Source organism: Trueperella pyogenes (genome assembly GCF_001070855.1).
In the GTDB taxonomy this organism is placed as follows: domain Bacteria; phylum Actinomycetota; class Actinomycetes; order Actinomycetales; family Actinomycetaceae; genus Pauljensenia; species Pauljensenia pyogenes_A.
The window spans coordinates 57672-115342 of record NZ_JVLH01000012.1 but is presented as its reverse complement, the minus strand read 5'-3'; the positions used below and the strand labels follow the sequence as shown (position 1 = coordinate 115342).

At 57.0% G+C, this 57671-nt stretch carries 48 protein-coding genes and 1 tRNA gene (2 of these 49 cut by a window edge); 11 read left to right on the top strand and 38 right to left on the bottom strand.

Annotated elements, in window-relative coordinates:
- From ADG72_RS08455 to ADG72_RS05865, 8 genes are all read right to left on the bottom strand, one after another.
- Positions 1-10, bottom strand: the start of a protein-coding gene (locus tag ADG72_RS08455; RefSeq protein ID WP_065427159.1) for a DUF3117 domain-containing protein. 155 nt of this gene lie to the left of the window's left edge; only the first 10 of its 165 coding nucleotides appear in the window; the start codon lies at positions 8-10; its stop codon lies off the left edge, out of view.
- Between the two features lie 89 nt (positions 11-99).
- On the bottom strand, positions 100-834 hold the full coding sequence (locus tag ADG72_RS05895) for a TIGR00730 family Rossman fold protein (RefSeq protein ID WP_048713299.1): 735 nt from the start codon (positions 832-834) through the stop codon (positions 100-102).
- Between the two features lie 8 nt (positions 835-842).
- On the bottom strand, positions 843-1904 hold the full coding sequence (locus ADG72_RS05890) for a BMP family lipoprotein (RefSeq protein WP_048713459.1): 1062 nt from the start codon (positions 1902-1904) through the stop codon (positions 843-845).
- A gap of 10 nt (positions 1905-1914) precedes the next feature.
- Entirely contained in the window at positions 1915-2979 is a 1065-nt protein-coding gene (locus ADG72_RS05885) for a mannose-1-phosphate guanylyltransferase (RefSeq protein WP_048713296.1), read from the bottom strand.
- Between the two features lie 63 nt (positions 2980-3042).
- Entirely contained in the window at positions 3043-3636 is a 594-nt protein-coding gene (locus ADG72_RS05880) for a 50S ribosomal protein L25/general stress protein Ctc (protein WP_048713292.1), read from the bottom strand.
- 137 nt (positions 3637-3773) lie between these two features.
- Positions 3774-4754, bottom strand: a complete 981-nt coding sequence (locus tag ADG72_RS05875; RefSeq protein ID WP_048713290.1) for a ribose-phosphate diphosphokinase — start codon at positions 4752-4754, stop codon at positions 3774-3776.
- A 53-nt stretch (positions 4755-4807) separates the two neighbouring features.
- Positions 4808-5839, bottom strand: a complete 1032-nt coding sequence (locus tag ADG72_RS05870; protein WP_048713288.1) for a bifunctional UDP-N-acetylglucosamine diphosphorylase/glucosamine-1-phosphate N-acetyltransferase GlmU — start codon at positions 5837-5839, stop codon at positions 4808-4810.
- A gap of 29 nt (positions 5840-5868) precedes the next feature.
- Positions 5869-5939: transfer RNA gene (locus tag ADG72_RS05865), tRNA-Gln, on the bottom strand.
- Between the two features lie 101 nt (positions 5940-6040).
- On the opposite strand from ADG72_RS05865, the gene ADG72_RS05860 reads away from it, so the two are divergent.
- Positions 6041-6652 carry a TetR/AcrR family transcriptional regulator gene (locus ADG72_RS05860; protein ID WP_239667680.1) on the top strand — a complete coding sequence of 204 codons (612 nt, stop codon included), beginning with the start codon at positions 6041-6043 and terminating at the stop codon, positions 6650-6652.
- A gap of 11 nt (positions 6653-6663) precedes the next feature.
- On the opposite strand, the gene ADG72_RS05855 is transcribed toward ADG72_RS05860, so the two are convergent.
- The 12 genes from ADG72_RS05855 to ADG72_RS05800 all read right to left on the bottom strand — a co-directional run bounded on the left by ADG72_RS05855 (position 6664) and on the right by ADG72_RS05800 (position 23602).
- Positions 6664-8148, bottom strand: a complete 1485-nt coding sequence (locus tag ADG72_RS05855) for an alpha-amylase (RefSeq protein ID WP_048713280.1) — start codon at positions 8146-8148, stop codon at positions 6664-6666.
- 213 nt (positions 8149-8361) lie between these two features.
- The gene (locus tag ADG72_RS05850) at positions 8362-10038 is read right to left on the bottom strand and encodes a phospho-sugar mutase (RefSeq protein WP_048713277.1); all 1677 of its coding nucleotides are present in this window, start codon (positions 10036-10038) and stop codon (positions 8362-8364) included.
- Positions 10039-10040: 2 nt separating this feature from the next.
- Positions 10041-10694 (bottom strand): deoxyribose-phosphate aldolase, encoded by a 654-nt coding sequence (gene deoC, locus ADG72_RS05845; RefSeq protein WP_009408268.1) that lies wholly within the window; start codon positions 10692-10694, stop codon positions 10041-10043.
- Between the two features lie 20 nt (positions 10695-10714).
- Positions 10715-11422, bottom strand: a complete 708-nt coding sequence (deoD, locus tag ADG72_RS05840; protein WP_019127261.1) for a purine-nucleoside phosphorylase — start codon at positions 11420-11422, stop codon at positions 10715-10717.
- A 56-nt stretch (positions 11423-11478) separates the two neighbouring features.
- Positions 11479-12762, bottom strand: a complete 1284-nt coding sequence (locus ADG72_RS05835) for a thymidine phosphorylase (RefSeq protein WP_048713273.1) — start codon at positions 12760-12762, stop codon at positions 11479-11481.
- Positions 12763-12845: 83 nt separating this feature from the next.
- Positions 12846-13262 carry a cytidine deaminase gene (locus ADG72_RS05830; protein WP_239667679.1) on the bottom strand — a complete coding sequence of 139 codons (417 nt, stop codon included), beginning with the start codon at positions 13260-13262 and terminating at the stop codon, positions 12846-12848.
- 30 nt (positions 13263-13292) lie between these two features.
- Positions 13293-14567, bottom strand: coding sequence for an ABC transporter permease (locus ADG72_RS05825; protein ID WP_048713268.1), 1275 nt, complete (start codon positions 14565-14567; stop codon positions 13293-13295).
- Positions 14564-15826, bottom strand: coding sequence for an ABC transporter permease (locus ADG72_RS05820; RefSeq protein ID WP_048713265.1), 1263 nt, complete (start codon positions 15824-15826; stop codon positions 14564-14566). The genes ADG72_RS05825 and ADG72_RS05820 overlap by 4 nt, the downstream gene beginning before the upstream one ends.
- On the bottom strand, positions 15826-17388 hold the full coding sequence (locus ADG72_RS05815) for an ABC transporter ATP-binding protein (protein WP_048713262.1): 1563 nt from the start codon (positions 17386-17388) through the stop codon (positions 15826-15828). Before ADG72_RS05815 ends, ADG72_RS05820 begins: the two co-directional genes overlap by 1 nt.
- A gap of 104 nt (positions 17389-17492) precedes the next feature.
- Positions 17493-18590 carry a BMP family lipoprotein gene (locus ADG72_RS05810; protein WP_019127267.1) on the bottom strand — a complete coding sequence of 366 codons (1098 nt, stop codon included), beginning with the start codon at positions 18588-18590 and terminating at the stop codon, positions 17493-17495.
- A 422-nt stretch (positions 18591-19012) separates the two neighbouring features.
- Positions 19013-21313, bottom strand: coding sequence for a bifunctional metallophosphatase/5'-nucleotidase (locus ADG72_RS05805; protein WP_048713259.1), 2301 nt, complete (start codon positions 21311-21313; stop codon positions 19013-19015).
- A 33-nt stretch (positions 21314-21346) separates the two neighbouring features.
- Entirely contained in the window at positions 21347-23602 is a 2256-nt protein-coding gene (locus ADG72_RS05800) for an ExeM/NucH family extracellular endonuclease (RefSeq protein ID WP_048713257.1), read from the bottom strand.
- A gap of 298 nt (positions 23603-23900) precedes the next feature.
- Between ADG72_RS05800 and ADG72_RS05795 the strand changes: the two genes are divergently transcribed.
- Positions 23901-24674 (top strand): ABC transporter ATP-binding protein, encoded by a 774-nt coding sequence (locus tag ADG72_RS05795; protein WP_107070851.1) that lies wholly within the window; start codon positions 23901-23903, stop codon positions 24672-24674.
- Positions 24659-26362, top strand: coding sequence for a hypothetical protein (locus ADG72_RS05790; protein ID WP_048713251.1), 1704 nt, complete (start codon positions 24659-24661; stop codon positions 26360-26362). Before ADG72_RS05795 ends, ADG72_RS05790 begins: the two co-directional genes overlap by 16 nt.
- Positions 26363-26508: 146 nt before the next feature.
- Here ADG72_RS05790 and ADG72_RS05785 read toward each other — a convergent pair whose 3' ends face one another.
- The 6 genes from ADG72_RS05785 to ADG72_RS05760 form a co-directional block, all read right to left on the bottom strand.
- Positions 26509-26787 (bottom strand): DUF1540 domain-containing protein, encoded by a 279-nt coding sequence (locus ADG72_RS05785; RefSeq protein ID WP_034251349.1) that lies wholly within the window; start codon positions 26785-26787, stop codon positions 26509-26511.
- A gap of 255 nt (positions 26788-27042) precedes the next feature.
- Positions 27043-28965, bottom strand: a complete 1923-nt coding sequence (locus ADG72_RS05780) for an ABC-F family ATP-binding cassette domain-containing protein (RefSeq protein WP_048713247.1) — start codon at positions 28963-28965, stop codon at positions 27043-27045.
- Between the two features lie 2 nt (positions 28966-28967).
- A complete protein-coding gene (locus ADG72_RS05775; protein WP_048713244.1) occupies positions 28968-29939 on the bottom strand; it encodes a 4-(cytidine 5'-diphospho)-2-C-methyl-D-erythritol kinase in 972 nt (323 codons plus the stop codon).
- On the bottom strand, positions 29932-30978 hold the full coding sequence (rsmA, locus tag ADG72_RS05770) for a 16S rRNA (adenine(1518)-N(6)/adenine(1519)-N(6))-dimethyltransferase RsmA (RefSeq protein WP_048713241.1): 1047 nt from the start codon (positions 30976-30978) through the stop codon (positions 29932-29934). The genes ADG72_RS05775 and rsmA overlap by 8 nt, the downstream gene beginning before the upstream one ends.
- A gap of 17 nt (positions 30979-30995) precedes the next feature.
- Positions 30996-32357: a ubiquitin-like domain-containing protein gene (locus ADG72_RS05765; RefSeq protein WP_048713238.1), complete on the bottom strand. Its 1362-nt coding sequence runs from the start codon at positions 32355-32357 to the stop codon at positions 30996-30998.
- Complete coding sequence (locus ADG72_RS05760; RefSeq protein WP_048713235.1) at positions 32354-33478, bottom strand: resuscitation-promoting factor; 1125 nt, start codon at positions 33476-33478, stop codon at positions 32354-32356. Before ADG72_RS05760 ends, ADG72_RS05765 begins: the two co-directional genes overlap by 4 nt.
- Positions 33479-33825: 347 nt before the next feature.
- Here ADG72_RS05760 and ADG72_RS05755 point away from each other — a divergent pair, with 347 nt between their 5' ends.
- Positions 33826-34560, top strand: coding sequence for a hypothetical protein (locus ADG72_RS05755; protein WP_048713233.1), 735 nt, complete (start codon positions 33826-33828; stop codon positions 34558-34560).
- On the top strand, positions 34557-36701 hold the full coding sequence (locus ADG72_RS05750) for a transglutaminase domain-containing protein (RefSeq protein WP_048713230.1): 2145 nt from the start codon (positions 34557-34559) through the stop codon (positions 36699-36701). Before ADG72_RS05755 ends, ADG72_RS05750 begins: the two co-directional genes overlap by 4 nt.
- 135 nt (positions 36702-36836) lie before the next feature.
- Here the strand turns inward: ADG72_RS05750 and ADG72_RS05745 are convergent, their stop codons facing one another.
- The 4 genes from ADG72_RS05745 to ADG72_RS05730 all read right to left on the bottom strand — a co-directional run bounded on the left by ADG72_RS05745 (position 36837) and on the right by ADG72_RS05730 (position 43804).
- Complete coding sequence (locus ADG72_RS05745) at positions 36837-37748, bottom strand: TatD family hydrolase (RefSeq protein WP_048713227.1); 912 nt, start codon at positions 37746-37748, stop codon at positions 36837-36839.
- Between the two features lie 6 nt (positions 37749-37754).
- Positions 37755-38339 (bottom strand): DJ-1 family glyoxalase III, encoded by a 585-nt coding sequence (locus tag ADG72_RS05740; RefSeq protein WP_048713224.1) that lies wholly within the window; start codon positions 38337-38339, stop codon positions 37755-37757.
- Between the two features lie 89 nt (positions 38340-38428).
- Positions 38429-41833 carry an ABC transporter ATP-binding protein/permease gene (locus tag ADG72_RS05735; RefSeq protein WP_048713221.1) on the bottom strand — a complete coding sequence of 1135 codons (3405 nt, stop codon included), beginning with the start codon at positions 41831-41833 and terminating at the stop codon, positions 38429-38431.
- Between the two features lie 102 nt (positions 41834-41935).
- Positions 41936-43804, bottom strand: a complete 1869-nt coding sequence (locus ADG72_RS05730) for a cation:proton antiporter (protein ID WP_048713218.1) — start codon at positions 43802-43804, stop codon at positions 41936-41938.
- A gap of 257 nt (positions 43805-44061) precedes the next feature.
- Between ADG72_RS05730 and ADG72_RS05725 the strand changes: the two genes are divergently transcribed.
- Positions 44062-44655 (top strand): protoglobin domain-containing protein, encoded by a 594-nt coding sequence (locus tag ADG72_RS05725; RefSeq protein WP_048713215.1) that lies wholly within the window; start codon positions 44062-44064, stop codon positions 44653-44655.
- Entirely contained in the window at positions 44624-45229 is a 606-nt protein-coding gene (locus tag ADG72_RS05720) for a methylated-DNA--[protein]-cysteine S-methyltransferase (protein ID WP_048713212.1), read from the top strand. The genes ADG72_RS05725 and ADG72_RS05720 overlap by 32 nt, the downstream gene beginning before the upstream one ends.
- A 1-nt stretch (position 45230) precedes the next feature.
- Here ADG72_RS05720 and ADG72_RS05715 read toward each other — a convergent pair whose 3' ends face one another.
- From ADG72_RS05715 to ADG72_RS05685, 7 genes are all read right to left on the bottom strand, one after another.
- Positions 45231-46553 (bottom strand): membrane protein, encoded by a 1323-nt coding sequence (locus ADG72_RS05715; RefSeq protein ID WP_048713209.1) that lies wholly within the window; start codon positions 46551-46553, stop codon positions 45231-45233.
- Positions 46554-46555: 2 nt separating this feature from the next.
- Entirely contained in the window at positions 46556-47296 is a 741-nt protein-coding gene (locus tag ADG72_RS05710; RefSeq protein WP_048713206.1) for a nitroreductase family protein, read from the bottom strand.
- Between the two features lie 414 nt (positions 47297-47710).
- Positions 47711-48757 carry a threonine aldolase family protein gene (locus tag ADG72_RS05705; protein ID WP_048713203.1) on the bottom strand — a complete coding sequence of 349 codons (1047 nt, stop codon included), beginning with the start codon at positions 48755-48757 and terminating at the stop codon, positions 47711-47713.
- 143 nt (positions 48758-48900) lie between these two features.
- Positions 48901-49500, bottom strand: a complete 600-nt coding sequence (locus tag ADG72_RS05700; RefSeq protein WP_048713200.1) for a uracil-DNA glycosylase family protein — start codon at positions 49498-49500, stop codon at positions 48901-48903.
- Positions 49501-49555: 55 nt separating this feature from the next.
- Positions 49556-50233: a DNA-3-methyladenine glycosylase I gene (locus ADG72_RS05695; protein WP_204372722.1), complete on the bottom strand. Its 678-nt coding sequence runs from the start codon at positions 50231-50233 to the stop codon at positions 49556-49558.
- 25 nt (positions 50234-50258) lie between these two features.
- Complete coding sequence (gene hemQ / locus ADG72_RS05690; RefSeq protein ID WP_048713194.1) at positions 50259-52475, bottom strand: hydrogen peroxide-dependent heme synthase; 2217 nt, start codon at positions 52473-52475, stop codon at positions 50259-50261.
- Positions 52476-52718: 243 nt separating this feature from the next.
- On the bottom strand, positions 52719-53036 hold the full coding sequence (locus ADG72_RS05685) for a YbjQ family protein (protein WP_048713190.1): 318 nt from the start codon (positions 53034-53036) through the stop codon (positions 52719-52721).
- Positions 53037-53167: 131 nt separating this feature from the next.
- Here ADG72_RS05685 and ADG72_RS05680 point away from each other — a divergent pair, with 131 nt between their 5' ends.
- The 4 genes from ADG72_RS05680 (at position 53168) to ADG72_RS05665 (ending at position 56751) form a co-directional block, all read left to right on the top strand.
- Positions 53168-54214, top strand: coding sequence for an alpha/beta hydrolase (locus tag ADG72_RS05680; RefSeq protein WP_048713186.1), 1047 nt, complete (start codon positions 53168-53170; stop codon positions 54212-54214).
- Positions 54215-54318: 104 nt separating this feature from the next.
- The gene (locus ADG72_RS05675) at positions 54319-55242 is read left to right on the top strand and encodes an ABC transporter ATP-binding protein (RefSeq protein ID WP_080978663.1); all 924 of its coding nucleotides are present in this window, start codon (positions 54319-54321) and stop codon (positions 55240-55242) included.
- Entirely contained in the window at positions 55229-55990 is a 762-nt protein-coding gene (locus tag ADG72_RS05670; protein WP_048713184.1) for an ABC transporter permease, read from the top strand. The genes ADG72_RS05675 and ADG72_RS05670 overlap by 14 nt, the downstream gene beginning before the upstream one ends.
- 20 nt (positions 55991-56010) lie before the next feature.
- Complete coding sequence (locus ADG72_RS05665) at positions 56011-56751, top strand: TetR/AcrR family transcriptional regulator (protein WP_048713182.1); 741 nt, start codon at positions 56011-56013, stop codon at positions 56749-56751.
- Between the two features lie 339 nt (positions 56752-57090).
- Here the strand turns inward: ADG72_RS05665 and ADG72_RS05660 are convergent, their stop codons facing one another.
- Positions 57091-57671: the 3' portion of a glycosyltransferase gene (locus ADG72_RS05660; protein ID WP_048713455.1), read on the bottom strand. 562 nt of this gene lie beyond the right edge of the window; 581 of the gene's 1143 nt are visible here — the last part of the coding sequence; the start codon falls outside the window, past its right edge — the gene reads right to left on this strand; its stop codon occupies positions 57091-57093.

The window sequence follows — 57671 nt, the reverse complement described above, 5'->3', positions numbered from 1 at the left end:
TAGCTGCCATGTTCGTTTCCCTTCTGAACGCCGGGTATTAAATACCGCTAAAAACACATTTATTCTACCGAGAATGCCGTGTTTAAGTAAGGTATTGAATTATTTGTGTCCAATTACTATTTCCACAGCTTCTTCGGGACTATCAACAATATGCAGAAGTTGAGGGTCATTACTTGACAGCATTCCCGACTCCTTCATTGTCGAATTAATCCATTGAACTAGTCCACCCCAATACTCGCGGCCAACCAAAATGATCGGGAAAGAATGCACCTTACCGGTTTGTACCAAGGTTGCAGCCTCAAACAGCTCATCCATGGTGCCAAAACCACCCGGCATCGCGATGAAACCAGAGGAATACTTCATAAACATGGTCTTGCGAGCAAAGAAATAGCGGAAATTAATTCCGACATTTACCCATTCATTCATTCCTTGCTCGTGGGGAAGCTCGATTCCCAAGCCGACGGAGGTCCCTCCTGCTTCCCACGCGCCCTTATTGGCTGCTTCCATAATTCCCGGTCCACCACCGGTGATCACGGCAAAGCCCGCTTGCACCAATAGGGAGCCGATGGAGCGCGCACGCTCCCAATCTTCACTTCCGGCAGGGGTGCGAGCCGAGCCGAAAACCGACACTGCCGGCCCCAACTCGGCCAGCGCTCCAAATCCTTCAACAAACTCCGATTGGATACGAAGCACCCTCCAAGGGTCCTCGTGCAGCCAATCCGCAGAGGACTGGGGACGCAAAAGTCCGGTATCGGATGTTTCGCGAGGGATCTTTCCTCCACGAAGGATCACCGGTCCTCGGCGATAGGAGGAATTCTGGTGTGCGTGTTCCATGGGAGCCCTCACTTACGGGGAGAAATCAACAGGGGATCAAATTGAGTCGTGATCACAAGGCTGCCAGTGAGAAGCTGCTGGCGCATCGAAGCCAAAGAATCCTTGAGCTCGGGGGTCATGAGCGCCTCATGAGCAGCGAAAGGAGCCAGCGTCACACCGTTATTATCAAGGGAATCGATAACCGCATTCGTTGAAAAATCATTTCCTCGTGCGGAAGAAATTGCCTCGGTCGCGTGATCCTTCGTGGTCGTAGTGACCGCCGTGATGACCTGAGGAAGGTCACTGGGAAGGTCATCACCCATCCAGACCAAGCGCTGGGCCGAGTTATTTCCAGCTGCCTCAAGTGCTTGGAGCGCACCTTGGTTTCCACCATCCGCGAAGGGGACCAAAATATCCGCACCCGCAGCAAGTGCCTTTGAAGCTGCATCCTTGATACTTGCCGGGTCATCGTTTCCAGTGAAGGTTCCGCGCATGCGGGTGGTATCCCATCCTTCAAAGCGGATCGATGTCCCATATGCGAGGTTGTAGGCGTCAACTCCCTGCGCAAAGGCATCCATCAGCGCTTGACGTTCGCTGGTTTCAACCCCACCAAATCCGGCAATAGTTCCGGTCGTCGTCAAACCGGCGGAAGCATAGCCGGCCATATAGGCGCCCTGGGTTGCGCGTGAGACAACAGCCTTGCCATTACTGGGCTCGATAGTCTTATTTGCTGATTCGAAGCCAGAATTAACGGTAATAAAGCGAACTGATGAGTTTTTCTTCGCCGCCTGGGTGATGGCCTGGGTCATTCCCTGGCCTTCGGAGATAACAATGGTGCATCCGCCCTTGAGAAGTGCATCCAGTTCGCCTTCGCCGGTGGCAAATTTTGCTTCCCCTCCAATTTCCGAGGCCGCCTGCGAAATTGCCCGTTTCGCCGGAGTCTGCGAGGTCGCGCTCTCCCACCCAGATGCGTCAGAAATTCCGCACAGTTGAGTTTGAGCATTTGAGGCAGGGGCTGAGGAGCAGCCGGCAAGGAGAAGCAGCAAAGCGCTTGTTGCTGCGCATAGGTGTGCACGCGCGAATCGAGTCATGGTTTTCATCCTAAAGGAGTTCTTCCTCTCCGCTCTGCGTCAACTGGTCAACCACGTGTTTCACGTCCTGCGCTCGATTACGGTCAACAACCAATATTGCGTCCTCTGTAGCGATGACAGCCATGTTCGGCGCCCCAATCAAAACAATCTTTTGGCCGGTCAAAGATCGGACGAATGAACCGGAGGAATCAATCCGAAGAGCCTGACCTTCTGAGCTAATCTGAGCAAGCGCATCAAAATCACCCACATCAGTCCAGCCCATGTCCGTCGCTGGAACAACGGCCACTCCTCCCTCCGAGGCAAGTGGCTCAGCGACGGCATGATCGATGGCAATCTTCGTGAGCGCTGGCCATTCTTCGCTGAGAGTCTTGGCGAAACCCTCGCTTTCCCATTGGCTTCCGATCACGCTTAGATGCGTATCCATATCGGGATGAAAACGCGTCAGTGCGCGAGCAAGAGTCCCCGCGGTCATGATGAACATTCCAGCGTTCCACAGGTAGCCCTGTTCACAGTAATGCTTCGCTGTCTCTTCATCCGGTTTCTCAACGAAAGAGCGCACGATAGATCCTTTTTCGGGAGACTCCTTTTCAAAGGGTTCTCCCGGCGCAATGTAGCCATAGGCTGTCGAAGGGGTCAGCGGCTTGAGGCCAATGGTGACAACGTAGCTCTTCTGAGCGACTTCCAGCGCACGTTCCACGCAGTCAAGAAGAACCTGAGGATGAGTAATCGTATGGTCAGCCGCGAAGGAAGCAATCGGGGCCTCGTCACCAAAGCGCTGGCGAATGACATAAGCAGCCAAACCGATAGCGGGCATCGAATCGCGCCCTTGAGGCTCAACAAGCACAGTAACATCAAGTCCCTGGGGGATCTGAGCACGTACGGCTTGTTCATGTGCACGCCCCGTAACAATCGTGAAAGAAGCTGCGATTGGAGCCAGACGATCAATGGTCTCTTGAAGCAAGCTCTTTCCACTCATGCGTAGGTCAAGCAGAAATTTCGGCCGATCTTTACGCGAGAGAGGCCACAGCCTAGAGCCCACTCCCCCGGCGGGAATAATGACGTGAAGTCGATTCATACTTCTCAGTGTAATAAAAAGGGAGGCTTGCCAAACGGCAAGCCTCCCTTAAGTGAAGTGAGCTCACTCAGCAGATTCTTCGGTAGCCTCGGCGGGTGCTTCCTCTTCCTCGACCTCGACGACCTCTTCGGAGACCGTGACAACGACGGTCTCGGGATCGAGTTCGGAGACAACGCCCTCGGGGAAGGTCACATCGGCGACGCGAACGGCGGTGCCGGCCTCGATACCGGTGATGTCAACCTCGATGGACTCGGGGATAGCGGTGGCGGGGGCCTTAACCAGCAGTGCGAACTCTTCCTGAGTGTGCTGGGTGCCGGCTGCGGACTCACCGATGATCGAAACGGGAACCTCGACGTCGACCACTTCGCCGGCCTTGACGGCCAGGAAGTCGGCGTGGAGAAGATCGCGAGAAACGGGGTGACGCTGAACTTCCTTCACCAGAGCAAGCTGCTTCTTGCCCTCGATGACCAGCTCGAGCAGAGCATTCTTCTGGCCACGGACAGCCAGGAAGAGCTCGTGAGCGGGGAGATCAACGTGAACGGGCTCGCCACCGTGACCGTAAAGGACACCGGGGACCAGGCCGGCGCGACGTGCGCGACGTGCTGCACCCTTACCAAATTCAGAACGGGTCTGTGCGACCAGCGTGGGGTTGCTCATGAGAGCCTCCTTCATATAGTTCATTCCACGCACCGGCGCTAGGAATCTGAAGGATAACCCTACAGAAAGCCCTGTCGATAACGGCGCTTTCGCGCCCTCGCCGGAGCAACCTAGCCAGAATAGCGCGTTTTGAGGCCTCAGGCGACCCCATCAAAGAGAGATGTGACCGATCCATCGTCGAAAACCTCACGGATTGCACGTGCAAGCAGAGGAGCAATCGGCAGGATTGTCAGCTTATCGAAACGCTTCTCAAGTGCAATGGGCAGGGTGTCGGTAACGATCACTTCCTGCGCACCACATTCGGAAAGACGCTGAGCTGCAGGATCGGACAAAATACCGTGGGTTGCAGCAACGATAACGGAGGAGGCACCCGCATTCATCACAACCTTGACAGCCTCAGAAATGGTGCCGGCGGTGTCGATCATGTCATCGACCATCACACACTGCTTACCCGCAACATCGCCAACAACGCGGTTAGCAACAGCTACGTTGGGACGGGTGGTATCGCGAGTCTTGTGGACGAAAGCCAAGGGGCATCCACCCAGCTTTGCTGACCACTTCTCCGCGACACGAATACGACCGGCGTCGGGCGAGACCATGCAGACATTGGACAGATCAACGTGCGAGCGCACGTAGTCAACCAGGACGGGCATCGCCCAGAGGTGGTCAACCGGACCATCAAAGAAACCCTGTTCCTGCGAAGCGTGCAGGTCAACACTCATGATGCGATCCGCACCTGCCGTCTTGTACAGATCAGCAATAAGGCGGGCAGAAATAGGTTCGCGCCCCAGGTGTTTCTTATCCTGGCGCGCGTAGGGGTAATAGGGGGCGACTGCGGTAATGCGCTTGGCCGATGCTCGCTTCGCTGCATCGATCATCAAGAGCTGCTCCATCAGCCACTTATTCACTTCACCGGTATGCGATTGCAGGACGAAGACATCCGCACCACGTACTGATTCGTTAAAACGAACGTAGGTTTCCCCACTGGCAAAGTCATAGGCGGTCGTCGGAGAAACCCCGCAACCCAACTCTTCGCCAACCTGCTGGGCGAGTTCAATGTGTGCTCGACCCGATACAAGAACCAGACGCTTTTCACCGCTGGTTACCAGCCCCGTCATGCGGTATGTCCCTCCCGTTTATGCGGACTTTTTTCGTCGAGCAGTATCCTTATTCACCGTTCGATCGAAGTAAAAGGCGTTACTATCGTATCGCCTTCTAGGCGTGTGTTACTGACCCAGGCGGCAGGTACTCGGCACCCTGGCCCGACCTGCGCATTCGTCAGTGTTGTTCCCGGGCCAATTTCACAGCCCGTGGCGATCTCGGTACGACCGCGCAGAACAGTATTGGGATAGATCGTCGTATCTGCATCAATGCGGACATCGCATTCGATCCATGTGCTTGAGGGATCCACAATGGAAACGCCCGCACGCATATGTCCCACGCAGATCCTACGGTTCATTTCTGCGGCCAATTCGGCAAGCTGGACACGGTCGTTGCAGCCCTGCGCCAACCATTGGTCGTCAAGAACAACACCGTTTGTTACGCGGTCCGCCTGGTATGCCTGGGCAAGGACATCCGTGAGGTAAACCTCACCCTGATTGTTATTGGTCCCAACGTGCATCAAAGCATCGCGAAGGAACTCGCCATCAAATGCGTAGATCCCAGCATTGATTTCGCTGATCTGACGCTCTGCTTCAGATGCATCTTTTTGTTCGACGATTCGACAGACATCACCGCTTGTCTCATCACGAATAATCCGCCCGTAGCCTGTGGGATCATCGACAATGGTCGTCAGCACTGACACCGTTGCACCGCGCTCATTATGAGAGCGAAGAAGAGCATTCAGGGTGTCTGCATCAAGCATGGGGACATCACCGTAGGTCACCAGGATCGTGCCCGAAAGACTATGACCACGGCGTAGAAGCTCATCAAGAGCACATTGCACCGCTCGACCGGTTCCGGGAATATCATCCTGGTCTGCAATGATCACATCGGGGTTATTGCGCAGGATTTCCGCAGCGACGAGTTCGCGCTGGTGACGGACAACCGCAACAAGATGATCGGGGTGAGTCCCCGCAGCTGCGTGCAGTGCGTGGCCAATCATTGAACGCCCGACGACTGGATGAACAACCTTGGGAAGGGAGGACTTCATTCGGGTTCCAGCGCCGGCGGCCAGAACAATCACTGCTGTGGGAGTAGTCATGTCGCCCTTTCACGCGCGCTCATCCTGAGCTCCGCCCCTAGGATTCGAACCTAGACTAAAGGCACCAAAAACCTCTGTGCTGCCGTTACACCAAGGCGGAAGGACACATAGATTGTGCCATAAACACACCGTGTTATGCCATCTAGAACCTCCAACACCGTCTGCGTGTACGGTTAAGACATGGCCGAGAAGCGGATGAGAATGAGCGCTTTTGCGCGTCGCGAGCAATTGGTTGCCGTGGGACGTGCGACTTTTGCCGCAAAGGGATTCGACGGCACCAGCGTCGAGGAAATTGCCACTCACGCAAAGATTTCAAAACCCGTCATCTATGAACATTTCGGGGGAAAAGAAGGCCTCTACGCCGTGATCGTCGACCGGGAAGTCCAGGCACTCATGAGTGCATTGGAAGCCGCTCTGGATTCCCATAAGCGCCCGCGAATGATCCTTGAGGATTCAGCACTTGCCTTGCTGAGCTACATCGAATCTCATACGGATGGTTTCCGAATCCTGGTGCGTGATGCCCCGCAGAATTCAACGTCCGGCTCTTACTCTTCACTGCTTGGAGATGTCGCTATTAAGGTTGAGCATCTCTTGGCCGAGCAGTTTTCTCACGCACATATGGATCCCAAGTGGGCTCCCCTGTATGCGCAAATGCTTGTCGGCCTCATTGCACAGGTGGGACAGTGGTGGCTTGACGAGCGTCGAATGAGCAAGGAAGAGGTCGCCTCGCACGTCGTCAACCTTGTGTGGAACGGTATGCGCAATCTGCGCCCCTCCCCCGTCCTCATGACTTCCGCAGACGAGGCCAAGTAGCAGTTCTCCCCTTACAGGCGCGCGGCCTCGGGAAAGTAAACGGAAAGGCCACCGTCGGAAACCGGGAAAGTTGCCCACCCGTCTTCTTCGATAACGACGGCCGGGTGCTCGCCAATAGCGCACACCCAGGTCTCACCCGCGCGCCAGTTTCCTAGGAATAGACGCTTCTCGCCGGCAAGGCGGTCTGAAAGGATGACGGCGCAGCCAGTCGATGGGTCGCCTTCGATTCCCTGGCGAGAAAAACCGACGACATCGGGATCATCAAATGCGTCGAATTGCGGGCCTTGGGCGGCCTCCTTCCGCACGCGCATAAGAAAAGGCAATTCACTCACAGCAGGAAGAGAATCACCACTGCCCAGAAGGTCTCCCCAAAAGACGCAGGGCACTCCACTATCACGCAGCAAAATCAAGGCGTAAGCAGAAAGCTTGAACCAAGGAGCAACGGTGGACTCTAGTGATTGTCCCGGTTGTGTGTCGTGGTTTTCCACGAAAGTGACGGCCAATTCTGGACGAGTCCCAACCAAGGTATTGGCAAAAAGCTGCGAAAGATCAAAATTTCCATCCGAGACAGAAGCCTCGTGGAAGTGAAAATGCAGTGGGACATCAAAGAGCGCAACATCGGGGACCCGGTCAAGGTAGGAGCACAGCTGCCCCACATCGTAGCTCCAGTACTCCCCTACAGCGGGAAGAAGTTTACCGGTTGCTTCACGTAAATTTGGCAGCCAGCGCACAAAGAAATCTGAACCGATGTGTTTAACGGCATCCAAGCGCAGGGCATCGACGCCCGTAGTTTCGATGTACCAGCGGCCCCAGCGGTCTAATTCCTCATTAACCTGCGGTGAAGAGACATCGACATCGCAGCCCATGAGGTAGTCGTAGTTGCCTAACTCCTCACCGGCAGTCGGGTCCCATTCTTTACCGTCGAAAAGCCAAACAGCATTGCTCTTCGTGTTTTCATCCCAATCAATACCGTTGAAGCATTGCCAATCCCATTGGAAATCGGAATAAGCTCCAGCCCGACCTGGGAAAGTAAAACGGGTCCATGCTCGGATCGTTTCTTCATCGGAGATCACCTGCATTCGGTTCCCCGGATCAACCCTGCGAGCTCGAACGTCTTCGGTCTCATCCCCACCCAGGCGATGGTTAAAGACAATATCGGCGATTACGTGAATACCAGCGGCATGAAGGGCATCAATGGCAGCCAGATACTCTTCCTTTGTCCCGTACTTTGTCCCGACGCTTCCCTTTTGGTCGAACTCACCCAAGTCATACATGTCGTAGACGCCGTAGCCGACATCTTCGCGTCCCATATAGCCCTTATAGGCGGGCGGAAGCCAGACACCTTCAATTCCCAGATCCGCAAGGTCCTGGGCCGAAGCGGCAATGCTCCTCCACAGGCTTTGATCGGCGGGGAGATCCCACGCGAAGGCTTGCAAAAGCAGATGATCGTGAAAATCTTGCGGCTGCGTATCTGATGCGGTGTGTTCTTCGCTCACACCTTTATCCTGCCAGCCTCAATTGTTTGCCGCGAGTCAACCGCGCACAAGTGGAAATAGAGCGATCAATAATGGAACAGCGATTCCCAGACAGTTGCATCGCAAGGAAGCGAATAAGACTGGTGGGTGCCGCCCACATGCGACACCCACCAAAGGTTTTTCGCGCCGCGGCTACTGTGCGCACGGCTCAGCAACTGCGGCCTCGGAACCTATTTAGATCCCGATCGCAGCGCCAAACTCAGCCTTGATGCTCTCTAGGCGAGCGCGAGCGGCTTCCCAAGGGACCTCGGCTCCTTCCTCAACGGGAAGAATCACTTCCAGATAGCACTTGAGCTTAGGTTCGGTGCCCGAAGGACGAGCGATCACGCGGTCTCCAGCGGTGGTGGTGACCATCAGCGCATCTGTTCCTGGAAGGCCGTCCCACCCCTTCGATAGGTCCACGACGCCTTCAACCTCAGCACCGGCAAGGGTTGTCGGCGGCTGAGCACGCAGGCGCTGCATTCCTTCAGCAATAAGCTCCAGTCGATCGACACGGAAGGTCAAGGGAGCGGTCACGTGCAGGCCATACAGGCGTGCCATGCGTTCCAATTCATCCTTCGCACTGCGGCCCTGAGCCTTGAGCTGCGCGAAAAGGGAGGCTGCGACGACGGATGTTGCAATACCGTCCTTATCGCGTACACGCGAAGGATCGGGGCAGAAACCGATTGCTTCCTCGTAGCCGAAGTAGAGGCCAGGAACGCGGGCAATCCACTTAAAGCCGGTCAGCGTGTGCTGGTACTTCAAGCCGCGCCCCTCAGCGATCTTGCCCAAAAGTCGCGAGGAGACAATCGAGTTCGCAAAAACCGCGTCAGAAGGTGCGCTCTGAGCACGGAATTCACCCAGCAATGATCCGATCTCATCACCGGAGAGCTGACGCCAGCCGGTCGCAGATTCACTGTCGGGAACAGCGAGCGCACAGCGGTCAGCATCGGGATCAACAGCAATGATCAGATCCGATCCGTGCTCGGCGGCGTTCGCGATTGCCAGGTCCAACGCCCCAGGTTCTTCCGGGTTCGGGAAGGAGACGGTCGGAAAATCAGGATCCGGATCGGCCTGCTCGGCAACCAGAGTGACATTGGTGAAGCCGGCTTCTTCTAGGACCTTCTTGGTGAGTGCAGCGCCCACACCGTGCATTCCCGTCAGAGTAATCCCCAGGTCCGCCTTGCTTTCAGAGCTTCCCGAGGCCAACGAGGCTGCGCGGGCAATGTAGTCTTCGCGGGGATCCACGTTGACGATGAGCTCATCATTTTGTGCAATTTGATCAGCAAAGGGGGCCGATGCAATCGCCGAGGCGATCTCTGCATCAAAGGGAGGAACAATCTGGACGCCCTGACCGGCATCCGTCACGACCGTTCCGCCCAGATAGACCTTGTAGCCGTTGTCGCGAGGAGGATTGTGCGAGGCGGTCACCATGATTCCCGCGTCTGCGTCCAGCTCGCGCACCGAGAAAGCGGTGAGCGGAGTTGGGTTCATCAGGGGAAGCAAGAGCACCTCGCATCCCGCTGCCGAGGCCACACGCGCGGCTGCGTGAGCGAAGTCAACCGAACCGTAGCGGGCATCGCATCCGATGACGACACGCGGAGTGCGCGGAGCATGCTTGAGGAGCACTGCACACAAGCCAGCCGTCGCACGGATAACAACCGCAAGGTTCATCCGCGACTCGCCGGCACCGATCTCACCACGCAGGCCAGCAGTACCGAATTGCAAGGGACCATTCATGGCACGTGCAAGTTCGAGTTCTGCGTCCTGATCGCCTTCGCGAGCGGCTTGGACCAATGATCCGAGCTCTTCGGCGGTTACGGGATCCGGATCGTGATCAACCCACTGTTGGGCACGTTCAATAAGGTTCATATTCAGTCCTCAAGGCCTTCAAGAATTGCTGCGGTCGCCGACACACCCAAACGGTTTGCTCCGGCATTGATCATGGCGACAGCGGTCTCTGCATTGCGGATACCGCCCGAGGCCTTCACTCCCACACCCTCACCAACGGTCTCACGCATGAGCTTCACTGCGTGTACGGATGCTCCACCTGCAGGGTGGAAACCGGTTGAGGTCTTGACGAAATCTGCACCGGCAGCGACCGCCGCGCGGCAGACTGCGACGATTTCTTCATCGGTCAGGGCAGCCGATTCGATGATGACCTTCAGGACCTTACCCGCGGGGATCTCTGCTCGAACCGCGCGGATTTCGTCTTCGACCTGATCAAACTTGCCTTCTTTTGCCAGGGCAATATTGATGACCATATCGATCTCGTCAGCACCATCGGCAATAGCCTGCTTGGCTTCGTAAGCCTTGACATTCGGCTTCACTGCCCCCGAAGGAAAGCCCACGACGCAGGCAACCTTGAGTCCTTCAGGAACCTCGAGCGGGAGCATCGAAGGGGACACGCACACGGAATAGGTACCAAAACGTGCACCTTCCTCAACAATCCGCGCGACATCGGCACTAGTCGCCTCGGGCTTGAGGATCGTGTGGTCGATCAGATGTGCAACTTCAGACTTCTTCATACTTTTCCTTTTTCAGGTCCTCAGATCTGCGCCAGAGGAAGTGCAATTTCCATCATCTGGGTGAAGGCGGTCTGACGCTCGTGTGCGGTGGTTTCTTCACCGGTCACCAGCGAGTCAGAGACGGTAAAGATTCCCAGAGCTTCAACCCCGGCTTCGGCGGCAGTCGCGTACAGGCCCGAAGTCTCCATTTCAATGGCCATGATGCCCATCTTCTGCCAGCGCTCATTAAAGGTCGGATCGGCATTGTAGAAAGTGTCCGAGGAGAGGACGTTACCCACGTGGGTGGTCACTCCCTTTTCCTTTGCATTCTCGCGCACAGCCTCGATCAGACGGTAGGAGCCAATGGGGGCATAGGTTCCCGGGATGTTGTATTGATCGATGAAGTTCGAGTTCGTGCATGCTCCTTGAGCGATGACGACATCGTAAAGGTTGATTCCCGGCTGGAGTGCACCACACGTACCCACGCGGATCAGCTTCGTGCAGCCAAAAACATGGATGAGTTCCCACGCGTACAGCGAGATCGAAGGAATACCCATACCCGATCCCATAACGGACACCGGGGTGCCCTGGTAGGTACCGGTGAAGCCCAGCATGTTACGCACCGCGTTGAATTGCTGCGCATCCTCAAGGTAGGTCTCGGCAATGAACTTGGCGCGAAGCGGATCTCCGGGCAGCAAGATGGTCGGCGCGATTGGGGCAGTCGGGTTGATGTGCGGTGTCGATTTCATGCTTGTTTACTCCAATACGTGTGTGGTGGTGTCGCTTGTTCGGTCGGGTATGAGTCTTAGCCCACGCGGTCCAAAATGATGTGACGAGGAGCGGGTGCGGTTTCGCTGATGACCACTCCCCCATCCAGTGCTTCAAGAGCGCGGGGAATGCGCCATTCGTCGTCGGTGTGCAAGGTAAAGAGCGGTTGGCCTGCCTTGACCTGGTCGCCGGGCTTGGCATGGATTTCAATACCCGCACCAGCCTGCACCGGATCGTCCTTGACTGCTCGTCCGGCACCCAGCCTCCACGAGGCCACGCCCACGCTGAGCGCATCCATTTCGGAAAGGTAGCCATCGGCCTCGGCAGTGACAGTGTGGGTCAGCGTTGAGGTCGGCAGCGCGGCATCGGGGTCTCCCCCCTGCTCACGGATCATTGCGCGCCAGGTATCCATCGCACGACCGTCCTTGAGTGCGGCCTCGACGTCGACATCGCTCTTACCGGCCATGGAAAGCATGGTCCGGGCAAGCTCAACGGTTAATTCCACGACATCTGCGGGACCGCCGCCGGCCAGAACCTCAACGGATTCTTCAACCTCAAGCGCATTACCGACCTTGAGTCCCAGCGGGGTCGACATATCGGTGAGCAGCGCTTGGGTCTTCACACCGGCGTCTCGTCCAAGGTCCACCATGGTGCGGGCAAGCTCGCGGGCGTTGTCAATGTCCTTCATGAATGCGCCGCTGCCAACCTTAACGTCCAAGACCAGTGAATCGGTGCCTTCGGCAATCTTCTTCGACATGATCGAAGAAGCAATCAGCGGAATGCAATCGACGGTTGATGTGATATCGCGCAGCGCGTAGAGCTTCTTATCTGCAGGGGCAAGTCCCGCACCCGCTGCGCAAATGACAGCGCCGCAGCCTTCGCCCAGCTGATGGTAGATCTCTTCGTTAGACAGAGCGGCACGCCAGCCGGGGATGGCCTCGAGTTTGTCCAAGGTTCCGCCTGTGTGGCCGAGGCCTCGGCCGGAAAGCTGCGGAACGGCAACGCCAAAGCACGCAACCAGGGGTGCAAGAGGAAGGGTGATCTTATCGCCGACACCGCCAGTGGAGTGCTTATCGGCGGTCACTCGGCCAATTCGAGCGAAATCCATACGTTCGCCGGAATCAATCATGGCCTGGGTCCAGGTGACGATTTCTTCCCGATCCATTCCACGCAGGAAGACGGCCATGGCAAGCGCTGCCATTTGTTCGTCTTTCATGACCCCGCGCGTGTAGGCATCAATGGTCCACTGGATTTCTTCGGTGGACAGTTTCCCGCCATCGCGCTTCACGCGGATGACGTCGACGGCATCAAACTGTTTCATGATGTCCTTCCTGGGTGTTGTTGTCGGCTATGTGTGTGGCGGACGTACATGTCACCTGATGACACATACGCCCGCCACAATGATTAGTCTTCAGTGAATCGCGCCGAGGCGACTTCGGTTAGATCGTGCGGACCAAAAGCTCCCGGGAGCACCTGCTTCATGGTCATGACGCCTTCGGGCATCAGAACCAAGCAGTCATTCCCACCGTGCTCAAAAATAAGCTGGCGGCAGCGTCCGCAAGGAGCCACGGGTTCGCAGTTTCCATTCACTGCAACGACCGCTGCTAAGCGGCCTCCGCCCGAGCGCACCATCTGCGAGACCATCCCGCATTCGGCACACAGGGTCACGCCATAACCGGCATTTTCCACATTGCAGCCCGAATAGGTATGTCCATCGGTTGTCAGTCCTGCCGCACCAACGGGGAATCCGCTATAGGGGCAGTAAGCCTGCTCCATTGCCGAGATCGCAAGATCCTTGAGTTCTTCCCAATTGATATCCATGTTTGGGTCCTTCATCTATCTAGCCGTCGATCACTTCGTGTAGGGAATGTTTTCGGCTGCCGGCGGACGCGACTTTCCGACGAATCCAGCGACCGCAATGATGGTCACGATGTAAGGAATCATCGAAATCAGGTCCGAAGGAATGGACTGCTCAAGGTTGGGCAGCAAGCGGGCAAGCGCCTGAGCGAAACCGAACATGAGCGCTGCGCCCATAGCACCGATCGGGTGCCACTTACCCAAAATCATTGCCGCAAGAGCGATGTAGCCGTTACCTGCGGAGATATTGTCGGTGAAGAAGAGGCCCGAACCGATGGTGAAGAATGCGCCGCCCAATCCAGCAAAACTGGAAGCGAGGATCGCATTGAGGGTTCGCGTGCGATTGACGTTGATGCCCACGGTATCGGCGGCTCGCGGGTGCTCACCACAGGCGCGAAGGCGCAGGCCCCAGCGCGAGCGGTAAAGGTAAACCGCCAAGAAAATCACCGTGGCATACATCAGGTACACCAAGATGTTGTGGTTGAAGAGCACGGGACCAAGAATTGGGATCTCACCTAGGAGCGGGATCTTGATGTCTGGGAGCGAGAACCTGTTGGTGTTGAACAGCTCGGACTTCGTCGTCATCCACGTTCCGTAGAAGAAGGTCGTCAGGCCCACTGCTAGGACGTTCAAAACCACACCGACGATGATCTGATCCACGCCGTACTTGACCGAGAAGAGTGCCAAGAGGCAGCCAAGGAATGCGCCCGCGATCGGAGCGGCAATCAAACCTGCCCACGAGGTCTGGAAGAAGGAGGCTGCCATGACGCCTGCGAAAGCACCCAAGAGCAGGTCGCCTTCAATGGCGATGTTGACAACGCCAACGCGTTCGGAGACAACGCCCGAAAGGGAGCCGAAGATCAGAGGCGTCGAGATTGCCACTGTGGAGTAGAGGGTGGAGGTCAGTGTTACGACACCGGCCGAACCCGAACCCGCGTAGATCAAGAAGCCAAAGACCGTCGCAATTCCCGCGACAATCATCATGGTGACGTCAAGCCACCGCGGATTTTGACGACGTGCCCACACCGAGTAGATCGACCAGGCTGTCACCAGAAGGGTGAATACCGTCAGTACCAGAAGGATGGGACGACCGGGGGTGACAATATCGTCGATATTGATGCTCTGGGACTTGTCGTTGAGCCTGATTGTGACATCGCCACTGACCTTGACGACGAAAAGAATCTGCAGAAGGGCTGCCAGAACGTAGACGACCGGCATCTTCCACGAGCGCTTCAGCTGAACGTCATTCATTGCGCGCGTCTGGCTCATCGTGCCTCTCCTTCCGCATCGGTGGAGGCACCATCGATGGCGGCATCGCCGCCCTTGGATGCTGCGTCTTCCTTCACTGCCGAGGCCACGGCCGGGGTCTTCCCGTCTTCTTCAGAGTGCTCACCGCTGAGTTCAGCGAGCTCAGCACGCAAGCTCTTCTTGGTTTCCTTTGGCAGATGGAAGAGCCAGCGGACCAGCATGGGAGCTGCGATCAGCAAGACGATCACTGACTGGAGGATCAAGATCATATCGATCGGAACACCCTTGGCCTGCATGGTGTAGCCACCGGCTTTGAAGGCACCGAAGAGGATACCTGCACCCAGAGTACCCAGAGGCTTGTTGCGGCCCAGGAGAGCAACCGTGATGGCATCGAAACCGATTGAACCAGCGATGTCTCGGGAGACGTAACCAACGGTACCCAAGGCCTCGTTCGCACCTGCAAGTCCCAGGAAAGCGCCCGAGATTGCCATGGTAATTGCGGTGATCTTTCCGACTGAGATACCAGCGGTACGGGCGGCGTCGGGGTTCGCACCAACTGCGCGAATTTCAAAGCCGAGGGTCGATCGCTCAATAAGCCACCAGAAAACGATGACCGCAAGGAGCGCAACAAAAAGGCCAACGTGGATCTTGAAGGGCGCATCCAAGATACGGGTGAAGGCAGCTGAATCCGCGACCTTCGGGGTTTGAGGCTGATTAGAACCGGGAACCTGCCAGGACTTCTTCGAGAGGATGTATCCCAGCGCCAAGGTCGCAATCGAGTTCAGCATGATGGTGACAATGACTTCGTTTGCCCCGGTCTTTGCCTTCAGAACACCGGCAATTCCCGCATAGAGCGAAGCAGCAACCATTGCGGCAAGAAGAGCAACAAGAGTGTGAACGACGGGCGGCAGGTTCATTGCGAAACCAACCCAGACAGCGGCAAGAGCACCAAAGATGATCTGGCCATTACCACCGATGTTGAACAGGCCTGCGCGGAAGCCCAAGGCAAGGCCCAAGCCACCCAATACCAAGGGGATGGAGAAGAACAGGGACTCTGTCAGGGGTTTGATCTGACGCTGGAAACTACGAGCTGTTGGATCAAAGATCGCTCCGCGGAACATCGCGTAGTAGGCATCGAGTACCGATGCACCGGTCATCGCGATCAGAATGGCACCGATAGCGAAGGCGATGAGAACCGCAAGGATGGAAACGAACCATCGCGATCCCAGGATATGACGGCACACAATCAGTGCCTTCGAAGGACGCTTTACCGCGGTCATCAGTTCTCCTCCACGTGTGAATCCGAAACCTCAGCGTGTTCGTGCACGCCTTCTACGGCCTCGTCATAGGGAACACCAGCCATCATCAAACCAAGAACGTCACGCGGGGTGTCCGCGGGAACAACCCCCATCACGCGGCCTCGGTACATGACGACGATACGATCGGCCAGCGAGATCACTTCATCCAATTCCGATGAGATCAGAAGGACGGGAATGTTCTGGTCGCGCACCTCAACAATGCGCTTGTGAATGAATTCAATAGAACCAACATCCACACCGCGGGTCGGTTGGTTCGCAACAAGCAGGTTGAGATCCTTCGACATCTCGCGCGCGACAACAACCTTCTGCTGATTTCCACCCGAAAGCGAGGAAATCGGGTCATTGATTGAAGTCAAACGAATATCGAATTCCTGCTCTTTATCGCGCGCGTTCTGAGCAATGGCCCCCAGCTTGAGCATTGGGCCCGATGCAAAGGAGGAATCCTTGTACTGGTCCAAAATGAGGTTCTCGGCGATGGAGAAAGTAGAAATAATGCCATCGGTCGATCGGTCTTCGGGAATGAAGCCAACACCGGCGTCCAAAGACTTTCGAGGACCCGCGTAAGAAATATCTTCGCCTTCTAGAAGAATTTCACCAGAATCTGGGGTACACAGACCCAAAACGGTTTGCGCCAATTCGGTCTGGCCGTTGCCCTGCACACCCGCGACTGCAACGATTTCGCCACGCTCTACCGCGAAGGAGACGTGATCAAGAAGCGGAACGCCCTGGGGCGAAAGCATGGAGATCGCTTTGAATTCCAGTCCCCCACCAGTGGGCGCTGCGGGAGCTTTTTGAACACGCATCATGACGGAGCGGCCGACCATCTTATTCGCCAGCTCTGATTCAGAATCTTGCGGGGAGGCCTCGCCCACAACGGTACCGCGTCGAATCACGGTAATTTCATCTGCAACGGCTCGAACTTCGCGAAGCTTGTGTGTGATGAAGACAATCGAGGTCCCCGCGTCGGCAAGCTGACGCATGATCGCCATGAGTTCGTCAGTTTCTTGGGGCGTGAGCACTGCCGTTGGCTCATCAAGAATAAGGACCTTCGCCTGGCGCGACAGTGCTTTAACGATTTCGACTCGCTGCTGAGCGCCGACCGAGAGATCTTCAATGAGCGCATCGGGATCAAGATCGAAACCAAATCGCGCTGAAACCTCTTTAACGGTCTTGCGTGCTTGAGCAAGATCAATCAAGCCGCTTGCCTTGGTTGGTTCAAATCCCAGTGCGATTGATTCCGCGACGGTAAACACTGGAATCAGCATGAAGTGCTGGTGAACCATGCCGATGCCGGCTGCGACCGCGTCGCCGGGGCCATCGAAGTGGACGGGCTTTCCATCGATGAGGATTTCACCTTCATCGGGCTGGTGAAGGCCGTAGAGCACGTTCATCAACGTTGATTTACCCGCTCCATTTTCACCCAGAAGTGCGTGAATGTGGCCTTCTTCAATTGTCAGGTTGATGTCGTTATTTGCGACCAGAGGACCGAAACGTTTGGTGATCCCCTTCAGTTCCAATTTCACTCTACTGCGCCCCTTCTGCGTGGTCGAGCTCCCGTTTCAGGATAGCCGAAAAAAGTGGGGCGCGATGGTCGAAAACCACCGCGCCCCAACCTAAGATTTCCGCGTCACTTCGGGGAGTTTGCGGACTCAACCTTCAGCTCGCCCTTCTTGATCTGATCGGTGAGCTTGGTCAGCTCATCCTTCAGATCCGAGGGAACCTTGGAGTCGAAATCGTGGAAGGGAGCGATGGAAACGCCACCGTTTTCCAGGGTGCCCACGTAGGGGGTTGCAGTGAACTTGCCGTTCACGGAGTCCGTGATGGCCTGCTCAACCGAAGCACCAATTTCCTTCATGACCGAGGTCAGAACGATCGACTTGTAGTCGGGGGCAGATTCGTACCAGTCGGAGTCAACACCGATGATGTAGGTCTTGCCATCAGCCTGTGCAGCTGCTGCTGCACCCAGGCCCACGGGGCCGGCGACGGGCATGATGATGTCAGCGCCCTGGTCGATGAACTGCTGTGCCTGCTGCTTGCCCAGTGCCTGGTCATCGAAGGACTGGGTGAAGGAGCCGTTCTGAGTTGCCTTATCCCAACCGAGGACCTGGACATTGGTGCCCTTGGCCTTGTTGTAGGCGGCAACACCATCGGCAAAGCCGTCCATGAAGACGGTAACCGAAGGAATCTGGATACCACCGAAGGTGGCAACCTTGCCGGTCTTGGACATGCCTGCTGCGGCGTAACCCGCAAGGTAGGCGGCTTCAGCGGTGTTGAAGAGCAGTGGGCGTGCGTTCTCGACGGTGACGGTCTTGTTGGAATCATCAGAGAAGGAGGAGTCAACCAGTGCGTAGTGAACATCCTTATTCTCATTTGCAGAGGCGTGGAGCGCCTTCTCGAGGTTGAAGCCAACGCCGATGATCAGGTTGCAGCCGTCGGAAACCATGGATTCGGTGTTGGGCACGAAGTCTGCCGAGGAGGAGGACTCTGCCGTGTTGATCTGAATACCGAGCTTGGACTGTGCGGCCTTCAGACCGTTGTATGCGGACTCGTTGAAGGACTTGTCGTCCCAACCGCCTGCGTCCGACACTGCACAAGCCTTGAAGCTTGCGCCCTTCGATGCTGCGTCAGAGCTAGATTCTGACGAGGCCTTCTGGCCGGATGAGCACGCGGTCAGCGCGAGAGTTGCGACGCCGGCGACCGCAACAAATTTGGTGAGGGTCTTCATGCTGTATTTCCTCCACATAGGTTGTGTACATCCAGAGATGGATAGATGCGAGGATGCGATGAGACCCAGAATGGGCACATGCATCACCGCTTGCGAGAACGCATAAGTGTGCTGCGTTGACGCCCACTAATGAGTTTCACCCGTCACAATTAGGCGTGTCAAGGCGGATTGGATACAGCTCGATAACGAATCTATAAATCTCATCTTTTCCGCATAAATGCAGTAATTATTCATTTCTGAATCACAGTTGTCCTCTCAACATATGGGCACACTTGCATAAAACTGCCAAACCCTAGAAGAGACACACTCTGAGATTGACACAGTTAACAAAAACAGTGGGTGGCACAGCCATACGACCGTGCCACCCACGTGCGAATTCAGTGCTCAATCAGATTGAGATCTTCATGAGTACAGCATCCGTTTCAGTTCTTCTTGCGACGCAGAGCAAACCCTGCACCACCCAAGGCAAGAGCAGCCAAAACTGCAATTCCAGCTACAGAACCGGTCTTCGCAAGCTTCTTGCCCTTCGGGGCCTTCGGGTTCACCGCGGTGTTCGGCGTTGCAGGCTGCTGAACGGCGGGGCAAGCCACCGACACGGTCAAACCTGCGGCCTCGGGAACGACGGTCCCAAAGTCGGTCTCAACGGTGACGGGCAGGGAGAGCACTCCCCCTTCGGGCTTGGCAGCGCACACCGACATCGGCAGCGAGGCCTTCAAAGTTGCCTGGCCTGCGCCATCGGTCGTGATGACCGAGGCTTCGTCTGAGGCATGCAATTCACGCAGCGAGTTATCGACACTTGCGCTGGCGACAACCGACCCGAAGGAGACCTTGACATTCTGAGTCTTTCCGGGGCCCTCGGAGAAGGACAGGCCGCGCAAAGGCACAGTGAATTCCTGATCGGGAGTAAGCGTATCGCTGGGGAGCGTCACGCCGATTGCTTGCTTGAGGGTGGCGGCCTTAATGCCGTTGTGTGCACCCAGGTACTCGTTGAACTTATCGCGGTCGAGGTTGCCCAAAACCGTCTTCGTGCCACGGGTCAGCGCCGGGAAGGTGTCACCACCTGCGAGCAAGAAGGTAACGGATCCAACCGTGTACTCCTTGTTCATATCAATGGGTGCACCATTGACCAGCAGCGAGGTAATGCGCTCGCCGTAAGGCTTCGAGGCATCGTAGGTGTATTGAACATTCTTCGACAGGCCAAGCTTGAGCAGCGGGCGCGAGTTCTGAGAGTTCAGGTTCGTCTTCCACTGTTCTTCCAGAGCATCCTTCACATCGGAGCCCTTAATGGTTACGTATCCCAGCTCGTTCGAGAAGGGCATGACATCGTAGCTCTGCTTGTAAGTGATGGTGCCATCGCTACCGGGTTCAAGATCCGCGCGCAAACCACCGGCATTGATCATGCCGATATCAACGGGCTTTCCATCGGGTGTGCGAATGGTTTCACGCATCGCGTCGGCCGCAAGGTTACCCAGCGTCGATTCGATGCCGCGGTTACCGCCCTTTTCGATGCTTCCATCGGGGGCCTCGAAAATACCGCGGTGGAAGCTCTCGGTGTAGCCTCGTGCGACAACCTCAGCGCCGGCGACTGCCGCGGCCTGCTGCGCGCGCGTCACGACGGCCTTCGTTTCGGGGTCTTCACCGCATTCGTAAACGGTTGCAGCGGGGATCAGCTTGGTATCGGCCTTAACGACCTTTCCGGTCGCCGTGTCGTAGGAGATCTGGATGAGGCCCAGGTTATCCGTGTAGGAACCCGAGGCAACACCCGCGAGAAGCGGATTTGCAGAGGTGAGCGTGACCGGCGAATCGACGTGGTCGAACTCGTAAGGCACGTGCGTGTCGCCGCCCATGAGGCCGTCAACATCTGCGCTCATCTTCGGGTAGTTATTCTTCACGTCATCATCGAGCATGGCGATGACGATCTGTGCGGTTCCATCCTGCTTGAGCTTCTTTGCCAGCGTGTTGATCTTGGCGATCGGATCGTTGAAGGTCAGACCCGCAGTTGTTCCGGGGCTGAGCTTATAGGGCACGTCCCCAGCAATTGCACCAATAAATGCAACCGTCACTCCCGAGGGAGAGGTCCACAGCTTGTACTCTCCAAGGTAAGGAGTTCCCGAGCCCCAAGTTCCCATTCCGTCAACGTTTGCAGCCAGGTAGGGGAAATTCGTCTGAACAAACTCAGAGGGGTTCGATCCATCGACACGCTGCTTGAAGACAGCCTGGCCCATATCCAACTCGTGGTTACCCATGGTCGACGCCAAGGCATGCATCGTATTGAGGGCCTCGATGGTCGGGTTATCCTTCAGCGCACCAGAGGTGTAGGGGGACGCGCCAATATTGTCGCCGAGCAGGGTGAAGCTTGAGTTCGGATTCGTCGCCTTTGCTTTCTTGAGATAGCAATTCATCGCGGGAAGACCCGACTCGCTGATCTTCTTGGTCTTGCGATCCTTTTGCGGCTCAATGTGTCCGTGCACATCGGTCAGGTTGTACAGATCCAAGGTGACGATATCGGATGCTCCGCGCTCCGTTCCGACTGCGGGAGCCGGGTCAGGAGTCGCCTCACTTGCCGAGGCCTCGGCAGTGGGGGTGGCAGCAGGAGCTTCAGTGCTCGCTTCCGCTGTAGAGGTGGCATCGCTGGCGGGCTCCGCGAGCGCAGTCAGCGGGGTTGCAAAGAGTGCGAGTGCCGCACCGGTTGCAATCGCCACTCGTCGTGAAGTGGTGAACATATTGTGTGTTCCTCTCGTGATGGTTGGTGAGGGTCAGAGGGTCTTGCGGCGCAGCGCGCAACCGATTGCTGCCAAGGCCACGGCTCCCGCAATCAGCGGAATGCTTCCCATGGGACCGGTCGAGGCCAAAGTGGAGTGCATCGGCGTTGCTGCGGATTTCGGGGTGGGTTGCGTGGGAGCGTTCGGGGAGGTGGAGACCTGTCCCGAAGGCTCGCTGGTCGGTGCAACACTTGGATTGTTGATCGGAGTGATGAGGTTCAAACCGATGATTTCAGGATTGTGGTCCGAGGCGCGGTAGGGGTTATCGGCCTCGAAAGCCAGGTAGGCGTTGTAGTTGGCACGCGAGTACTCGAAGGCAATGCTCTCTTGAGCGTTCACGGCCCAAGACTTCACTTCAGTGATCAGCGGGTGTGCGGCAGGGTTCGCAAAGACGTGGTCCATCGATCCGGAGCGACCAGCATATACGTAGGAAGAGTCGCCGTGACCTGACTCGTGGGTCCAGCCGGCGTCGGTCAGGACTTTCAGCGGATCTTCCTTGGAATAGGCGTTGAAGTCACCAACAAGCACAGTTGGAGTTCCATCGAAGCGCTGAGCAAAAATGGCAAGTGCGCGGGCTTGCTTCACGCGGACTCCATTGGAATTACCCTGCCCGTCACCGTTATCGGTATTCGCGGCAGCTTCTGCGCCAGACAAGTTCTTCGGCGCGGAACCTTTCGACTTAAAGTGGTTGGCAATAACGACGAAATTCTTGCCTTCGTGGTTTGCGTCAGTGATCGGCTTGAATTCTTGAGCCAGCGGCTGGCGAGCAAGGCCCGTGTATGCGGGGTCGTCAAAAATGACTGAGTCGCCAACCGGGGTAATTGTTGCCTTCTTGTAGATGAAGGCAATGCGGATGACATCTTCGTTCGCGGGAACGGTTGAAGGACTGGGGACGTAGGCCCAGACCTCGGATCCGGCAGCGGCATTGAGCGCATTAACCAGGCTCTTGAGCGCACCATCACGGTCACCGCTGACACCGGAGGCTACGGGGTTTTCGATTTCTTCCAGTGCCACAACATCGGCATCGATAGTGTTTATCGCCTGAACGATCTTGGTTTGCTGGTTCGCAAAAGCTTGCGATGACCAAGCGCCGCGGAGCTTGCAGTTCTTGTCAGTCACGTACTTGTGGTCGCGGTCCTCGTATCCCTTGCATCCAGGTTCGTTTTCACCAAGATCAGAGAAGTAGTTGAGGACGTTGAAGGTTGCAACCTTCGTATCGCCACTGACTGTAGGAGCAGCGGGCCGCTCCCCCGTGATGGTCACCGGCGAGCGATCAGGGTAACCAGCGGTCATCTGCGTGGGCTGGAAAACGAAGCTTCCAAAGCGTGATTCCAAGACAACGGGTTTAGTGAAGGTGACGTGGTAGCCCACGCGCGCAGGTGCTCCATTGGCCAAGTAGGCGTAGCGCTCTTTGTGCCCGTTCTGCTTGAAATTCGTCAGGTCTGTTGTCGAGGCGTCATCCAGTTCAATAGTCTTGGCAGCATTTTCGGCCTCGTAGGCTTGAGCAGCGGCGCCAGGGGCAACAACGTCGGTGGCGGTTCGCAAAACCTCGGTTCCGGGGGTCAGCGAGAGTGTCCCGTATCGGTTCGTTTTGTAGTTATCCGTAATTGTCCAGGTGTCCTTGGGTAAAACCAGCATGGATTCAAGCGCTTCCATCTGGTCTTGAGTCGGCACACTGCTCAGTTCCGTTGGTTTAACGGGATCACAATCAGTGGCTGCAGTAATACTTTGCGGGACCAATTGGGTCAGACTCTGAGTTGAGGCGGTTGCATTCTTAACACCCACATATTCATCAACCTTACCTTTGACGACAACACAGTCACCGATGGAAGGCATTGATGCAGAGGACTTCCCCATAAAAACGAAGAGGCCATCGGAGGTGCTTCGCGAAGCATCCCAGGTTCCGCCTGTTCCGGGGGTTTGGATGGTGAAGCCCTCGAGGCCTTTGAGGTTTGCGTTCTCAGCCTTGGGATAGGCCGCGGTCACAACGCCTTTGGTTTCAACGGTTTGATTAATCAGGTGAGAGTTATCTCCATCACCTGGGGTTTGAATATCGCCGATGCTCACCAGCGTTGGTGCCGCGCGATCCTCGCCCTGGGTTTGCGAGGCCTCGGGCGCAGGAGATGCCATTTCCGCATCATTTCTTGGCGTTTCACCCCCTGCGGGGTCAGCGTAAGCCAGAACGGGCATTCCCATGAGCGAGAGTGTCGCAAGGGTGGTCACTAGTGTCCGATTCTTCGCATGCAGCATGTGCATCTCCCTCTCAAGGCGAACGAATCCGAATGCAGAAAACAGCGGGTGTCGTCTGCGAGGACAGAGCAGGCACACTCCTGACCTGTTACCCCAATCACTCAAAAGGTTAGTCCTGCTCAGAAGCCCTAAAGGACGTTTTCACAAAATCTCAGCATCGCTTTTGAGAATCATCAGCTTGTCCCCAGATAAAGGGAAGAAAGCGTCCATTTTCTGCAACTCTCTCCACTGCTGAGGAGATTTTCACTACTGTGGGAACATGTCTATACCTACTCCTCCCCCAGCCCAGCCTTCGACGATGCAAGCACCCGTGGAAGCTCAGCCTCCGGCACTCGCAATTCGTGGCCTCGTAAAGATTTTCGGAAACTTGGTCGCCGTCGCAAACCTCAACCTCGACATCCCCAAAGGGTCCTTCTACGGCTTCGTCGGCCCAAATGGTGCGGGTAAGACAACCACTCTCAACATGGCAACCGGTTTGCTCACCCCCGATCAGGGAACCGCTTACGTCAATGGAATTGATGTATGGAAAGACGATTCCGCTGCTCGCGCCCAGCTCGGCGTCATGCCCGACGGTATGCGTTTACTTGACCGCCTCTCAGGTCCAGACTTCCTGGTACATGTTGGAATGCTTCGCGGTTTGGATCGAGAAACTGCCCGCCAGCGCGCTCACCAGCTTCTGGACACCCTGGATCTGACCGATGCAGGAAAGAAACTCATTTCGGACTACTCAGCGGGTATGACGAAGAAGATTTCCCTGGCGGCAGCACTCATTCACGCTCCCTCTCTGCTGGTTCTTGACGAGCCCTTCGAGGCCGTTGACCCGGTTTCGGCGGCAAATATCCGCCAGATCTTGCAAGACTTCACTTCCCGCGGGGGAACGGTTATTCTCTCCAGTCACGTCATGGCAACAGTCCAACAGCTGTGTACGCACGTCGCGGTGATTAACCACGGACAAGTACTGGCCTCCGGCACGACCGAAGAGGTCGCAGCGGGAATGTCTCTTGACGAACGTTTTGCCCAGCTGGTTGGCGGCGTTCACACCAGCGAAGGACTGTCATGGCTGGCCAACTGATTCGCATGAAACTGCGCATCATGTGGAATACGGTGCGCAGTCAGACAGCCGTTTTAATTTTCTCGATCATCGGTATTTTGTACGGTTTGGGTTTCACGGGCTTTGCCTACTTTGGCATTGCCAAGATTGCAACCATGACGATTCAAGCTCCATGGGTATTCGTCATGCTCCCCGGACCCGTGATTTTTATGGGCTGGATCATCTGCCCCGTGATCATGGCATCGATGGATAACTCTCTTGAGCCGCGCCGACTTTCTCCCTTTGTTGCGCCTACACATCAGCTCGCGCGCGCACTTATTGCCGCTTCATGCGTGGGCATCGGCGCAATTTTCTCTGGTCTTTTCATCATTCTTCCCGCGTGGTTCTATCTATTCCGCGGGCAATGGGCCATGGCTGCAGGATCACTCGTTGCTGGAGTACTCACACTTCTGACCGCAATCGTCTGGGCAAAGGCAATCACGACTTGGGCGGGAAACCAGATTCAAAAAGATTCGACGCGAAAGAACTTAGCGGGCTTCATCGGGACCATGGTGTTCATTTCTGTCTTTGCACCGATGGGGATCTGGTTCCAACTCATTGCCGAGCATTTCTCTTATGACACGGTGCTGGCAGCGCTTCCAGTCGTTTACACAACGCCTTTTGGTTCCTTCTTTGGGGTCGTTGCATCTCTGAGCGAGAGTGACTACCTGATGGCCGGGATCCGTTTCGTGATTGCTGCCGTCACTGCCGGCGCGGCTTGGTTCCTATGGCTAAAGGTTTTAGGACCAGCGATGCACGGGGTATCGCGTCCCGTATCTGCGCAGGCTCAGCAGGCGATCAAAGAGGGACGCTATCACGTTGATGAAGAGCGTGCATCCAAAGAACGTGAACAGCAGCGTCAGGATTCACGTGCACTGGGACTCAAGTACGTGCAGCGCTGGGAAGCACTTGGTTTCTCACCTCAGAGTGCTTCTATGGCAACGAAGACCGTGTACTACTGGCTTCACGATTCGCGTCTGTCAACCTCTCTTGTGTCCAGCATTTTCTTCCCCTTCATGGCAGTTCTCATGAGTTTCCTGATGGACAACGAAAGCCGCAGTGAGGTGCCTTTCTCTTTCAATTTCTTCCTGTACCTTGCTCCGTTGCTCATCGGGACGACAATCGGGGCAAATATGCAATATGACTCCACTGCAGCGTGGATCCCTATCGCTTCTGGAGTTCGTGGCGCTCAAGACCGTTTGGGACGCCTGCTTGGTTCCTTGGTGCTGATCACACCGGTTATCCTCATCGCAGATAGCATTGCGAGCACCATCTTGGGTAATACTCTTGCCGACACCGCCTGGGTTTTGGGCCTGTGCATACTTCTTTTGGCCGCTTCTTCTTCAACGGCAATGATCATCGGAAGCCGCTGGGTCTATCAAGTCCAACAACCAGGAACCTCTCCCCTAAGTACCCGTGGAACTGGATCGGGCATGGTTGCGATGTGGGCGGTCTCGGCCGCAACACTCGGGGGGCTTCTTGGTGCACTTCCCGGGTGGTTGGCTCTGTATTTCAGCGCCGGTCACACAATCGCATTCATTGGAGCCTTCGTATTCTCACTTGTGTGGAGCGCATGCCTTCTAACTATTGCGGTCAAGTGGGGTGGAAAACTCTGGGACCGTTACAAGGTTGAGATGCTCAACAAGATGCAGTCCTGGCCCGGACGATAAGCGATATTGTCCCTGGCGCTAAGTCACCGCCACCTAGCCTTCAGTTCTCATCGCTTAGTTCTCAGTACTCGATGCTCAGCGAGGGATAAACATAGGGGTGTGGCCCGCAGGAATTCCTGCGGGCCACACCCCTCATTACGCTATGTTCAGCGAGCCTGGTAGGTCAGGCAGTCCGCGCTGGTCGATCCCACGCGAATCGCAGAAGCGGTGCACTCAAGATCGGTGTTGAAGGAGCAATCCGCCTTCTGGCAGGCACCCACAACGGGGCTCTTACGCTCAAGACCGCCACGAATAGACAGCGGTACGAAGGTAGAGCAGGTGCGTCCGTAGCCGATGGTGACGGCGCCGGCAGCGCAACCATTGTTGTTGTAGGAGCACTCGGAAACGGAGCAGTCCTGAACCAAGGGAAGGTCGATGGTCGTCATGATGATCTCCTTGAAGAGTCGGAATAAAGAATGAAGACACTCCAAGAATGACGCAATTAAATTCAAAATCCACTACATCCCATTTTTCCGCGAAATACCGCCACTTTAAGACGCATCGACACGTGAAATGCAGGAGTATTTACGAAACATTCCAACCTGCTATTGATCTAAGGCAAGCCTGCACTGATCAAAGCGAATTTCACCAAAGAACCCGCTGTTTCCCCCTCTGCATATCCTTTGGCTCAGCGGTTTTGATCAGTCATCAAGCAGCTCAGCATTCTCCAGCCAGGCTTCTTCCAACTCCCCAATTTCGGCGCGCAAATCCGTGGACTGCGTAGAAAACGATGTCATCTCATCCAAGACGGAAGGATCCGTTGCGACTTTTTCAGCGAGAAGGGCAAGTTCGGCCTCGACCTTTTCCAAGCGTGTGCGAAGACTTTCAATCTTTCGTTCCAAGCGCGCGGCTTCTTTCTTCGCCGCTCGCCTGGCCGCCGAATCCGTCATCCCCGCGCTCTTCGCGCTGTCAGATGATTCCCCACCCGGTGTATTTCCAGATTGACTAGGGCGCACCGCGCTTTCACCGCTAGTGGAAGCGTCCGCGACAAAAGTGGCGCCGCCGGCCTCGCGAATGCGGAGGTACTCCTCTACCCCACCGGGAAGGGCACGCAAGCTGCCATCCCCCAGAAGCGCAACTTGGTGGTCGGTCACGCGTTCAAGCAGGTAGCGGTCGTGGCTGACGACAACCAAAGTTCCCGGGAAGGCATCCAGCAGGTCTTCCATTGCCGCCAAAGTATCCGTATCAAGATCATTCGTCGGCTCATCAAGAAGAAGAACATTCGGTTCAGCCATGAGCAGGCGCATGAGCTGCAGACGGCGTCGCTCGCCACCGGAAATCTCTGAAATCCTGGTCCATGCACGCTCTCGAGTAAAGCCCATCCTCTCAGTCATTTGCGAGGAGGAGACTTCCTTGCCGTCAACGATCACGCTGTGCGCAACCTGATCGACCGCCTCGACAACGCGCAAATCTGAAAGATCATCAAGCTCGTGGGTATCCTGCGAAAGCGTGGCTACTTGAACGGTCTTTCCGCGCTTGACGCGTCCACTTGTTGGTTCCAGATCCCCTCGAAGCAGATTGAGAATTGTCGTTTTACCCGCGCCATTCACGCCGACCACACCGACTCGTTCACCGGGAGCAAGACGCCACGTCACGTGGTCAAGAATGGTGCGTTGGCCGCCTTCTGGAGTTGGGAAGGTGACGGTAACGTCCTCGAGGTCCAATACGTCTTTCCCGAGGCGCGCGGTCGCCATTTTCACCAGCTCGACGCTGTCCCTAGGCGGCGGAACATCAGCAATTAGCGCTTCGGCGGCGGCAATATGGAACTTCGGTTTGGATGTTCGCGCGGGGGCACCTCGGCGCAGCCAAGCCAATTCCTTTGTCAATAGGTTTGCGCGTTTCTTCGCAGCCACATCAGCTTGGCGAAGGCGCTCTGCCCTAGCCAGAGTGTAGGCAGCGTAGGAACCATCGTAAATTTCAACGCGGCCTGGAATCTGAGGCCGAGAGCCGCCCGGGTCAATCCCCGGAACAACTTCCCAAATCGTTTCGCACACGGCATCCAAGAACCAGCGGTCGTGGGTGACCGCAATGAGAGCGCCGCTTGCACCCGGACGAGCAAAACGCGCATTCAAGTGCTGCGCAAGCCACGCGACACCTTCCACATCCAGATGGTTCGTTGGTTCATCCAAGCAGACAACATCCGAGGGCAGCGCAAGAACTCGCGCCAGATCAACACGGCGACGTTGTCCGCCAGAAAGTGTTCCAACCTGAGCATGCAGGTCGATATCAGAGAGCAAACCAGCATGGATATCGCGAATTGCGGGCTGTGAGGCCCATTCGTATTCTTCGAGTCCGGGGTGCACCGCGTCCATCACGCGCGCGTCATCATGAAGATGATCGCCCTGCTCAAGCATGACAATGCGCAGACCATCACGGGTAATAAGTCGGCCATCGTCAGGCTGCTGCAGGCCGGCTACCAAACGCAGAAGCGTTGATTTTCCCGCGCCGTTGGGGCCAAGAATGCCGATGCGAGAGGAGTCTTCGACGCTGATATCAACGTCCGCAAGTAGTTGACGCGAACCAGCAAGGGCTCCCAGTGATTGCGTCCCCAGTAAGTGGGCCACTCTTAGCTCTCCTCTTCTTCCACGATTGCCCCCACTGCCGGGCCGGACGTCGGTAGGACTGCGCTGACTTCACTGCTTGTTCGAAGAGCTTCAGCGAGTTCATCGGCATGTTCCCTATTACGGGCAAGGACAGCAATGGTCGGCCCCGACCCCGAAAGGATCGCTGCGCAGGCACCCGCATCCATCGCGTCGTGAATCGTTGTTGCGAGTTCGGGGTACAAGTGTAGAGCTGGGGCAGTCAGGTCATTGCACAGCACCGAAGCAAGTGCGTCGGCATCTGCGCAAAGTGCTTGCCTCTCCGTCTCACTCAGCTGTGCTGGAACGCCGCCTTCTCGCAGCTGATCAAGGGTTCGAAAGACCTCGGGGGTCGACAGGCCGTGGTGCGCACGCGCCATCACCCAGTAATGACGCGGCCACAACGCCTGATCCGGATCAAGCAAGGAAGTGAGGCGGTCCCCTCTCCCCTGCCCCAGAGTCATTCCGCCCATAATGCAGGCAGGCACATCTGCGCCCAGAGTACGGCCGATCTGGCAGAGCTGTTCAAGCGTCAATCCCAATCCCCACAGCTGGTTGCAGGCAACCAGAGCAGCGGCAGCGTCAGCGGAGCCTCCGGCCATTCCTCCGGCTATCGGAATGCGTTTATCAACGTGAATACTTACACCGGCAGCAGTCTGAGCCCAAGGACCGGCCGCGGCCAGTTTTTGCAGTGCACGAGCTGCCCGATATGCCAGATGAGTGGCGGGATCAAGATCTGCCATCGCAGCTGTTGCAACTTCATCTACCGAGCCATCAGCACTGTATGCCACCGTTTCAATGCGGATACCTGGCGACTTTGAGGTACGTACGGTCACGCTTTCACGAACATCTAGGCATTCAAAGACTGTGACCAGCTCGTGATATCCATCAGCATCCGGGGCACCCGCACGAAGGATGACATTGACCTTCCCGGGTGCCGATGCACGTACCTCACGCACGGGGCTGCTCCACCCCGCTGTGCTCGCTTTCCTGCATTGTATGCTCCGAATCTTCAGCAGCGCGGCGCTCCTTGGCGTAACGATCCTGCTCCGGAAGAGAAATCTTGCCCTCAGCGCGCATTTCAAGCAAAACTGAACCGAGACGCACGTAATCGTCAATCCCCAGCTTTTCGCCTCGGATCGAAGAATCTACGTCAGCGCGGTCGCACAGCTCCTGCGCGACCTCGGCACTACCGGCCCAATTCTTCAAAGCGGCGCGCAGGGTTTTCCGGCGCTGAGAAAATGCCGTATCGCAGACCTCGAAAGTCGCAAGACGCGAGGATATATCCCCGCGCGGGGTTTTCGAACGCCGAAGCTCCACCAGCGCGGAATCCACGTTGGGAACAGGCCAGAATACCGAGCGTCCAATGGTCCCCGCGCGGGTTGCCGTTCCGTACCACGCGGCCTTTACCGAAGGAACTCCGTAGGTACGCGAGCCCGGCTGAGCAGCCAGGCGATCGGCAACCTCGGCCTGAACCATTACTAGTGCCGACTCTAAGGAGGGGAAGGACTCCAACATGGAAAGCAGCAAGGGAACCGCAACATTGTAGGGAAGATTCGCCACCAGGTGCGTTGGCGCCGGCCAATCATCCTCAAAGTCTTCGAGGCCATTAATCTGAACGGCATCTCGATTGATCACGTGGAGACGCTCCGCGGCCTCAGGCATGCGCTGCGCAACGGTCACCGGAAGCGCACGGGCAAGCACCGGATCGATTTCAATGGCTCGTACCTGTGCCCCCGCTTCAAGAAGTCCAAGGGTCAGCGAACCCAGCCCGGGCCCGACCTCAATGACCTGTGTTCCTTCGCCAATTCCCGCGTCACGCACGATGCGCCGAACAGTACCGGCATCATGGACAAAGTTTTGTCCCAGGGTCTTAGTTGGGCGCACACCAAGCGCCTGGCAGATCGCGTGCACTTCAATAGGACCAAGCAGCCCGCTCTCGCTGGGCTGGGCATCACTGGGCACATTCGGCGTGGAATATCGACGGGGAGAAGTCACGCTCCCATCCTAAAGGATCAGTACCATCCGACGGAGTTTGAATGCCCCAGCGCAGAGCACGGTGTCCCATAGCGTCCGGCGATGTACCCCAAGCCCCACTTGATCTGCGTGACCGGGTTGGTTTGCCAATCTGAACCCGCCGAAGCCATCTTGCTTCCCGGCAGTGCCTGCGGAATGCCGTAGGCGCCGGAAGAGGAGTTCTTCGCGTAGGGATTCCAGTGGGACTCACGGTTCCACAGTGCGACCAAGCATTGAAATTCGGAGTCTCCCCATCCGCGAGCGCTCACCAGGGGCTTAGCCAAAGAACGGGGATCCTCACCCGAATAGGTCAAGGGGATATCTGCCGCGACCATCGCTTGGGCAACTTCAGCTGAGTTACCTCCCGCTGCAGTAATCTCCGAGGCCGTCGAGAGCGTCCCGAGCTTCGCGCGGTAACGGATTGATTTCGTTCCGTCAGCTTCGGTCTTTTCTTCCAGCGTTGCCTTGGGGTCCAAACCGGCTTCAATCAGCGCCTTGGGAGTGACTTCCTTGGTTCCAACCGAGCGAATCTGCGCGGTAGGTTCGCGAGTCACCTTCGAATTCAGTGGTGCTGCATATGCTTCCCCACCGTCGACGTTTTCACTCCAGGTCAGTTCTTCAGATTCGCCCTCAACACCCTTCGTGGTGACTTGTTCTTCACCAACGAAAAGCTGGTCGGAATCTTGACGGTGTTCCTCGAAGGGAATCGGCACTTTTCGCGGCGCAAGCGCGCGCGAGACCCTGTGAATATCGATGGTCAGGCCGTCAGAATTCTTCACCTCAACACGGTCCAGGGGCCCCAGGTTGATTTTTTCTTTATTCAAGATGGCTCTGGTATCCATGCCTTCACGCGCGGTGACCTGACGCGAACTTCCGTCGACGTTAATGGTGACAGTGCGCGTCTGGGTAACCAGAGGAGTCAGACTGGAACGCGAATAGGAACGGTCGACGGCAAGAACGGCTTTTGTCGAATCCGCACCCAGGCCTGAAAGCACACCTTCAGCTGAGGGCGCGGTCGACCATAGGGTTGTTCGATCTCCGTTAATGGTCAGAGTGTAGGGCTTCGCCGTGCGCACGACGATCGTCTGTCCGTTTGCAACGTATTGCGAGGCTGCGGGCTGGACTTTGTCGTGTTCGCCTAGCTCAATATCCGCTTGGCTCAGAACGCCTGAAACGGTGTGCGACCAGGTAGAAACCGGGTAGACGATGCCATCAACTTCAAGGTTGACGGTTGAATGCGCGCGGGCAATGCCCGCTCCCGCAACCACAAACATGGCCATGCTGGCTGCGCCTGCACCTGCCAAGACGCGACGTTTCGTCGGCGCCCATGAAGCGGTGCGGCTGTGGCGAGCTGCGTTCACAGAAGTCCTAGTGCTCGAGCGCACGCGGGCCACTGGCCCCATCCGGAACGGGCCTGAAGCGCCTGTGCGCGTTGGGTCTGTTCTGCTGCAGAGGCCTCGGAGGGCAGTCCGGTACCGCCCATTGCACGCCACGTGGAAGCAGAGAATTGGTAGAGGCCATAGTAGCCGTTACCGGTATTCGTTGCGGGGTTGCCGCCCGATTCGCAGCGGGCCAGGGCTGCCCAGACTCCATCTCCGCTGACCGTTGCCGAGGACGACGAGGCCGAGGACCCTGAGTTCGAAGAGGAGCTTGCTGAAGTGGTCTCCTTGGTGCCGACCTTGACGATCTTCTTAACCGGTTCGGTACGGTTTTCGCTCAGCATCTGGCTCACGACCTCTTGGCCATCACGACGCTCGACGTAGAAGCTGCGCTTGATGGAGCCGTCAGAGCCTTCCTGAACAACGCGCTTAGTTCCCTTGGCCAAGCTGGAGTCTTCTTGTTCCTCCACTTCCTTGGCCAGAGTTTCTTCGCGTTCTTCCGTGCCACGTTGAACTCGGGTGACCTTGAGGAATACGCCTTGGTCATCACTTGAGAAGGTCACGCGATCAAGGGGTGAAACCTGAACCCCTGCCTGCTGGAGCAGGTCCGAGGCATCAGTGCCTTCGCGGGCGTCAACGGTGTGGGTTTGCCCATCAGCAATGACGCGAATGTTCCCGGTTGCCGTAAGCGCAGGAAGGGTTGCACGAGAGGTCGAGCGGTCAGCAGCGATTACCGCGCCGGTGGTGCCGACCTGATTCATGAGGTTGTTGATATCCGTAGCGGTGGACCACGTGGGGGTTGAAACACCGTTGATATCGATCAGGTAGCGCTGCGCGCGACGAACGACGACAGTCTGACCATTCGTCACGCCTTCTTGGAGGGAGGGCGCAACCAGATCATGGGGAGAAACTTCTACACCCGCAGTTGACAGAACATCAGAGACCTTGCCCATGAATCCCGATACGGGGATGGAGACCCCATCGACTTCCAGGGTGACATCTCTAAATGACGTGGCTACCGATGTCCCGGCGATACCGGTGACGGCAAATGCTGCAACTGCAGCGCTGGCAATGACTGCCTTGCGCGAGGGGTGGAAATTCACGTAACTCCAGACTTCGTAGGATTCGCCCTGGCAGCTTCATAGAAGCGCAACTCGCATGCGAGCCTGCGGCGAACGAACAGTTCACACGCTACAGGGTTCCGAATAGACCAAGCGAGCGTTAGTGATGGGGACCATAAACATTTACATCATTAATCACACTCGTCACATAAGTAACAGAAACCCAGATTCATGACATGAGAGATTGATTGCTCAAATTGGCGTTTATTCAGTGACGAACATTAGGATAAAGGCAGATTTCAACCGCTTCGATGAAGGGACCGTGAATGATGATGTCACGTCACCGCGGGATTTGGGCGTTTGCTACATGTGCACTCTTGGGAGTATCCATGGCAGCTTGTGGCTCCGGATCCACAACGGGCGACGGCTCAGAGCCGAGCTTCGAGAAGACCGTCTTCTTTAGTACCGCGCCGAATGACAAACTGCGTGACCTCAGCTCCGTCTCCCCTCAGCCCGAAGGCAAGGAAACTTTCAGTGCAGACGACTCAAAGCTTTACCTTGGCAGTTACTCGCTGCGTTTTGATGGCAAATTAAAATTAGTCACCGCCCGCACTGACCGCGGTTATTTCGCCTTCACTCTTTTAGGCGCATCAAAACTTCCTCAAACGACCAATGATGGAAAGTCAATCATCAAGATCGACTACAAGTTTGAGAACCATGCAACTGGCGCAAAGGAATCGCCCGATAACGCGCTGCGCTGGGTTTTCTACGCAAGCACATCACCACTTCCTGGAACTGATGAGGCAAAGGCACTCCTAGCCGGTTCAGGCGATCGCAATGATGTCCCGATTTTTAAGCTTTCCGATGTGGATGCGCAGCTGTTGAAGGCCCCCGATACCAGCCAATTTACCTCCGACGACCCGCAGGTGAAGGACGCTCAAGAACCCCAGGGATACACCGGTTATCTGGTTGGGGATAAGGCGAAGACCTACTCTTCCCTTTTCGTTGCACAGGGCGATCCGAATTCGACCAAGTTCTCCTTGGCGATGTGCACAAACGGTAAGGGACTCACCCCGGACATTTACTGCCAGACCGTCCAACCTCTGGAGACAACGATCAAATGACCTTCTCACGCTTTTTTACGCGCACCATTGCGGCCTTGAGTATTGTCACTCTTGCCTCCTTTGCGCTCCCATCCGTAGCTCGCGCTGACGATTCCGTCAATCAACTCAAGAAGAATGACCCCACCGCATTCGAATGGCTTGAAGGAGTGCAGGAAGTCAATCAGGGCGACCAACTCGTCATCCCCACCAAGGTCAAGCTCTCCGATTTCGAAAAGCGAAAGTCGGATGAGGCCGATAGTAAAAGTTCGAGGTTCGCAACCCCATTCGCGGTCTATTCCGACGCGGCATTGGATGTGGATCTAGAGTTTGAGATCGGCACGTACGGAGCTTCTGAAGGTATTTCAATCTCACCTTCGTGGCTCACTCTGCAGTCGCAGTCACACCCAAGCCCCCTTGCAGACATCACTGGCTCTTCAGGCTGGGGTTTGCTCCCCATGTACTACCTTGTTCAATACAACGACTTGCAAACCGGCAAGCTTCTTGAACACCCGATCGTTCGCCGTATTCGCGTCAGCGATGAGGGCTTCCTTCCCCGCCCGCAAAACATCTCGGTGGACGAGGAAGACAACGGTACGTTCAGCGTGTCATGGGATCCGGTCGAAGGCGCTGACTCCTACTACGTCGTCTTCCTCAACTCCACCGATAAGGATGGAACGACTAAGCTCCGCCCAAAGCTTGTTGCAACGACAAATCAGACCTCGTGGAATTCGGATCAACGAGCTGATGACGAACCCCAACGAGATCGAACGCTGAACACCGCACTGGATGCATTCCTAACCGTCCAGGAAGATTCCAAAGGTAGCTCACGCGAGGGCGAGGGCTGGCTGACAGACGAGGAGCTTGACCGCATCCTCAACAGCAAGGGAACACAAGTTTCGGTAATCGCGAAGAAGAACGCGAAGATCTCGAAGATGTCCAACTTTATCGATATCGCAAATACCCTTGGGAATACCCCTATTCGAATTGCTTTCAACGCACAGCGCCAGCTTGGTCTGGATCGCTCGCGATTCGATAATTTGAGCGAGCTTCCCGCTCAGATCCCCGTGACGATGGCCGATGGACACACTCGTATGCAGAGTTTGGTTGTCGATCCCGAAAAGAGCTGGGTTGCGAGCTCAAACCCGAAGACGATCAAAGATCCTGAAGCAAAACTCCACGTCGTCTATCACATCGGCAATACTCGATTCACCAGCTCCTACATTGTCAATAACTTCGATCCGTCAACCTACACCGAGGATCTCCAGAAGCTGAAGAAAGATCAGGAAAAGGCCAATACCGGTTACTTTGCGCCCAATCTGACCTACACCAAGCAAGTCCAGAAGAAGGAATCCAACGACAATGTGGCGCGCACCTTCCCAGATACTCCCGTGCAGGTGCTGGGGACAACGCCGCTGTCAAAGTACGTCGCTGCGAACTTGATGATGGGGTATACAAATATCGACCTTTCACAGTTCCCAGAAGCAGAATCTGACTCACGAATTAAAGCAGCATTGACCGAGGCAAAAGATCAAAACGGTCTGATTCCCTTCATTATTGGCCGCGAATACTCGCCGAAAGACAAGATTCTTCATGTCACTTTGGGAACTGAGGGCGCAACCGATCAGCATCTTGCACCCAAGGATTATTCGGGCCAGATCAATAGCAAAGCCGACCAAGTGGTCGCAGAGATCATCAAGCCCGGAATGGATGAGGAAACCAAGGTCCGAACGATTAACTCCTGGATCATTAACCATGCGACCTACAACTATGACGGGTTGGAAGGAAGCCACAAGGTCTGGGAAAAGACAGGAACTCTGACGCCTGAATACACCCCTGACCACGATGCGGGCGGTATTTTCTTCAAGGGAACAACCGTCTGCGAAGGCTACGCGAACGTCTTCCAGCTCCTAGCGACTAAGTCGGGTTTGAGTTCGGTTGTTGTGACCGGCCTTGTCACTCTAAGAAATGGTTCTAAATCTGGACACGCATGGAACCAGGTGAAAGTTAACGGAACGTGGAAGACCGTTGATACCACGTGGAATGACGGTGGCGATTCCGGCGATCCCGCGGTTGAGACAAAGTACCTGATGATCCCGAATAATGATCCGCTTCTGACCAGGAACCGCGCCTGGAAGGATCCTGCACTGAAGAAGATCCTCTAAGGAGATTCGGCCCATATATGAGTGGTGGGGCCTCCCCGTAGGGAGGCCCCACCACTGTGTTTCAGCCTCAACTCATGTGCTCATGACCGACACACGAGCGCTCACGAGCGCCGCGCTATCCCATTAGCCGATTGCTTACCAGCTTCCGTAGACTCGCTCGGCATTTTCCGTCAGGCGCTCACACGCCAGCTGCTCTGAAATACCCCAGAGCTCAGCCATAAAGCGCACCGAATATGCCATGACGTAAGAAGCATTGGGGCAGCCCCTCCACGGCATAGGAGTCAAGTAGGGAGCATCCGTCTCAACCAGCACCAGTTCGGGTGGAAGGACTTCAAATGCCTCACGGAGGTTGTCATTTGCCGGATAACTGATTGGCCCCGCAAAAGACGCATACCAGCCATTTTCAGCCAAGACATCGGCCATCTGCGCATCGCCGGAGAAACAATGGAAAACAATGCGCTGATCCGGAAGCGCACACTCACGCAGAAGGGCAATGGAGTCCTCATGAGCATCACGATCATGAATCTGCAGTGGCAAATCGTGGCGAGCAGCCATTTCGATGTGCGCGCGGAAGGACTCCTTCTGGGCCTCACGACCGGGATCAGCGGTGCGGAAGTAATCCAAGCCGCTCTCCCCCACAGCAACCACCAGCGGGTCACTCAAGCGTCCCTCTACTGCGGACAAGGCCTCGTCAAGGGGAATATGGTGCTCACGCACCTGCGGAATCAAACCATCGGGGGAAGGATCGGCACAGCCGGCATGCAGGGCGGCCTCGTTCGGGTGGATCGCAAGTGCTACGCGAACTCCCTCATGCGCACGGGCAAGCTCGAGCATCGGATCAAAATCTGGCAGTTCACAGGCGCTGGAAATCATCCTCGTCACGCCTACTTGGCGTGCACGCTCCAGTTGTTCTTCAAGGGACATCTTCACCCCGTCCGCGCGCGGGATTTCACCTTCGTGGACGGGAAGATGCGTGTGGTTATCAATAACTGGCAGCGCCAAAGGATTGGGAGGATCCGGCCAAGGACGAGGCTTACGCTTACCCATGCCTCCTCAGTGCTCCCACACAACGGACTCTCGCACCTGTTGTGCGGCCTCGTCCCCCAGAAGCTGGCGGACCAGCTCAAAACCGAGTTCTAGAGCAGTGCCCGCTCCCCTACTGGTCACAATGTTCCCGTCAACAACGACCGGCGTGGTCTCCGCCTGTGCACCTCCCGCGCTCAGAGCGGCCATGAAACCAGGATTTGCAGTGGCCCGCTTGCCCTGAAGAACTCCCAGTTCAGCCAGAATCGAAGGAGCAGCGCAGATCGCAGCAGTCTTTTCTCCGTTCGAGGCGCGACGCGTCAATTCCTCGCGGACTCGCTCATTTGCCTTCAGCCCAAGAGTTCCAGGCATACCACCAGGCAGGAAGACCACAGTGTAGGAGGCCAAATCCGCATCCTCAAGCATGAGGTCGGAAACGAGCTTGATTCCGTGTGAGCTGACAACGTGACGCTCATTTTCAATCGAAATGAGATCCGCACGGATTCCCGCTCGATACAAGGCATCGACAACCGCAAGGGCTTCAACTTCCTCGAAGCCGGTCGCAAGCAGGACAGCGACACTATCCCTTGTTGCCAGGGTATTAGGCGTTGGCATTTTTCCTCCTCAGGTGCGCAGCCCGGCGTGGTTCCAGGAACGCTGTATACCTTCAGGGTAACGCAGGCTCGCGCCCGCAGGGCTCGCAGTTACTCTGAGCGCAGGGCTTCGACAGGGTCTTGGCGAGATGCCCTCGAAGCTGGGATCAAGCCCGCAATAACGGTCAAGCCAACCGAGATCGCCACCAATACCACGGCTGTCAGTGGGGAGAGCTGGGCAATGTTCTTCACCTGGAACCCCTGCTCGGCAATCGCATTGACCAGGCCACAGATCCCGTAGGTCACGCCAACGCCGATGATGCCCGCGATCAGACCCTCGATGAATGTTTCCGCGTTGAATACCGCAGAAACATTGCCCTTTGAAGCGCCGATCGAGCGAAGAATGCCGATTTCTTTCTTGCGTTCAAGAACCGAAATGTAGGTAATGATCGCAATCATGATCGAGGAGACGACCAATGAGATCGACACGAAGGCGATGAGTAACCACGAGATCACGTTGACGATCTTCGTCACTGAGCTCATGAGCACACCCATGATATCGGTGTAGGTGATGACTTGATCGGACTTACCGGCGCTTTCCTTGTCAGCGTTGTACTGGTCCAAGAGCGCCTTGACGGAATCCTTATCCTTGAAGGACTTCGGGTAAATCGAGATGCTGCTGGGGGACTTCAGGTCAGCCCATCCCAAATCACGCAGGTTGGTCTCAAGCGTGGGAACGTTCGTTGAGAACATCGTCGCCATCAACGCGGCAAGCGACTTCTCATCAAGATTGGATGAGAAGGCCGACGCCATGGCCTCGGGATCAAAGTGGAAGGCACTGCTCATACTCTTTGCGAATTGGCTCATTGTCGCACTGATCTGCTGGCCAATCGTCTGCGAAAGCTGAGTCATCATCTGAGTCATGGCGTTCGCCATGGTCTCTTGGAGAACCTGGCCGATCGCCGCAGATACTCCGCGCATCAGATTGCCACCAAGCTGTGCGGCGATCTGAGCCGAAATCTGGTTCGCAAGTTCTGTCGACACCTGAGAGGCGACCGAGGCAAGCGCTGGGTCATTTCCAAGTGCTGCTTGCAGGTTTGTCATCAGTTTCTGGCGATCAACAACCTGGTCGGAAGAAACGGCAGCATTGATCTGTTGGATCACTGAGGGCTGCGAGAAGTAGTCAGAAACCAGCGTGGCAAAGTCCGTGGAGCCACCCGCGGCAATCTGGTTTTGCGCGTAGTCCTGGAATCCCTGAAGGATCTGACTTGCCTGCGAACTTAAGTATGTTCCAGCGGTATCCTTCACCGCGCCATCCGCCAGCGTCTTACGGATAATCGCTGGGAAGTCAACGTTTTGCAGCTGCGGAACGCTCTTGCTCAGTTCGCCCAGGTTGAGCTTGGAGGGATCGATCTGCACGGCCGAACCGTCGGCAGGAACGAGCTTCGAAAGATCGATATTCGACAAGTCCATTCCCGACAGATCAAGGTTTGAGAAGTCAAGGCTGGATAGATCCATTCCGCTGAAGTCCAAAGAGGACAGATCCATCTGCATGGCGGAAGGATCAATAGAAAATGCCGCAGACAGCTTGTTTTGGTCAACAGTGAACAAGCTGGACATATCAAAACCGCTGGAACGATCTTTCGAGGAATCTGCAAGCTCTTGGAAAGTCTTACCTGTGAACACGTCGGTCTTCGGGTTTGCCCGCTGATCCTTGACGATCTGACTGTCCTCGGCCTCGCGAATAATCTGGCGGGTCAGCTCAGGGGTGTAGGCAATACCCTGGCGCAGTGCTCCCCCATGCGAGGAATTCGGCTTCACAATTGCACTAATGCGAAGTTCTTGCCCCTCGTCGATCAGCTTCTTCATGAATTCTTTATCCGAGGAGTGATCCGACCAGACCTTGTAGTTCTCATCCCACGTGTACTTTGCCGCCGCGTTGATGCGCTTGTACTTAATCCCCAAAATCTTGTCGTAATCGTACGAGGCCGCGGGGGCGTCGCTCGCCGAAGGTGAAGGACTCGGGGTGGCAGAGTTCTTCTCGCCAATGGTCCCCGAGTAGTACTGACGCATCAGTTCGTCAAATTCCTTGTGGTCTTTCAGACCCAGGACATACTCCATCAGGTTCGACATATTGCCGTCTTCATCAATGACAAGAACGACCTCAGACGCAGATGTTGGCCAGTGGCCGGCAAGGACATCGTAGGCGGAGGTGTAAAGCGAGGACTCCTGCGGCATTTGATAGAAGGCGTTGGTGGCCACCATCGAGGACATAGGACTTCCACGGAAGCCCGTTTCCATTCGGTTCATCGCTTGGTCGGGGCTGACCTGAATATTGTCCTTTGAGGTATCTGCCTGGAATATCTGTGGCGTCACATCGTAGTCGTATTCGATGGCATTGACGAAAGAGTTGACGTTCCCGCCATTTCCATCGAGGAACGCCTTCAACGAGGCCAAGTCATTCGTCTTCGCATCACGAATATTGTCTGCAAGAGTCCTCAGTTTGGAGACCCCAACTTTGCCATCGCTCGGCTTCTCACTGCTAGCGGCTTCCACTTGCGCAGACAGGGCACTGGACATGTCCATCCCGCTCTTTTGAATGGTCAGCGGGTAGGCGCCCAGGGTCTCTTCTTCTGTTTGGGCGATGTAAGCATTCGTGCCGTTCGCAAGGGCCAAGATCGCGGCGATACCAATGATTCCAATAGACCCCGCGAAAGAGGTCATCAGGGTACGACCCTTCTTCGTCATCAAGTTATTGAAGGACAAGGAAAGCGCGGTCAGGAATCCCATCGAGGTACGGCGCACCGGCTTGGCCTCGCGAATTTCTTCGGTGCCGGGGACGAAAGGACGCGAGTCGGCGATCACTTCACCATCCGCAAGCTCGACAATACGCGTTGCGTATTGGTGCGCAAGCTCCGGGTTGTGGGTCACCATGATGACCAGACGGTCTTGGGCAACGTCTCGCAGGAGGTCCATGACCTGGACACTGGTCTTTGAATCCAGAGCACCGGTCGGTTCGTCAGCCAAGAGGATTTCAGGGTCATTGATGAGCGCTCGAGCAATAGCGACGCGCTGCATCTGGCCGCCAGAAAGCTGTGAGGGCTTCTTCCCGACGTGCTCGGCAAGCCCGACGCGTTCCAAGGCTTCCATCGCCCGCTTGCGGCGTTCGCCTCGAGAAACACCGGAGAGAGTCAGTGCCAACTCAACGTTGGACAAGATGGTCTGGTGCGGGATCAGGTTGTAGGACTGGAAAACGAAGCCAATGCGGTTGTTGCGGTAGGCGTCCCAATCGCGGGCCTTGTAGTCCTTCGTTGAGATTCCATCGATGACCAAGTCACCGCTTTGGAAGCGATCCAGACCGCCAACGACGTTGAGCATCGTCGTTTTACCTGAACCCGACTGGCCCAAAACTGCAACGAATTCGCTATCGCGGAAAGCAACCGAAACGTCATTGAGCGCAACCTGGCGTAGGTTTGCAGTTTCGTAGATCTTGACGATATTTCGCAGCTCAAGCACTGGGATTCCTTCGACCGTTATTTGCTGACCTTTTTAAGGCTAACAAAATCGCTGCGGGAGCGACATCGGGGATTCCCCTGGTTGACGGCCAGAAACCCCGGATCAGTGGGAATTCGATTGCCCCGAGACCAGAAGAATCTCCTCGTTATCAAGTCGAGCAAGAGCTCCTTCTAGGGCTGCTGAAGAGAAGAGCCCCTCATCACGAGCCTGAAGAAGAGCCTCACGCTGAGCGTGAATCGCTTCAAGTGCCAGTTCGCGAATCTGCTCACGCGTGAAGGAGCGCTCAACCTCCTCTTCGCTCATTTCCACGGGAGTGGCCTCATTTTCCCCGTCGGTGTCAGGGACAGGCTCGCTCGAAGTCCCCAAAGAAGGAGAAGATTGCAGGTCGACAACATTGCCCAGACGGGACAAGGTTCGCGAGACTCCAGCAGACAAAAGTGTCTGAGCGTCAACTTCCTTGATTGCCTGGGCCAGAGCCGTATCCACAAGTGCGGAACTCATGACCTCTCGAAGTTCTTCGCGTTCTTCTTCACTGATATCGGCTGAGGCCATCTTGGGCTTGATCAAGCGGATCAGCCACGGAAGGGAAATTCCTTGGATGACTAGGGCGCCCGCAGCAATTAGGAGGGCGATGGTCAGAAGGAAGGAACGCATGGGCGCTGCGGCGGAAATCGTTTGTGCTGCGGCAAGAGTGATGGCTCCGCGCATTCCGGACCAGATAATGACACTGGCTTCACGCGGCCCAAGCGGCTCTTTTTCAAAGTAATCGATGTCGGATCGGCGCACTGCGTGTTGCCGCTCGGCAATTTTGAGGCGGCGCCGCCAGCGGGCCATGGTTTTGATCCACTGTTCTTCACTGAGGTTTCGGCTTGCCAGAACCTCGCTGTCCACGGTGCAGGCCTGCGCCATTCGCTGCTCGAAGGCTTCGAGGCGCCCAGCCTCGGCCTCGTAGCGCCTCTTACGGTGCTTGCTGCGGTGGTCGAGCCAAGTGAGCATGAGTGCGATGAAGAGTGCACGGATCAGCATAATGAGACTGCCCGCAATGACGGCAATCACGGCGGCTCGCGCCAATCCGCCGCCATCTCCATCGGTGTCTTCGATGATGCCAAATGCCTGCAACCCCATTGCAAGGAAAATCCCACTCTCGAGCATGAGAGTCATGGTCGACCAGTTCTGCTGCGAAAAACGCCTATTTTGCGCGGAAATCATGCCTGCGCGACGACCGGAAACAACAAGACCGGCAACGACCGCGGCAACCAATCCCGAGCCACCCACATGCTCGGCAGGGATCGAAGCAATGAAAGGCATTGCAAAGGAAAAGACCGTATCCGTCGACGGATCTTTGATGATCGAACGAATCCGAACCCCCACTTCACCGACGATTAAGCCGACCACAATGGCGATGCCAAGGGCAACGAGGACACGACCCGTGAGCAGTGCGGGATTGAGGGCACCGTTATCGGCGGCAAGCCCAGCATTCATCGCCGCAGCGAGAAGCACCAGTGAAGTGGCATCGTTGAAGAGGCCTTCGCCTTCAAGCACTGTAATGATGCGGTGCGAGACGCCGCTGCGCTTGGCAATGGTGACGGCGACCGCGTCGGTGGGAGATAAAACAGCTCCCAGCGCCACGCCCCACGCCAGTGAAATCTGCGGAACCATCCAGTTGATGAGGAAACCAATGGCGAATGAGGAGATAAACACCAACGGAATAGCAAGCATTGCCACGGCTTGCATTTCTCGGCGGAAATCCATCGTTGGCATACGCACAGCCGCTGAAAATAGCAGGGGTGGAAGAATAATTTCCAAGATGATGTGCGGTGCGATTTCGATGGCTCCAACCTGCGGGAGGAAGCCGATTGCAAGTCCAACGCCGAGCAGGATCAGTGGTGATGCGACGCCAACTTTGGGGGCAATAAACTGCGTGGCAACAATAATGAGCATCCCCAGCAGCGCGATCATCAACGGTTCCATACATATAGTTTACGGGTGAGGCGTTCACATGTCCGAAGTGTGCACATTCGTCATCACTATGACAGTCTGAACCTATGCGTATCGCGCGCAACCCCACCGGTGTCATTGCCATCTCACCACAGCGGCTACGCGCGCCGCGAACTCGCGCGGCGTACCACGCCCCGCCCGCATGGCCTCGACACCATCCCCGAATGTCAAACAGATCCACACGATCAGAGCACGTTGTACAATCGACGCATCGTTTCAAGGAGGTTCTCATGACCGCTTACAACCACTCGTCGGGGTACACCTACGGCACCGATGCCGTCCCCACATCCCCGCTCACACTCGAGGATCTACGCCAGATCGAGGCCGCCGCACACGTCCAGCCCGGTGACGCAGAGCTGCTCTCACGAGCAGAACCCATCCTGGCGCCACACGCTATGGAAATGGTCGACACGTGGCGCGGAATTCTGGCTCAAAAGACGTATCTGGCAGCACATTCCGCGCACTCGGACGGGCAGCCAAACCCCGAGTACGCGCAGGCGTCAAAGCCGCGCTTCGCCCAGTGGATCATCGACATGTGCACGCGCGAGCGTGACCAGGCGTGGTTGGACTACCAGTACCTGATCGGCGCACGGCACATGTCCGCAGCGAAGAACGCGGCGGATGGGGCGGACTCGACACCATTCGTGCCCCTGCGCTACGTGCTCGCCTTCATCGCGCCCACTGTGGAGGTCGGTCACCGTCTCCTCGCGGAGGGCTTCGAGGGTGACGAACTGAGCGCCGTCCGTGATGCCTGGACTCGCGCTGTGACTGTCGCCGTGACAGTGTGGGCGTATGCCTACCGAGAGCACCCCGAGCAGTTCTGATCCGGCACTCGCCACCTACGACTCCCCCATCGGCAGCCTCACGCTGGCCGCGCGGGGCGGTGCGCTCATCGGCTTGTGGGGGGCCGGGCAGCGTTTCTTCGGCTCCCCCTACGGCATCGACGAGGCCGTGGCGCGCTCCGCGCTCGACCTAACCTCGTCCGTTTCCCGGGATGTTATCCTCGCCGAGGCCGGGTGGGGCGAGGCGGACGCGCGGGCTCTGGGCGCGGCGATGTCCTGGCTCGACGGATACTTCGCGGGCGAGGCCCCCTCCCCCGCCACCGTTCGTCTCGCGCCTGCGGGCACGGACTTTCAAAAGCGCGTGTGGGAGGCGATGGACGCTATCCCCTACGGCGCGACGCGCACCTACGGGCAGATCGTCACCCAGCTGCGCGAAGCAGGCACGCCCGCGTCAGCCCAGGCGGTCGGCGGCGCGGTCGGGCGCAATCCCCTACTCCTCATCCGCCCCTGCCACAGGGTCGTGGCGGCCGACTGCCCGGGCGGCTACGCAGCGGGAGGCGACGCAAAAGCCTGGCTGCTTGCGCACGAGGCAGCTACGGCCTCGTCGGTGAGCTGACTCAGTCGTTCGCCCGGTCGGCCTCGAGCGCTTCCTCGACCAGGGCCTCGTCGACGGGCAGAGCCTCGCGCGCATAGGCAGCGGCGTCATCTTGGGTGGCGACGATCTGTTCCGCAATCGAGTCTGCGTCACGGCGCAAACTGCTCGCATCAACGACCGAGGCGCGCGCAAGTGTCTGGGCCTCGGCACGATCAGCATCCGTGTACTCAAGGTCTTCGGCATGCTTGCGTACCTGCACGCGGATGAGCTTGCGGCGCAGGTTTTCTTCGCGGATTACCGAGGCGCGGCGGTGCAGCCACGCGACTGCAAGTACCAGCAGAAGGGCGATGCCTAGGTAGCCGATGATCGGATACATGCCGCCAACCAATTTCTTGAATCCCATCAGTGAATTCGCATAACCTGTAGCGGTCACCCCTGTCAGAATCACTCGCATGCGCTGATCCGAGCCGCCGGAGAAGCGTCGAGCTGTTGAGTAGAACAGGGAAAAGACCGTGTTGTAGATCAGGGCGAAAATGATGAGCGTATACAGGAGCGCGAAGGCCGGATGAATGCGCCGGGCGATCTCCAAAGTCGGCACTCCCACATCCCAGATGCGATCCATGTTGAGGAAAAGCGTCACCGCATCGGCCGCAATAACCAGTGCAATCAGCGCGCCACCCAAGCTCCCGGCCTTGCGTGCCACATCGATGCGCAGGACGGAACCTCCCAAAACGAAAGCCATCGCAATACCGTTGACCACGCAGAGTGCGAAGTAGTTGATTGTCGAGAGCCACAAGTTCGGAAGTGCGGGGGTGACGTTTTGCGCGGCAGCGTTGAGCTGTGCAACTCCGGGATGGTTGCGGAGCAGCGAGTAGACCGTCAAGATGCTGATGGCAACAATGATCATCGGGGTGAAGACCCCGATAACTTTCATGATGCGATCAAAGTCAAGGAAAGCAGTCACGACAACAAGAACTGCACAGATCGCGCTGCCCGCCCAGGCCGGGATTCCAAACTGCTGTTCTAGGTTCGCTCCCGCGCCAGAGAGCATGACGGAACCCATCGCGAAGCCCGAAAAGACCAGAACGACGTCAATCATGCGACGGACCAGCGGCGGAGCGATGCGTTCAAAGACTTCGTCGTGGTGGCCTGATCGGTAGTAGGACCCAAGCTGCAGGGCCACAACACCAAAGACGATGTTGAGGACGCCAAGGACAGCAATACCGATCAAGCCCTTCGCTCCGAAAGAGAGGAAGTACTGCAGAAGGTCTTGACCACTGGCAAGGCCCGCGCCAATAACGACGCCAACGTAAGCGAAGGCGACAGAAAGGTACTGTTTCGGCACTCTTACTTCCCTTCGAGAAGCTGGATCGGCGGGCGGGGTGCGTTGACCTGGTTGATTGGGGCTTCGATGTCCGCGTAGCCCAAGCAGAAACCAGTGATGAGCTTGTAGTGCTGAGGAATCTCGAACTCCTGCTCGACCGGACCGCGCCAAGCCGAGAGCACACCGATTGCGCACGAGTCGACGCCGTGGGCTTTTGCTGAAAGAAACAGGGTTTGCAGCATGAGACCCGCATCCATCGCACTCCACGGCAGCATTTTCTGGTGGACAAAGACAAAGCCCATGACGGGAGCATCGAAAGCTGTCACGTTTCTGCGGTTTGCTGCGTCGCGCCCCTCGTGATCGCTGCGTTCAATGCCATAGGCGCCATATACACACTTGGCGATTTCAACTTGAGCTGGGCGAAGCTCGCGGGGGTAAGGCTTCCAGACGGGAAAATCACCGTCGGGTAGTTCGCGTCGCAGGGCAGTTTTTGCCAGCGCGAAGGGCTTGCGGTGTTGAATATCCAGGGTTTGATCGAATCGACGCACGTATTCTTTGCGCAGGCGATCGGCGCGCTCCCCCGTTGCCAATGCGAGGGCGAAGGCACGAGTGTTGGACCAGCTGGGGGCTGTTGTTGCGTCTTTGAGGATCGCGTCCAGGATGTCCTGTGGAATCTGCTGATCCATGTATGCGCGGATTGAGCGGCGCGAGGCCGCGAGCGCGGAGAAGTCAGGGGCAGTGCAATTGGTAGCGTCGATTGTCACTGTTCAAGCGTAGCGCGCTTGTGTCAGTTGGAGCCTGTTTCGATGCGAGTTCGTTCCGTTTGCTGCCTGTCTCGATGGGAGCTCGTTCCACGCGACGCTCCCGCACCTTCCCTGCCCTTTTTATCACACGAAGTCGTGAAAAGACATGCGTTATAAGCCGTGACATTTACCGACTTCATGTGGGGGAAGCACAACAGGCATGGCACAGGGCCAAACTGCATGTGGAGGGAGTGGAAACGAGCCGGCAGTCAGATCAGCTGGGCAACGTCATCCCTCCTAACACACGAAGTCACGAAAAGACACACGCTATAACGCATGACATTTACCGACTTCATGTGGAGGGAGCGGTGCGGAGCGCAGCCTCATGCCGAGCGCAGCCTCATACGGAGGGAGCGCCTAGGGCCGCGGCGACTATCAGGCAAGCGCCTCTTCGAATGCTTTCACATCTTCTTCGGGGGTTCCCCACGAGGTACAAAAGCGCGCGAGCAGGCGGCCATCGGGCAGCGTCTCCCAGATGCCATAGCGGACCTTTCGCGACAAACGCTCGTGTCCTGCCTGATCGAGGGCGACGAAAGTGAGGTTCGTCGGAGAATCCATAGTGACAACGTATCCCGCACGGATCAGGGCTTCGCGGATTCGCCGCGTTGATTCCACTCCCGGCTGACCAATCGTCGAATACAGGCCGTCCTCAAACAGGGCCTCGAACTGGACGCCCAAGAGACGCCCCTTCGCAAGCAGCGCACCGTGCTGCTTCATCTGAGTAACAAATTGTCGGATCGAGCCACCATCTGGGATCACCACGGCCTCACCGAAAAGGGTTCCGCACTTGGTACCGCCGATGTAGAACACATCCGACAGACGCGCTAGGTCAGCCATCGAGACATCATTCGCGGGTGAAGTTAGGGCATAGGCCAGGCGCGCTCCATCAACGAAAAGCTTCAAGCCACGCTCGCGGCAAGCAGCTGAAATGTCCTCGAGCTCTTGAAGCGAGTACAGGGTCCCGTACTCAGTGGGCTGGGAAATGTAAACCAGCGCCGGGGCGATCATATGGTCGCGCGCACCGTCGCCTTCCCACGCGTCGCACACACGAATGACGTTTGCGGCCGTGATCTTGCCTTCTTTCGCAGGGATATCAAGGATCTTGTGCCCGCCGCGCTCAACAATGCCCGCCTCGTGCATGTTGATATGTCCGGTGTGGGGAGCAATGACCCCCTGCCAGGGCAGGAGGATCGCATCGATAATCGTGGCGTTTGTTTGGGTTCCACCGACTAGGAAGTGAACGTCCGCGTTGGGCGCGTTGCAAGCCGCGCGGATCAGGTTGCGCGCGTGCTCGCAGTGTTCATCGGTACCGTAACCACTGGATTGCTCCATATTGGTGGCGACCAAGGCGTCCAGTACCTTTTGGTGTGCGCCTTCTTGATAGTCACTGGAGAAATTCGGGATTACAGCTTCACTGGTCATTGCACAATTATTGCACGCTTTTTACCTTAGGAATAATACGCATTAATCGCATTAACACTGCGCTATTCATTCCCGAGCAGAGTCAAATAAACGCATCCCCAAAGACATGTCTATCTTTGAGGAAACAGAACTCGCTTAGAAAGTCACTTCATAATCTGCGCAACGAGTTCTTGCAGATCCGGAATGACAGTCTGGACAAACCAGGGGTTCTTCTTCATCCAGATTTGGTTACGAGGCGATGGGTGCACCAGCGGGAAGAACTCCGGCAGGTAGTCGCGGTAGTCCTTGACGACCTGCGTGAGAGAGGCCGAAGATTTGAGCTGCAGATAGCGCTTTGTCGCGTAGGAGCCGACCAAGATAGTGAGCTTCAAATCGGGCATGAGCTCAAGCAGGCGCGGGTGCCACTTATCCGCGAAGTCCTTACGCGGAGGCAGGTCACCGCTCTTCCCGGTGCCCGGGAAGTAGAAGTCCATGGGGACAATGGCTAATTTCCCAGAGTTGTAGAAGGCATCGCGATCGATTCCCATCCAATCGCGCAGGCGGTCACCGCTGCGGTCGTTCCAGACAATTCCGCTTTCTTCAGCGACTCGGCCAGGAGCTTGACCGACGATCATGATCCGACACTCGGGGCCCGCGTAAAACAACGGATCGATCCCACGCTTTGTGAACGAGGCATTTTCCGGATCCCTCCGAATTTCCTCTGCGATTGATTTAAACCTCGGATCAGTAATCTCTGGAGTCATATTTCCACTCTAGACCCGTTCCCATTCGACCGCAGCGACCTCAAGGAAGCCTGGTTCATTCAGCCAGCGGCCGCTTCCACGTGCCAATAATGTCGGTGTTCGTAATGCCGATCGCACTCATCAGGGCCAATGCGGTGACCGGGCCAACGAAGACGAAGCCTCGGCGTTTGAGCTCAAGCGAAAGGGCGCGGGATTCTTCCGTCTGCGCGGGCACTTCCCCGGCATTTTTCGGCCGAGGCTGGTGGTTGGGCTGATAGAGCCAGACAAGTTCACCGAGGTGGCGTGGGTAGGATTGCCGAGGCCGTAGCAGGTGCCTAAGCGGCGCCTCCCCCATCCGCCCGGCGCGGTGTGCGTCCGCTTCGGCAGCTAGAGCACCGCGAAGCGCGATGACTGCCCGCGCGTTGGTGATGGCTGCGTCGATCTTCCGCTTATTCCGTACGATGCCCGCGTCCTGCATTAAACGCTCGCGGTCTTGATCGGTGAAGGCGGCGACGGCCTCGGGAATGAAAGATGCGAAGGCAGTGCGGAAGGCTTGTCGTTTCTTGAGGATCGTCGACCACGAGAGGCCAGATTGAAAGCTCTCAAGGACGAGGCGTTCGAAGACGTCCTGCTCGGAGGTGACCGGACTTCCCCATTCGGTGTCGTAGTAGTCGCGTAAAAGCAGGTCAGTCGCAGCCCAGGTCGGGCGGACAAGGCCGTCTTCGCAAGAAACGAGGCCTTCGGGAATAGTCACGGTCACCTCCTTACAGCGGCAAGATTCATGCCCTCGGCTGGCGCTCAGCCCATTCCTGCAGGCTCACACGAGGACCCGTGAAGAAGGGCGTATCCTCGCGCACATACAGGCGTGCTTCGGTGTAGCGCTGAGCGTGCATGACACCCTCAAGGCGGTCCAAGCTGTCGGCCTCGAAAGCCAAAACCCACTCGTAGTCGGAGAATCCGAAAGCCGACAGGGTCGAACCCTTAACATCGGGGTACTGCGAGAAGCCGTTGCGCCCATGCTCGGCCATGATCCGCGAGCGCTCTTCGGGGGCCTTCAGGTACCAGTCGTAGGAGCGCACGAAGGGGTAGACCATCGCCCAGTCACGCGGCGCAACCCCACCAAAGCACGCAGGAATATGACGCTTGTTAAACTCGGCGGGAGTGTGCAGGCCCATGCAAGACCACACGGGTTCCAAGAACTTCCCCAGCGCACTAGCACGCAAGCGATGGTAGGCGTCTTGCAAGACCTCGGGGTCGTCATCAAGCCACCAGACCATCAGGTCCGCCTCGGCACGGAAGCCGGAGACGTCATAGAAACCGCGGATTTCTGCGCCCGTGCTCTTCACGTAATCCAGGGATTCAGCAACAATCTGGGCGCGCTCACTGTCGTCTGCCGGTAAGAACTCACTCAATGCAAACACGGAATACAGCGCGTAGTGCTGCTTACCGTTGACTTCGTCTAAGTCAATATCGCTCCGGTCGCGCGGGTCGGGAACGTAGGAGTGCGCGGCATGGTGGTGCGGAGCATGCTCAGCAATGTGTTCGGGCGCAGCCTCAGAATGATCCGTATTTTCGGTGTTTTCAGCGGGCTGTGCCGCACGACGGTTCAAGAACGCCATTGATTCCTCCTGTTGTATGGCGGATTGACCGGCGACTCGTGCAGGGCCGTCGGAAGAAAGTGGGGCATGCGAGCTTGCGCGCTGATCGCCCGCTTGGTCGAAGTGGTGGGAATGCGCAGGCCGAGCCGGAGCCAAGCAACAATCCGGCGGACACACCGTGTGGAAAGGTCCCATGCCTGTGACGGTCATGCGGAAGGGGTTTTCTCCTCGCGCCTGGGCTGCGCGTTCTTCCAGTATGTCCACCAGCGAAGAGACAAACGCGGGATCCATCGAGATCGTTTCGGCGCGCTTGTACGCAATTCCAAGCTCCGCAGCCGTTTCCTTCGCCTCGGTGTCTAGGTCGTAGACAACCTCCATGTGGTCGCAGATAAAGCCGATAGGGACGACGACCACGCCGCTGGGCTTTCCACTTCCCGAGGCCTCGTTTCCTTCCCCCGCACTCTGACCTTCCAGGGCGATCAGTTCGCGCAGGAAATCGTTGATGTCGGGTTCAAGCCAGCGCGCCTGCGGCGGGCCCGAGCGCGAACAAAATGCTAGGTCGTACCCCAAATCTTCGCGCCCCAAGATTCGACGCACTTCCGGCATGATCGCCTGAATCAACGCATGATGCTGGGCCACGTAACTAATTTCGGAAGCGGGAGTGCCCAGGGATGAGGTTTCTTCGCCTTCAAGCTCAACGTCGCCGGCCTCGGCAGCGGGGGAAGAAGAAACGGCAGGAGGGAAGGGGAAGGGAGAGGAGCCTTCTTCCATGCTCACGGGGATGGAGTGGGTGACGAAAATCAGTCGAATCCCAGCGGGATCAGCCCCGCCCTCAACTAGGGCCGACCACGCGCGACGGATCGAGGCAATTTCAGCACTGGCCATACCGGGCGTCGAATAATAGGGGCGCACTTTGTCCACAATGATGTCGGCACTTGGATTATCCGCGTTGTCCTCTGCACCCAGGACGATACTCCCCCACTTTTCACTGAGGGTCTGCGCGGCCTCGGCAAGATCTTCGCGGTACTGACGGCACCCCGAATACGAGGCATAGGCGGAGGTCGGCAGCACAAGGATGCGTCGCGCGCCGGCTTGGGCAAGTTCGTCTAAGCCCTCGGCGCCAAAGGGATGCCAATTACGGTTTCCCCAGCCGACGGGAATGTCATATCCACGACGCGACAGCTCTGCGGATAGGTCGACGATCAGACGCTGATTGCAAGCATTAATGGGAGAAATACCGCCGAAACGCTCATAGTGCTTCGAGACTTGAAGAAGGCGTTCGTCGGGGATTCCACGGCCTCGCGTTGCGTTGCGCATGAACGGGAGGACATCTTCCATGCCGTTGGGGCCACCGTAGGACAGCAGCATGATTGCGTCGTAGGGTTCCAATCCCGGCACTGTGAGGCCTCCTTCACGGGTAACGTGGCAAGTTTAGGACCGCACGCCCACCCTTCGCAGCGACAAAGTGTCAGAAAAACGCCAGATTGCGCCCCTCGACACCGCCTGGGCACATAAGTACATCCACCACGACTACATTCAGTGGAGGCGTGAGGGAAGCGCTCAATAGAAAAAACCGGCTCCAGAGCCCCCCGATAAAGAAGACACCGGAACCGGTTACGGCGTTTAAACGCTCAGAAGGTTTCACACCTCAACAGCGGTGCCCGTAGCGATTGCTGCGAGCATTCCGTTGTCAGATCCTGCGGTGAAGTAGTCGAGATGCACGCCGACTACCGCGTTTGCGCCCATCGCCTGCGCGCGCTGGCACATCTCGTTGATAGCAGTTTGCGAGGCCTGGGCCAGTTCCTCTTCATAGTTCGATGCCCGTCCTCCAAAGAGGTTCGACAAGCCTGCACCAATATCTTTAAAGAGGTTCACACCCGCGAAGGTCTCTCCGGAAACAATTCCGTAGTAACGCTTAATAGGTGCGCCTTCAAGGGTTGGTGTGGTGACAGCAATCATGGCAACTCCTTTGTCCAGTTGGTGCCTCAATCCTATCCGCCTGTAGCGAAGGCGCATTCGCACCACCGCAGCCGCGGACCTAAAATCGACTATATGAGGTCAACACGCACGAAGTACACGGAACTTTATCGATGAGCACTCCGACCTCATCCACCCCCAAAACCGCGGAAGTGCCGGCGCACCAGCCACGGCCTCGTAGCCGCAGGGGGACGATTGCACTGGCCGTGGGCACCCTAGTGGCGGCAACCGGCCTGGTCAGCGCAGCAGGATACGAGGCCTATCACGCCTCCGCCCCCTCCCCCACAGTTACCCACCACGAGAAGGCGGACGGGACAACGGTAATCATTCCTGCGGCCTCGGAGAATCCAATTCCCCTGCACGGGCGGATCGACACAGTGGATTATCAGCAGGAATATCAGGGCGTGACCTATAAGAAGCAGGCGCTGGTGTACGTTCCTGCGACTTACATTCAAGGAAGCCCGGCTAATATCACGTACCTGACTCACGGATGGATGAGTAGTGCGGAAGAGATGGCCGATGAGGTCTCGCCGGCCATTGATGACCTTGAGCGCAGCGGCGCGATCTCTCCAACAATCGTTGTTTTTGCAACGTATTACCCTGATCGCTCTTTCGTGAATGATGATTTTGAAACGGATTATCAGCTGAACCGTTTCTTTGCGACCAGCGAGATCAATACTTTGATCGACACGATCGAGTCGCGTTACTCAACCTACGCGGGCGGCGACACCACGGATGAATCCTTAAAAGCTAGCCGCACACACCGCGCTTTTGGCGGTTTTTCCATGGGCGGGATTACAACTTGGGATGTTTTCGCCCTGAACCCGGACTATTTCTACGGTTATCTGCCAATGGCCGGAGAGTCATGGATCGGCCGCGATCATGACGCACCCCTGCCCCAGATTGCTGACGAGGTGACTCTTGGCGCGCGCAGCCGCGACATGGGACCGCAGGATTTCCGCATTATCGCCAGCGTCGGTTCAGATGATCCGGCTTTGGACGACATGAATCCGCAGCTCGATGAGTTTTACCGCAGGTATCCGACGCTAATGACGCCCCAGAGCCTGCAGGTATGGATCGATGAGGGCGGGACGCACTCCCTGGCCTCGGTTTCGCGCCAGCTCAGCCACGCCCTGCCGCTTCTTTTCCCGGGCCAGTAAAAGCTTTCACCACAGTACGTCAGACCGCATTGCATCCACAAGTTAACAGTGTTAACCTCTATCTCGACACAAAGTTAACACTGTTAACCGATGGGAGAATAACCGTGTCGCAACCACACTCACCCACCCTAGAAGTTCAAGGAATCTACAAGAGCTACGGCACCCACAACGTCCTGCGCGGAGTCGACCTTCGCGTCGAGCCGGGGCAGATCCTTGGACTGCTTGGGCGAAATGGCGCCGGAAAATCGACGCTCATCACTATTCTGTGCGGGCTGAAGCGAGCAGACGCCGGCAGCGTTCGCATCTGCGGAAAGAATCCTGCAGCGCACAACATCGGCCAGCTGCTCGGATATGCACCACAGGAACTCGGCATCTACCCCGACCTGAGCGTCGCACAGAATCTCACCGCTTTCGGAGAGCTACACGGGCTTGGCCGCCGCGAAGCCGTCGTGCGCGCCGGCGAGGTCATGGAGCTGCTTGGCCTGAGTGAAAAACGCGACCAACGCGCCTCGCATCTCTCGGGTGGCCAGCAGCGCAGACTCCACGCGGGCATGGCGATCATGCACAAGCCTCGACTGATCTTCATGGACGAGCCCACGGTTGGGGCGGATGTTGAAGCGCGCAGCCAGATCCTGAGCGCGGTCCGTCACCTGGCCGAAGAAGGCGCGGCCGTCGTCTACACCTCGCATTACTTGGCGGAGTTCGAGGAGCTTGGCTCTGACATCGCGATCCTGAGCGAGGGGCGAATCGTTGCCCGCGGAAGCCTTGAGGAGATCATTTCCGCCCACGGCAGCGCCGAGGTCACGCTTACCTTCGACCGCACCGTTCCCCCGCTCGAGGGGTGGAGCGCCGACGGCAACGTACTGCGCCACAGCGGGGACGAGGCCGACCCAGGCTCGCGCATCGGCGAAGTTTTGGCCTCGCCAGCCTTGGCGAGAGCACGCCTCGTCGATGTGAAGATCGACCAACCGAGCCTGCACAACGCATACCTGCACATCATCGAGGAGAGTGACCATGTCGCAGCTTAAGCAATTATGGGCGATGACCCGCTTAAATATTCGCCTCCAACTCACCGACCCGGCGCCAACATTGATCCTGACGATAATCCCGCTTGTCTTGATTCCTTTCATGATGCCGGCGTTCAAGTCAATGCTCCTGGCCGACGGATACACGGGAGCCACCGGCGCCGAACAGGCGGTTCCCTCGATGGCGATTCTCTTTTCTTTCCTCGCCGTCCAGAACATCATTGGCTCTTTTTTCAACGAGCATTCCTGGGGAACATGGGAGCGCCTCGAGGCCTCTCCGACCTCGCGCGCATCCATCCTGACCGGCAAGGCGTTGGTTGCCTACATCATGCAGACCGTGCAGATCACGGTCGTGCTCGTGCTCGGTGCGGCGATTTTCGGGTATCGCCCGAAGGGCTCTCTTGTTGCATTGATGGCAGTACTGCTGAGTTTTTCAGCTGTCCTATCGGCCTTGGGCGTCGCAATCGCCTTGTGGTCGCACAGTCGCGATGCTGCTCTGTCCATGTCGAATATCGTGGGGATGCTCGCCGCAGGAATCGGCGGAGCATTCTGCACAATTTCATCTTTTCCCGACTGGGCGCAGCACGCCGCGCGCCTCTCCCCTGCTTACTGGGCAAACGCCGCAATCAACAAGGTGAGCTTGGATGGACTTGGATTCGCTGATATCACCCCGCAAATCGGCGCATTGTTGGGATTCTTCGCCGCGTTCGCCGCGCTTGCACTGATAAAGTTTCGTTATCACAAGGAGTAATCCACCCGAGCGGAGAGTCCATGCCATCATCAAAGCCACGCGCGCTATCGCGAGACATCATTTTGTCTGCTGCGCTCGAATTGGTTGATGAGGAGGGGCTCTCCGCCCTATCTCTGCGGTCTTTGGGAAAGCGTTTAGGCGTGTCCCAGGCCGCGTTTTATCGCCATATTCCTGATAAGGCTGCTCTACTAGAGGGAATCTCTGAGCAGGTTTGGCGCCTCACTTTCAACTCATTTTTAGCTCGCGTTGAGGGCGGGAAAGTGGACGTACCGGAGCGCTCTGAGTCCACAACTTCGTCCGAGGCGACGCACGACGCACCGGGAGCACCCCAGGCCGCCTCGGCCTCGCCACTGCTGGCCTACATGCGCGAGTACGCGCACTGCTTGGCCACTACGCTTCGCGCACACCCGGGTACGGTCATGTTGCTGCTCACGCACCCGATGTCGACTCCCGAGCAGCTTTCTCAGCTGGCGCGCGTGTTTCTGGCACTAGCCCGGCGCGGTTTTACTCCGAATGCAGACATGCTCGGATTGGTTAATGCTGTATCGATCTACACGACGGCTTTCGTTGCCGCCGAGGTCGTTCCGCCCGTGGGAGGCACCTCCGAACAACCCGTCGATTTGCAGGCAGCGAGCGCGGCTCTCAACCCCGAGGATGCGCAGGCGCTGCGTCCACTGATCCAAGATCTTCTTGAGGATCACTACGATTTCGTCACCCAGTTTGAGCGAGGGCTCGAGGCAATCCTGCGCGGGTGGAACTGAGAGCGCCTGCGGGGGCGACTCCTGTCGCAGCGCGATTTAGACGGCCTGGCCGGGGCTACTCACCCGGCGCTACTACGTGGGATTGACGCTCTTAGGAGAGATCACTGCTATCTCGCATCACTGCTTTGGGTGGGATCGACACCGCTAGGTCGGATCGACACTATTAGGCGCGATTGGCACCACTTGGCGGCATCGCATACCCCAAAAACCGCTCATTCAAAGCTCCAACTGGTGTCAATGCCTCCAAACGGCGCCAATGAGTCTGGGGAATAGCGCAGTTCAAGTAAGAAGTCTCCTGCTCAGGCCCACTAGGCTCCAACACCGGCCACGGGGCAGATCCTACAAGTAGCGAGTCTCCTCAACCTCGCTGACAATCCGCTCAGTTCCACCCAATGCCGACAGTTCGTCGCGCAGCCTCGCAAGCCCATCGCTCAGGGAAGTTTCATCGACGAGGCGCAGCGCGGCCTCGGCAATAAGAGCGGGCTTGGGTGCGCGCACGCTCAGGCCACAGCGCGTACGCTCGACGGCATCGGCGTTGAATTGGCGCTCGAAAACCCGACCGGGTACGACAACTTGTGGCGCCTGGTAAGCCAGCGCGTCCATCATCGAGTTTTGCCCGCCATGATGGACCATGAGGCGGGCGCGAGGGATGAGCTCGGCAAAGTTTAAGCGAGGCGTGCAGTGCACTTTGTGGCCTGCTGCGGCGTAGACCGCTTCGGGCACACCTGCGACGTACACATCGCAGCCAAGCGCGCTCGAGATCTGCCGGCCAACTCGCACGGCAACGCCCGCGGGGACACTGCCTGAGCCGAGGTATACCACCGCGCAATCACGATCGGTGCTGCGACTATCCACCGTCGGCACCTCGCCAAGAAAACCGCAGTAGATCGCCTGTTTCCCGGCATCTGGTTCCAGCGAGG

Coding starts and splice junctions, on each gene's coding strand:
- ADG72_RS05785 (WP_034251349.1), bottom strand. CDS start 26,787: ATGACGACCATCGACCTTCCCTTGGTTCAGGACTGCTCCGTTTCCGAG.
- ADG72_RS05750 (WP_048713230.1), top strand. CDS start 34,557: ATGACCTTCTCACGCTTTTTTACGCGCACCATTGCGGCCTTGAGTATT.
- ADG72_RS05835 (WP_048713273.1), bottom strand. CDS start 12,762: ATGAAACAGTTTGATGCCGTCGACGTCATCCGCGTGAAGCGCGATGGC.
- ADG72_RS05705 (WP_048713203.1), bottom strand. CDS start 48,757: ATGACCAGTGAAGCTGTAATCCCGAATTTCTCCAGTGACTATCAAGAA.
- ADG72_RS05805 (WP_048713259.1), bottom strand. CDS start 21,313: ATGTTCACCACTTCACGACGAGTGGCGATTGCAACCGGTGCGGCACTC.
- ADG72_RS05730 (WP_048713218.1), bottom strand. CDS start 43,804: ATGGAACCGTTGATGATCGCGCTGCTGGGGATGCTCATTATTGTTGCC.
- ADG72_RS05795 (WP_107070851.1), top strand. CDS start 23,901: ATGCAAGCACCCGTGGAAGCTCAGCCTCCGGCACTCGCAATTCGTGGC.
- ADG72_RS05725 (WP_048713215.1), top strand. CDS start 44,062: ATGACCGCTTACAACCACTCGTCGGGGTACACCTACGGCACCGATGCC.
- ADG72_RS05825 (WP_048713268.1), bottom strand. CDS start 14,567: ATGAGCCAGACGCGCGCAATGAATGACGTTCAGCTGAAGCGCTCGTGG.
- ADG72_RS05860 (WP_239667680.1), top strand. CDS start 6,041: ATGAGCGCTTTTGCGCGTCGCGAGCAATTGGTTGCCGTGGGACGTGCG.
- ADG72_RS05790 (WP_048713251.1), top strand. CDS start 24,659: ATGGCTGGCCAACTGATTCGCATGAAACTGCGCATCATGTGGAATACG.
- ADG72_RS05895 (WP_048713299.1), bottom strand. CDS start 834: ATGGAACACGCACACCAGAATTCCTCCTATCGCCGAGGACCGGTGATC.
- ADG72_RS05875 (WP_048713290.1), bottom strand. CDS start 4,754: ATGACGGGGCTGGTAACCAGCGGTGAAAAGCGTCTGGTTCTTGTATCG.
- ADG72_RS05890 (WP_048713459.1), bottom strand. CDS start 1,904: ATGACTCGATTCGCGCGTGCACACCTATGCGCAGCAACAAGCGCTTTG.
- ADG72_RS05830 (WP_239667679.1), bottom strand. CDS start 13,262: ATGGATATCAATTGGGAAGAACTCAAGGATCTTGCGATCTCGGCAATG.
- ADG72_RS05720 (WP_048713212.1), top strand. CDS start 44,624: ATGCCTACCGAGAGCACCCCGAGCAGTTCTGATCCGGCACTCGCCACC.
- ADG72_RS05820 (WP_048713265.1), bottom strand. CDS start 15,826: ATGACCGCGGTAAAGCGTCCTTCGAAGGCACTGATTGTGTGCCGTCAT.
- ADG72_RS05685 (WP_048713190.1), bottom strand. CDS start 53,036: ATGATTGCTGTCACCACACCAACCCTTGAAGGCGCACCTATTAAGCGT.
- ADG72_RS05850 (WP_048713277.1), bottom strand. CDS start 10,038: ATGAACCTTATTGAACGTGCCCAACAGTGGGTTGATCACGATCCGGAT.
- ADG72_RS05700 (WP_048713200.1), bottom strand. CDS start 49,500: ATGACTCCAGAGATTACTGATCCGAGGTTTAAATCAATCGCAGAGGAA.
- ADG72_RS05810 (WP_019127267.1), bottom strand. CDS start 18,590: ATGAAGACCCTCACCAAATTTGTTGCGGTCGCCGGCGTCGCAACTCTC.
- ADG72_RS05745 (WP_048713227.1), bottom strand. CDS start 37,748: ATGGGTAAGCGTAAGCCTCGTCCTTGGCCGGATCCTCCCAATCCTTTG.
- ADG72_RS05665 (WP_048713182.1), top strand. CDS start 56,011: ATGCCATCATCAAAGCCACGCGCGCTATCGCGAGACATCATTTTGTCT.
- ADG72_RS05880 (WP_048713292.1), bottom strand. CDS start 3,636: ATGAGCAACCCCACGCTGGTCGCACAGACCCGTTCTGAATTTGGTAAG.
- ADG72_RS05800 (WP_048713257.1), bottom strand. CDS start 23,602: ATGCTGCATGCGAAGAATCGGACACTAGTGACCACCCTTGCGACACTC.
- ADG72_RS05870 (WP_048713288.1), bottom strand. CDS start 5,839: ATGACTACTCCCACAGCAGTGATTGTTCTGGCCGCCGGCGCTGGAACC.
- ADG72_RS05885 (WP_048713296.1), bottom strand. CDS start 2,979: ATGAATCGACTTCACGTCATTATTCCCGCCGGGGGAGTGGGCTCTAGG.
- ADG72_RS05740 (WP_048713224.1), bottom strand. CDS start 38,339: ATGCCAACGCCTAATACCCTGGCAACAAGGGATAGTGTCGCTGTCCTG.
- deoC (WP_009408268.1), bottom strand. CDS start 10,694: ATGAAGAAGTCTGAAGTTGCACATCTGATCGACCACACGATCCTCAAG.
- deoD (WP_019127261.1), bottom strand. CDS start 11,422: ATGAAATCGACACCGCACATCAACCCGACTGCCCCAATCGCGCCGACC.
- ADG72_RS05755 (WP_048713233.1), top strand. CDS start 33,826: ATGGCAGCTTGTGGCTCCGGATCCACAACGGGCGACGGCTCAGAGCCG.
- ADG72_RS05670 (WP_048713184.1), top strand. CDS start 55,229: ATGTCGCAGCTTAAGCAATTATGGGCGATGACCCGCTTAAATATTCGC.
- ADG72_RS05680 (WP_048713186.1), top strand. CDS start 53,168: ATGAGCACTCCGACCTCATCCACCCCCAAAACCGCGGAAGTGCCGGCG.